Source organism: Pseudomonas sp. FSL W5-0299, from assembly GCF_005930655.1.
Lineage (GTDB): Bacteria > Pseudomonadota > Gammaproteobacteria > Pseudomonadales > Pseudomonadaceae > Aquipseudomonas > Aquipseudomonas mandelii.
This window is the reverse complement of sequence record NZ_RXHX01000022.1, coordinates 1-56682: the sequence shown is the minus strand read 5'-3', so window position 1 is coordinate 56682 and position 56682 is coordinate 1. Positions and strand designations below refer to the sequence as shown.

Annotated in this window: 53 protein-coding genes and 1 tRNA gene (1 of these 54 only partly in view); 39 read left to right on the top strand and 15 right to left on the bottom strand. The window is 59.4% G+C overall.

Annotation, left to right across the window (positions count from 1 at the left end):
* The 3 genes from FHL16_RS22790 to FHL16_RS22780 all read right to left on the bottom strand — a co-directional run.
* Window positions 1-110: the 5' portion of a DUF3916 domain-containing protein gene (locus tag FHL16_RS22790; RefSeq protein ID WP_077749346.1), read on the bottom strand. It extends 391 nt beyond the left edge of the window; 110 of the gene's 501 nt are visible here — the first part of the coding sequence; the start codon lies at window positions 108-110; its stop codon lies beyond the left edge, outside the window.
* A 133-nt stretch (window positions 111-243) separates the two neighbouring features.
* Entirely contained in the window at window positions 244-573 is a 330-nt protein-coding gene (locus tag FHL16_RS22785; protein ID WP_077749345.1) for a hypothetical protein, read from the bottom strand.
* A 149-nt stretch (window positions 574-722) separates the two neighbouring features.
* A tRNA-Leu gene (locus tag FHL16_RS22780) sits at window positions 723-807 on the bottom strand.
* A gap of 107 nt (window positions 808-914) precedes the next feature.
* Between FHL16_RS22780 and queA the strand changes: the two genes are divergently transcribed.
* From queA to FHL16_RS22750, 6 genes are all read left to right on the top strand, one after another.
* On the top strand, window positions 915-1964 hold the full coding sequence (gene queA / locus FHL16_RS22775; RefSeq protein ID WP_077749344.1) for a tRNA preQ1(34) S-adenosylmethionine ribosyltransferase-isomerase QueA: 1050 nt from the start codon (window positions 915-917) through the stop codon (window positions 1962-1964).
* 14 nt (window positions 1965-1978) lie between these two features.
* The gene (tgt, locus tag FHL16_RS22770) at window positions 1979-3094 is read left to right on the top strand and encodes a tRNA guanosine(34) transglycosylase Tgt (protein ID WP_010457900.1); all 1116 of its coding nucleotides are present in this window, start codon (window positions 1979-1981) and stop codon (window positions 3092-3094) included.
* Window positions 3095-3137: 43 nt separating this feature from the next.
* Complete coding sequence (gene yajC / locus FHL16_RS22765; RefSeq protein WP_007916913.1) at window positions 3138-3476, top strand: preprotein translocase subunit YajC; 339 nt, start codon at window positions 3138-3140, stop codon at window positions 3474-3476.
* Between the two features lie 63 nt (window positions 3477-3539).
* Window positions 3540-5408 carry a protein translocase subunit SecD gene (gene secD / locus FHL16_RS22760; RefSeq protein WP_077749343.1) on the top strand — a complete coding sequence of 623 codons (1869 nt, stop codon included), beginning with the start codon at window positions 3540-3542 and terminating at the stop codon, window positions 5406-5408.
* Between the two features lie 9 nt (window positions 5409-5417).
* Complete coding sequence (gene secF / locus FHL16_RS22755) at window positions 5418-6332, top strand: protein translocase subunit SecF (protein WP_010457895.1); 915 nt, start codon at window positions 5418-5420, stop codon at window positions 6330-6332.
* Window positions 6333-6452: 120 nt separating this feature from the next.
* Complete coding sequence (locus FHL16_RS22750) at window positions 6453-7001, top strand: glycine zipper 2TM domain-containing protein (protein WP_010457893.1); 549 nt, start codon at window positions 6453-6455, stop codon at window positions 6999-7001.
* A 251-nt stretch (window positions 7002-7252) separates the two neighbouring features.
* On the opposite strand, the gene suhB is transcribed toward FHL16_RS22750, so the two are convergent.
* On the bottom strand, window positions 7253-8071 hold the full coding sequence (gene suhB / locus FHL16_RS22745; RefSeq protein ID WP_008053258.1) for a type III secretion system regulator SuhB: 819 nt from the start codon (window positions 8069-8071) through the stop codon (window positions 7253-7255).
* A gap of 145 nt (window positions 8072-8216) precedes the next feature.
* On the opposite strand from suhB, the gene trmJ reads away from it, so the two are divergent.
* From trmJ to FHL16_RS22640, 21 genes are all read left to right on the top strand, one after another.
* The gene (gene trmJ, locus FHL16_RS22740; protein WP_010457884.1) at window positions 8217-8987 is read left to right on the top strand and encodes a tRNA (cytosine(32)/uridine(32)-2'-O)-methyltransferase TrmJ; all 771 of its coding nucleotides are present in this window, start codon (window positions 8217-8219) and stop codon (window positions 8985-8987) included.
* A 2-nt stretch (window positions 8988-8989) separates the two neighbouring features.
* Complete coding sequence (gene cysE, locus FHL16_RS22735) at window positions 8990-9766, top strand: serine O-acetyltransferase (protein ID WP_010457882.1); 777 nt, start codon at window positions 8990-8992, stop codon at window positions 9764-9766.
* A 225-nt stretch (window positions 9767-9991) separates the two neighbouring features.
* Window positions 9992-10483 (top strand): Fe-S cluster assembly transcriptional regulator IscR, encoded by a 492-nt coding sequence (gene iscR, locus FHL16_RS22730; RefSeq protein WP_007903581.1) that lies wholly within the window; start codon window positions 9992-9994, stop codon window positions 10481-10483.
* 50 nt (window positions 10484-10533) lie between these two features.
* Entirely contained in the window at window positions 10534-11748 is a 1215-nt protein-coding gene (locus FHL16_RS22725; protein WP_010457878.1) for an IscS subfamily cysteine desulfurase, read from the top strand.
* An 84-nt stretch (window positions 11749-11832) separates the two neighbouring features.
* On the top strand, window positions 11833-12219 hold the full coding sequence (gene iscU / locus FHL16_RS22720; protein ID WP_003443374.1) for a Fe-S cluster assembly scaffold IscU: 387 nt from the start codon (window positions 11833-11835) through the stop codon (window positions 12217-12219).
* Window positions 12220-12247: 28 nt separating this feature from the next.
* Window positions 12248-12571, top strand: a complete 324-nt coding sequence (gene iscA, locus FHL16_RS22715; RefSeq protein ID WP_007903589.1) for an iron-sulfur cluster assembly protein IscA — start codon at window positions 12248-12250, stop codon at window positions 12569-12571.
* Between the two features lie 8 nt (window positions 12572-12579).
* Window positions 12580-13101 carry a co-chaperone HscB gene (gene hscB, locus FHL16_RS22710; RefSeq protein ID WP_010457866.1) on the top strand — a complete coding sequence of 174 codons (522 nt, stop codon included), beginning with the start codon at window positions 12580-12582 and terminating at the stop codon, window positions 13099-13101.
* Window positions 13102-13152: 51 nt separating this feature from the next.
* Complete coding sequence (hscA, locus tag FHL16_RS22705; protein ID WP_077749342.1) at window positions 13153-15015, top strand: Fe-S protein assembly chaperone HscA; 1863 nt, start codon at window positions 13153-13155, stop codon at window positions 15013-15015.
* Between the two features lie 2 nt (window positions 15016-15017).
* Complete coding sequence (gene fdx / locus FHL16_RS22700; RefSeq protein ID WP_010457863.1) at window positions 15018-15359, top strand: ISC system 2Fe-2S type ferredoxin; 342 nt, start codon at window positions 15018-15020, stop codon at window positions 15357-15359.
* A 14-nt stretch (window positions 15360-15373) separates the two neighbouring features.
* A complete protein-coding gene (iscX, locus tag FHL16_RS22695) occupies window positions 15374-15574 on the top strand; it encodes a Fe-S cluster assembly protein IscX (RefSeq protein WP_077749341.1) in 201 nt (66 codons plus the stop codon).
* A gap of 92 nt (window positions 15575-15666) precedes the next feature.
* A complete protein-coding gene (gene ndk / locus FHL16_RS22690; protein ID WP_010457859.1) occupies window positions 15667-16092 on the top strand; it encodes a nucleoside-diphosphate kinase in 426 nt (141 codons plus the stop codon).
* Window positions 16093-16120: 28 nt separating this feature from the next.
* Window positions 16121-17263 carry a 23S rRNA (adenine(2503)-C(2))-methyltransferase RlmN gene (rlmN, locus tag FHL16_RS22685; protein ID WP_010457857.1) on the top strand — a complete coding sequence of 381 codons (1143 nt, stop codon included), beginning with the start codon at window positions 16121-16123 and terminating at the stop codon, window positions 17261-17263.
* A gap of 17 nt (window positions 17264-17280) precedes the next feature.
* Window positions 17281-18039 (top strand): type IV pilus biogenesis/stability protein PilW, encoded by a 759-nt coding sequence (gene pilW / locus FHL16_RS22680; RefSeq protein WP_077749340.1) that lies wholly within the window; start codon window positions 17281-17283, stop codon window positions 18037-18039.
* Window positions 18039-19073: a RodZ domain-containing protein gene (locus FHL16_RS22675; RefSeq protein WP_077749339.1), complete on the top strand. Its 1035-nt coding sequence runs from the start codon at window positions 18039-18041 to the stop codon at window positions 19071-19073. Before pilW ends, FHL16_RS22675 begins: the two co-directional genes overlap by 1 nt.
* Window positions 19074-19076: 3 nt before the next feature.
* Window positions 19077-20186 (top strand): flavodoxin-dependent (E)-4-hydroxy-3-methylbut-2-enyl-diphosphate synthase, encoded by a 1110-nt coding sequence (gene ispG / locus FHL16_RS22670; protein WP_010457850.1) that lies wholly within the window; start codon window positions 19077-19079, stop codon window positions 20184-20186.
* Window positions 20187-20209: 23 nt separating this feature from the next.
* Window positions 20210-21499: a histidine--tRNA ligase gene (gene hisS, locus FHL16_RS22665; protein WP_077749338.1), complete on the top strand. Its 1290-nt coding sequence runs from the start codon at window positions 20210-20212 to the stop codon at window positions 21497-21499.
* Between the two features lie 42 nt (window positions 21500-21541).
* The gene (locus FHL16_RS22660; RefSeq protein ID WP_010457845.1) at window positions 21542-22183 is read left to right on the top strand and encodes a tetratricopeptide repeat protein; all 642 of its coding nucleotides are present in this window, start codon (window positions 21542-21544) and stop codon (window positions 22181-22183) included.
* Window positions 22176-23327: an outer membrane protein assembly factor BamB gene (gene bamB, locus FHL16_RS22655; protein ID WP_042932605.1), complete on the top strand. Its 1152-nt coding sequence runs from the start codon at window positions 22176-22178 to the stop codon at window positions 23325-23327. The genes FHL16_RS22660 and bamB overlap by 8 nt, the downstream gene beginning before the upstream one ends.
* 140 nt (window positions 23328-23467) lie before the next feature.
* Entirely contained in the window at window positions 23468-24937 is a 1470-nt protein-coding gene (gene der / locus FHL16_RS22650; protein WP_010457840.1) for a ribosome biogenesis GTPase Der, read from the top strand.
* 146 nt (window positions 24938-25083) lie between these two features.
* The gene (locus tag FHL16_RS22645; protein ID WP_077749337.1) at window positions 25084-26232 is read left to right on the top strand and encodes a pyridoxal phosphate-dependent aminotransferase; all 1149 of its coding nucleotides are present in this window, start codon (window positions 25084-25086) and stop codon (window positions 26230-26232) included.
* Entirely contained in the window at window positions 26220-27011 is a 792-nt protein-coding gene (locus FHL16_RS22640; RefSeq protein ID WP_010457836.1) for an amidohydrolase, read from the top strand. The genes FHL16_RS22645 and FHL16_RS22640 overlap by 13 nt, the downstream gene beginning before the upstream one ends.
* Before the next feature lie 204 nt (window positions 27012-27215).
* Here the strand turns inward: FHL16_RS22640 and leuA are convergent, their stop codons facing one another.
* Window positions 27216-28895 carry a 2-isopropylmalate synthase gene (leuA, locus tag FHL16_RS22635; protein WP_077749336.1) on the bottom strand — a complete coding sequence of 560 codons (1680 nt, stop codon included), beginning with the start codon at window positions 28893-28895 and terminating at the stop codon, window positions 27216-27218.
* Window positions 28896-29290: 395 nt separating this feature from the next.
* On the opposite strand from leuA, the gene FHL16_RS22625 reads away from it, so the two are divergent.
* Window positions 29291-29647, top strand: a complete 357-nt coding sequence (locus tag FHL16_RS22625; RefSeq protein ID WP_077749334.1) for a hypothetical protein — start codon at window positions 29291-29293, stop codon at window positions 29645-29647.
* A 64-nt stretch (window positions 29648-29711) separates the two neighbouring features.
* Here the strand turns inward: FHL16_RS22625 and FHL16_RS22620 are convergent, their stop codons facing one another.
* On the bottom strand, window positions 29712-30533 hold the full coding sequence (locus FHL16_RS22620) for a peptidoglycan DD-metalloendopeptidase family protein (RefSeq protein WP_010457828.1): 822 nt from the start codon (window positions 30531-30533) through the stop codon (window positions 29712-29714).
* A 3-nt stretch (window positions 30534-30536) separates the two neighbouring features.
* A complete protein-coding gene (gene xseA, locus FHL16_RS22615) occupies window positions 30537-31916 on the bottom strand; it encodes an exodeoxyribonuclease VII large subunit (RefSeq protein WP_077749333.1) in 1380 nt (459 codons plus the stop codon).
* A gap of 124 nt (window positions 31917-32040) precedes the next feature.
* Between xseA and FHL16_RS22610 the strand changes: the two genes are divergently transcribed.
* The 4 genes from FHL16_RS22610 to guaA all read left to right on the top strand — a co-directional run bounded on the left by FHL16_RS22610 (window position 32041) and on the right by guaA (window position 36784).
* On the top strand, window positions 32041-32808 hold the full coding sequence (locus tag FHL16_RS22610) for a sulfite exporter TauE/SafE family protein (protein WP_077749332.1): 768 nt from the start codon (window positions 32041-32043) through the stop codon (window positions 32806-32808).
* 164 nt (window positions 32809-32972) lie between these two features.
* A complete protein-coding gene (locus FHL16_RS22605; RefSeq protein ID WP_077749331.1) occupies window positions 32973-33521 on the top strand; it encodes a sugar ABC transporter ATPase in 549 nt (182 codons plus the stop codon).
* 117 nt (window positions 33522-33638) lie between these two features.
* Window positions 33639-35108 carry an IMP dehydrogenase gene (gene guaB, locus FHL16_RS22600; protein ID WP_010457821.1) on the top strand — a complete coding sequence of 490 codons (1470 nt, stop codon included), beginning with the start codon at window positions 33639-33641 and terminating at the stop codon, window positions 35106-35108.
* A gap of 98 nt (window positions 35109-35206) precedes the next feature.
* Window positions 35207-36784, top strand: a complete 1578-nt coding sequence (gene guaA, locus FHL16_RS22595; protein ID WP_010457818.1) for a glutamine-hydrolyzing GMP synthase — start codon at window positions 35207-35209, stop codon at window positions 36782-36784.
* Between the two features lie 71 nt (window positions 36785-36855).
* On the opposite strand, the gene FHL16_RS22590 is transcribed toward guaA, so the two are convergent.
* Both FHL16_RS22590 and treR read right to left on the bottom strand, forming a co-directional pair.
* Window positions 36856-39915 carry a membrane-targeted effector domain-containing toxin gene (locus FHL16_RS22590; RefSeq protein WP_077749330.1) on the bottom strand — a complete coding sequence of 1020 codons (3060 nt, stop codon included), beginning with the start codon at window positions 39913-39915 and terminating at the stop codon, window positions 36856-36858.
* 99 nt (window positions 39916-40014) lie between these two features.
* Window positions 40015-40719, bottom strand: a complete 705-nt coding sequence (gene treR / locus FHL16_RS22585; protein ID WP_010457814.1) for a trehalose operon repressor — start codon at window positions 40717-40719, stop codon at window positions 40015-40017.
* Between the two features lie 236 nt (window positions 40720-40955).
* On the opposite strand from treR, the gene treP reads away from it, so the two are divergent.
* The 7 genes from treP to tadA all read left to right on the top strand — a co-directional run bounded on the left by treP (window position 40956) and on the right by tadA (window position 50313).
* A complete protein-coding gene (gene treP / locus FHL16_RS22580) occupies window positions 40956-42398 on the top strand; it encodes a PTS system trehalose-specific EIIBC component (protein WP_010457812.1) in 1443 nt (480 codons plus the stop codon).
* A 52-nt stretch (window positions 42399-42450) separates the two neighbouring features.
* The gene (gene treC / locus FHL16_RS22575; protein WP_077749329.1) at window positions 42451-44097 is read left to right on the top strand and encodes an alpha,alpha-phosphotrehalase; all 1647 of its coding nucleotides are present in this window, start codon (window positions 42451-42453) and stop codon (window positions 44095-44097) included.
* 93 nt (window positions 44098-44190) lie between these two features.
* Entirely contained in the window at window positions 44191-45426 is a 1236-nt protein-coding gene (locus FHL16_RS22570; RefSeq protein WP_371917159.1) for a maltoporin, read from the top strand.
* Between the two features lie 62 nt (window positions 45427-45488).
* A complete protein-coding gene (ptsP, locus tag FHL16_RS22565) occupies window positions 45489-48023 on the top strand; it encodes a phosphoenolpyruvate--protein phosphotransferase (RefSeq protein ID WP_077749328.1) in 2535 nt (844 codons plus the stop codon).
* A 2-nt stretch (window positions 48024-48025) separates the two neighbouring features.
* On the top strand, window positions 48026-48316 hold the full coding sequence (locus FHL16_RS22560) for a PTS transporter subunit EIIB (protein ID WP_010457805.1): 291 nt from the start codon (window positions 48026-48028) through the stop codon (window positions 48314-48316).
* A gap of 123 nt (window positions 48317-48439) precedes the next feature.
* Window positions 48440-49816, top strand: a complete 1377-nt coding sequence (locus FHL16_RS22555; protein ID WP_077749327.1) for a multicopper oxidase family protein — start codon at window positions 48440-48442, stop codon at window positions 49814-49816.
* Complete coding sequence (gene tadA / locus FHL16_RS22550) at window positions 49816-50313, top strand: tRNA adenosine(34) deaminase TadA (protein ID WP_077749326.1); 498 nt, start codon at window positions 49816-49818, stop codon at window positions 50311-50313. Before FHL16_RS22555 ends, tadA begins: the two co-directional genes overlap by 1 nt.
* Before the next feature lie 133 nt (window positions 50314-50446).
* Here the strand turns inward: tadA and cmoB are convergent, their stop codons facing one another.
* The 6 genes from cmoB to lon form a co-directional block, all read right to left on the bottom strand.
* A complete protein-coding gene (gene cmoB, locus FHL16_RS22545) occupies window positions 50447-51403 on the bottom strand; it encodes a tRNA 5-methoxyuridine(34)/uridine 5-oxyacetic acid(34) synthase CmoB (protein WP_010457799.1) in 957 nt (318 codons plus the stop codon).
* Window positions 51400-52179 (bottom strand): carboxy-S-adenosyl-L-methionine synthase CmoA, encoded by a 780-nt coding sequence (gene cmoA / locus FHL16_RS22540; RefSeq protein ID WP_154501569.1) that lies wholly within the window; start codon window positions 52177-52179, stop codon window positions 51400-51402. Before cmoA ends, cmoB begins: the two co-directional genes overlap by 4 nt.
* A 43-nt stretch (window positions 52180-52222) precedes the next feature.
* Entirely contained in the window at window positions 52223-52858 is a 636-nt protein-coding gene (locus FHL16_RS22535; RefSeq protein WP_042933023.1) for a lysoplasmalogenase, read from the bottom strand.
* Window positions 52859-52860: 2 nt separating this feature from the next.
* Complete coding sequence (locus FHL16_RS22530; protein ID WP_077749325.1) at window positions 52861-53253, bottom strand: protease inhibitor I42 family protein; 393 nt, start codon at window positions 53251-53253, stop codon at window positions 52861-52863.
* 127 nt (window positions 53254-53380) lie between these two features.
* On the bottom strand, window positions 53381-53854 hold the full coding sequence (locus FHL16_RS22525; protein ID WP_077749324.1) for a hypothetical protein: 474 nt from the start codon (window positions 53852-53854) through the stop codon (window positions 53381-53383).
* A gap of 158 nt (window positions 53855-54012) precedes the next feature.
* Window positions 54013-56430: an endopeptidase La gene (gene lon / locus FHL16_RS22520; RefSeq protein WP_010457788.1), complete on the bottom strand. Its 2418-nt coding sequence runs from the start codon at window positions 56428-56430 to the stop codon at window positions 54013-54015.
* Window positions 56431-56682: the final 252 nt, after the last annotated feature.

Below are 56682 nucleotides of genomic sequence, written 5' to 3'. Positions count from 1 at the left end.
GCGGATCGCGGGTAAAACTCATCGCGAAAGCTGGAGGCCCAGCGCTCCAGAGCGCGAAGGCGGCGGGGAATGCCTCTGAGTGGTTTGTTGCTGAGGGCGATTTGCCGCATTGATACGTCCTTGTGGTGCCGAAAAAATCTTTCGTTGTTGTCAGTTGGGGCAATGGATAAGTGGCAGGTCCATTCTCACTTCAACCATACCCCTGCCAGTATCAGTAGGTGTGAAGGGGCTCCAACCCAATCATTACTGAATGTCTTTAAGATAATCCTTAAGCGCGAAGAGCGGCTCTTCAAGCTGATCCATCGACTGCGCAGTGCTGAAATCAGCTGACAACCTGTGCAGCTCCCGTCCCAGTGGCGTATGAATTCCGCCTAAAGCGTCCATCGCCAAACTAACGCAGCGCGCCACCCGAAACTGAATCCCCTTAATATCTCCCCGGCGCACCAACAACCCAAAAACCTCGCGCTCATAATCACTCATGATTGGATCATCCCGCAGAATCGGGCTTTCACCCTCTCGCTCATAAGCAAGCTTGAGGCAGAACAGGGCGACGGTTTCCAGCAGCAGTTCCATGGGGTGAATCCTTGAGAGGGGGCGTACCGGCCAAGAATACGAAGATCAAAAGCTCGCAGCCTTCGGCAGCTACTACACGACAGCGGTAAGCAAGCTCACTTTTCTGTAGGCGAAAAAAAAGGCCTTGCTAAGCAAGACCTTTCTTAATTTGGTGCCCCGAGGGAGACTCGAACTCCCACTCCTTTCGAAAACGGATTTTGAATCCGCCGCGTCTACCAATTCCGCCATCAGGGCTCAATGGCGGCGAAGTATAGAGATGAGATTACCGTCGGTCAATCAGGTACATAGAGAATTTTCACTATTTCGGCTAGACTTCCGGCCCCTGCTAGACGAACCCCATCATGCGCGTTGCTGACTTTACTTTCGAACTCCCTGATTCGCTGATTGCTCGCCACCCTTTGGCCGAGCGTCGCAACAGTCGCCTGTTGACCCTTGATGGGGTCAGCGGCGTCCTGGCACACCGTCAATTCACCGATTTGCTCGAGCATTTGCGCCCGGGCGATTTGATGGTGTTCAACAATACCCGGGTGATTCCGGCGCGGCTGTTTGGCCAGAAGGCTTCCGGCGGCAAGCTGGAAATCCTGGTGGAGCGCGTGCTCGACAGTCATCGCGTGCTGGCGCATGTGCGGTCCAGCAAGTCGCCGAAGCCGGGTTCGAAGATCCTGATCGATGGCGGTGGCGAGGCCGAGATGCTGGCGCGGCACGATGCGTTGTTCGAGCTGGGGTTTGCCGAAGAGGTGTTGCCGCTGCTCGACCGCGTCGGGCACATGCCGCTGCCTCCTTATATAGACCGCCCGGATGAAGGCTCGGACCGCGAGCGTTATCAGACGGTGTACGCCGAGCGCCTGGGCGCGGTGGCGGCGCCGACGGCGGGGCTGCATTTCGATCAGCCGCTGATGGAGGCGATTGCCGCCAAGGGCGTCGAGACGGCGTTCGTGACCTTGCACGTCGGCGCTGGCACGTTCCAGCCGGTGCGCGTCGAGAAGATCGAAGATCACCACATGCACAGCGAATGGCTGGAAGTCGGCCAGGACGTGGTCGATGCCGTCGCTGCATGCCGCGCTCGTGGTGGTCGTGTGGTGGCGGTGGGGACCACCAGCGTGCGTTCCCTGGAAAGCGCCGCGCGCGATGGTGTGCTCAAGCCGTTCAGTGGCGACACCGATATCTTTATCTACCCGGGCCGGCCGTTTCATGTGGTCGATGCCCTGGTCACCAACTTTCATTTGCCCGAATCCACGCTGTTGATGCTGGTTTCGGCGTTCGCCGGTTATCCCGAAGCGATGGCCGCTTATAAAGCGGCTGTCGAGCATGAATACCGCTTTTTCAGCTACGGTGATGCGATGTTTATCACCCGTAACCCCGCACCACGTGGCCCTGAGGACAAAGAATGAGTCGCCAAAGTCGTATGTCGTTTGAGTTGCTTGCTACCGACGGCAAGGCTCGTCGCGGTCGTTTGACCTTCCCGCGCGGTACCGTCGAGACCCCGGCGTTCATGCCGGTGGGCACGTATGGCACCGTCAAGGGCATGCTGCCGCGGGATATCGTCGCGACCGGCGCGGAGATCATTCTGGGCAACACCTTCCACTTGTGGCTGCGTCCTGGCACTGAAGTGATCAAGAAGCACGGCGACCTGCACGATTTCATGCAGTGGAAAGGCCCGATTCTGACCGACTCCGGTGGTTTCCAGGTGTTCAGCCTGGGCGCGATGCGCAAGATCAAGGAGGAGGGCGTGACCTTCGCTTCTCCGGTCGACGGCGCCAAAGTGTTCATGGGCCCGGAAGAGTCGATGCAGGTTCAGCGTGACCTGGGCTCGGACATCGTGATGATTTTCGACGAATGCACCCCGTACCCGGCCGACGAAGACGTCGCACGGATTTCCATGGAGCTGTCGTTGCGTTGGGCCAAGCGTTCGAAAGAAGCCCATGGCGACAACACGGCGGCGCTGTTCGGCATCGTTCAGGGCGGCATGCACCAGGATCTGCGCATGCGCTCCCTGGAAGGCCTCGACAAGATCGGCTTCGATGGCCTGGCCATCGGCGGTCTGTCGGTGGGCGAGCCCAAGCACGAGATGATCAAGGTGCTGGATTACCTGCCGGGGCAAATGCCGGCTGACAAACCTCGTTACCTTATGGGCGTTGGCAAACCGGAAGATCTGGTTGAGGGTGTGCGCCGCGGTGTGGACATGTTCGATTGCGTGATGCCAACCCGTAATGCCCGCAATGGGCATCTGTTCATTGATACAGGCGTGCTGAAGATCCGAAACGCGTTCCATCGCCATGATGATTCGCCGCTCGATCCGACCTGCGATTGCTATACCTGCCAGAACTTCTCCCGCGCTTATCTGCATCACCTGGACAAGTGCGGCGAAATGCTGGGGAGCATGCTCAATACCATCCATAACTTGCGTCATTATCAAGTGCTTATGGCTGGTTTGCGCGAGGCTATTCAACAGGGTACATTGGCCGCCTTTGTCGATGCCTTCTACGCCAAACGCGGGTTACCTGTTCCGCCTTTGGACTGAGTTTTCTGACCCCAAGATTCAACATTTGCAACTGGAGTGCTAAATGAGCTTTTTTATCTCTAATGCCATGGCTGACGCTGCTGCACCGGCAGCTGCCGGCCCAATGGGTGGCGGTTTCGAGTGGATTTTCCTGGTCGGTTTCCTGGTCATCTTCTACCTGATGATCTGGCGTCCACAGGCCAAGCGCGCCAAAGAGCAGAAGAACCTGCTGAGCAGCCTGCAGAAAGGCGACGAAGTTGTGACCACCGGCGGCATCGCCGGCAAGATCACTAAAGTGGCTGATGATTTCGTGGTTCTGGAAGTTTCCGACACCGTCGAAATGAAGTTCCAGAAAGGCGCCATTGCCGCCACGCTGCCAAAAGGCACGCTAAAAGCGATCTAAGTTTCAACTTCTACTCAATCGACGGGGCGCGCAAGGCGCCCCGCGTCATAAGCGGGCGGCGTGATGCTGAACAAATACCCTCTGTGGAAATACATTCTGATCCTGGCGGTGCTGGCGGTCGGTCTGATTTATTCCGCTCCCAATTTATATCCTGATGACCCGGCCATTCAGGTCAGCGGCGCAAGCACTGCGCTGCAAGTCACTCAGGCTGATCTGGATCGTGTGAGCGCTGCGCTCAAGGAATCCGGGATCAACGTCAAGGCAGCCACGCTGGCGGCCAATGGCAAGGGCGGTCTGATTCGTCTGACCAAGGCTGAAGATCAGCTGCCGGCCAAAGACGTCGTGCGCAAGGCACTGGGTGATGACTACGTCGTCGCGCTGAACCTGGCACAAACCACCCCGCAATGGCTGCGCAGCCTGGGCGCGCACCCGATGAAGCTGGGTCTGGACTTGTCCGGTGGTGTGCACTTCCTGCTGGAAGTGGACATGGACAAAGCCCTCGACGCACGCTTGAAAGTGTACGAAGGCGATGTAAAGAGTCTGTTGCGTAAAGAGAAACTGCGCTATCGCAGCCTGCCGCAACTCAACGGTGCCATTCAGCTGGGCTTCGCTGATGAAGCTTCCCGCGAACAGGCCCGCGCACTGATCCGCAAGAACTTCAACGATTTCGACATTGTTCCGGCCGACCTCAATGGTCAGGCGGTGCTGCGTCTGGCGATGACCCCGGCCAAGCTGGCGGAAATCCGTGAATACTCCATCAAGCAGAACTTGACCACGGTACGTAACCGCGTCAACGAGCTGGGTGTTGCCGAACCGATCGTTCAGCGTCAGGGCGCCAACCGCATCGTGGTTGAGCTGCCGGGCGTGCAGGACACCGCAGAAGCCAAGCGTATCCTCGGCAAGACGGCCAACCTTGAGTTCCGTCTGGCCGCTGAGCCGGGCGCTTCGAAAGCCACTTCCGAAAGCTTCGAGTTCCGTGAAGGCAATCGTCCACCGGCACAGATCGAGCGTGGCCTGATCATCACCGGTGACCAGGTGACTGACGCCAAGGCCGGCTTCGGCGAGCACGGCACGCCAGAAGTGAACATCCGTCTGGATGGTCACGGTGGCGAGCTGATGAGTCGTGCGACTCGCAGCAACGTCGGTCGCAGCATGGCGGTGATCTTCATCGAGCAGCGCCCGGTCACCACGTACACCAAGCAAATGGTCAACGGCGTCGAGAAAGACGTTGCGGTCCAGACGTTTAAAGAAGAGAAGAAGATCATCAGCCTGGCGACCATCCAGTCGCCGCTGGGTGCTCAATTCCGTATCACTGGCCTGAACGGTCAGGGCGAGTCGTCCGAACTGGCGCTGCTGTTGCGTGCCGGTGGTCTGGCTGCACCGATGTACTTCGCTGAAGAGCGCACCATTGGCCCGAGCCTGGGTGCCGACAACATCACCAAAGGTATCGATGCATCGCTGTGGGGCATGCTGTTTGTCTCGCTGTTCATCATCGCCATCTACCGCTTCTTCGGCATCATCGCCACCGTCGCACTGTCGGTGAACATGGTGCTGCTGCTGGCCTTGATGTCGCTGCTGGGTGCAACGCTGACCCTGCCGGGTATCGCCGGTATCGTATTGACCATGGGTATGGCGGTCGACGCCAACGTTCTGATCTTCTCGCGGATTCGTGAAGAGATCGCGGCGGGCATGACCGTGCAACGGGCAATCAACGAAGGCTTCGGCCGGGCATTTACTGCGATTCTCGACGCCAACCTGACAACGTTGCTGGTCGGCGGGATTCTCTTTGCGATGGGCACAGGTCCAGTCAAAGGCTTCGCAGTGACCATGTCCCTCGGGATCTTTACCTCGATGTTCACGGCCATCATGGTGACCCGCGCGATGGTCAACCTGATCTTCGGCGGTCGTGACTTCAAGAAGTTGTGGATTTAAGGGGCTGCCATGTTACGTACAATCAACTTCATGGGCGTTCGCAACGTTGCGTTCGGCGTCACATTGTTCCTTACCGTGCTGGCTTTGTTCAGCGTCGCCACCAAGGGCATGAACTGGGGCCTGGACTTCACCGGCGGTACGCTCATCGAGCTGACCTACGAGCGTCCGGCCGATGTCACCAAGGTGCGTGAGCAGCTGGTCACTTCGGGTTATCACGAGGCAATCGTGCAGAGCTTCGGTGCGACTACCGATTTGCTCGTGCGTATGCCGGGTGAAGACCCGCAGCTGGGCCATCAAGTGGCAGAAGCGCTGCTGAAAGTCGGCGGCGACAACCCGGCGACGGTCAAGCGCGTCGAGTTCGTCGGCCCGCAGGTGGGTGAAGAACTGCGCGACCAGGGCGGCCTCGGCATGCTGATGGCGCTGGGCGGTATCCTGATCTACCTGGCTTTCCGCTTTCAGTGGAAGTTCGCGGTCGGTGCCATCGTTTCGCTGATCCACGACGTGATCGTGACCATCGGTATCCTGTCGTTCTTCCAGATCACCTTCGACCTGACGGTGCTGGCGGCGGTACTGGCGATCATTGGTTACTCGCTCAACGACACCATCGTGGTATTCGACCGGGTTCGTGAGAACTTCCGTGTACTGCGCAAGGCCAGCCTGATCGAGAACATCAACATCTCGACCACGCAAACCCTGCTGCGCACCATGGCGACGTCGATCTCCACCTTGCTGGCGATCGCGGCCCTGCTGTTCTTCGGTGGCGACAACCTGTTCGGCTTCTCCATTGCCCTGTTTATCGGTGTTCTGGCGGGTACTTACTCGTCGATCTACATCGCGAACGTGGTGCTGATCTGGCTGAACCTGAGCAGCGAGGACTTGATTCCTCCTGCGGCCACTGACAAGGAAGTCGACGACCGTCCATAACGGCCATCGCTCCTCCAGCTGTCAGCCCAAAAAGTCGCGAGTTGAACTCGCGCCTTTTTTTATGCTCCAAGGCTGGGAGAAGCGCGGGCTTTGCCCGCATGTGATGGTCAGGAGGTTCATGTGAACAAGTCGTTGCTGGTTGGTGCGGTATTGGGTGCTGTCGGTGTAACAGCCGGGGGTGCTGTTGCCACCTACAGCCTGGTTAAAAGCGGCCCTGAGTATGCGCAAGTGCTAGCCGTTGAACCGGTCAAGACACAAATCAAGACGCCACGTGAAGTGTGCAAGGATGTAGCAGTAACCCGGCAAGCGCCGGTGAAAGATCAACACCAGATCGCCGGTACGGTGGTCGGTGCATTAGCCGGTGGTTTGCTGGGTAACCAGATCGGCGGCGGCACCGGCAAGAAGATTGCCACGGTCGCAGGCGCTGTCGGTGGTGGTTATGCGGGCAACAAGGTTCAGGAAGGCATGCAAGAGCGTGACACCTACACCACGACTCAGACTCGCTGTAACACGGTGAATGACATCAGCGACAAGGTTGTAGGCTACGACGTTCGTTATTCGCTGGATGGCAAGGAAGGCAAGGTGCGGATGGATCGTGATCCGGGTAACCAGATTCCGGTCGACAAGGAAGGCAAGCTGGTCCTGTCGCAGAACGAACAGGCTCACTAAAAAACTGCAATTCAGATTCAAAAAGAAGCACCCGGATGGGTGCTTTTTTTGTGCCCACGATTTGTGCCTCACCACCGTCCCTTGTGGGAGCGAGCCTGCTCGCGAAAGCGGTGTATCAGCCACCTCCATTGCTGGATGTGAGGACGCCTTCGCGAGCAGGCTCGCTCCCACAGGGAATGGGGGGTGTGCTTGAGAGCGAATTCCAGGCATAAAAAAAGCACCCCGAAGGGTGCTTTTTTGTGGGCGTTCGCTTAGCGTTTCAGCGAGGCCGGCAGGTGCGGCTGGATCGCCGTCAATACTGCCTTGAAGCACTTGGTGTTGCCTGCAACGACATGGCCTTTCTCAAGGAAGTCGTGGCCACCGGTGAAGTCGCTCACCAAGCCGCCGGCTTCCTGGATCAGCAGGGCGCCTGCCGCCATGTCCCACTCGGACAGGCCCGACTCCCAGAAGGCGTCAAAACGACCGGCGGCCACGTAGGCCAGGTCCAGGCTCGCCGAACCTGCGCGGCGGATGCCGGCGGTCTGGCCTACCAGGGCGCGGAACATGCCCAGGTAGTTGTCGAGGTTGTCCATCTGGTCGTCACGGAACGGGAAGCCGGTACCCAGCAGGGCGCCGTCCAGGCTGGTGCGGCCGCTGACGCGCAGGCGACGACCGTTCAGTTGAGCGCCGCGACCACGGCTGGCGGTGAATTCTTCCTGGCGAACCGGGTCCAGAACAACAGCGTGCTCCAGGCGACCGCGGTATTTGCAGGCGATGCTGACAGCGAAGTGAGGAATGCCGCGCAGGAAGTTGGTGGTGCCGTCCAGCGGATCGATGATCCACAGGTATTCTTCGCCTTCGATCCCGGTGCCGGCGTGCATGCCGGTTTCTTCACCCAGGATCGAGTGATTCGGGTAGGCCTTGCGCAGCGCGTCGATGATTTTCTGTTCGGCGGCGCGATCCACCTCGGATACATAATCCTTGGCGTCTTTTTCGTCGACCTTGATGGTATCCAGGCGCTCGATGGAGCGGAAGATCAATTCACTGGCGCTGCGGGCGGCGCGCAGCGCGATATTCAGCATGGGCTGCATGGATGTGTCACCTAAGGTTGTTAAAGAAAGCCGGGCATTCTATCAGAACTTTTCTACAGGTGAAGGTTGGTGTTCGCTTTCATAGCTTAACGGTAGGATCAACTGTAAGATTCTGCTCCCAAATTTGTGTTCGAGAACGCCTCCCGTGCTGCATAACATTCGTGTCGTCCTGGTCAATACCAGCCACCCCGGCAACATCGGCGGGGCTGCGCGTGCCATGAAGAACATGGGCCTGTCGCGGCTGGTGCTGGTCGAACCGCGGTTGTTCCCGCACCACGAGGCCGATGCTCGTGCTTCCGGCGCCGGGGACATCCTTGAAAACGCACAAGTCGTCGCCACCTTGGAAGATGCCTTGGTCGGCTGCAATCTGGTGCTTGGCACCAGCGCCCGTGACCGTCGCATCCCCTGGCCGTTGCTCGATCCCCGCGAATGCGGTGTGAAGGTGGTCGAGGAAGCGGCATCGGGTGCCGAGATTGCCTTGGTCTTTGGTCGTGAAGATTCCGGCCTGACCAATGAAGAGCTGCAGCGATGTCATTATCACGTGCACATTCCATCAGACCCTGAGTTCAGTTCGCTGAACCTTGGGGCAGCGGTGCAGGTGTTGAGTTATGAAGTGCGCATGTCCTGGCTCGCGGCCCAAGGCCAGCCGAGCAAGGTCGAGAAGGATGAGGTGGCGTCCACCAAAAGTGGTGAGCTGGCGACCATGGATGAGCTGGAGCGATTCTATGAGCACCTGGAGCAAACCCTGGTGGCCATCGAATTCCTCGATCCGGAAAAACCACGGCACTTGATGGCGCGCCTGCGCCGGTTGTACGGTCGCAGCTCGGTCAGCCGGGCGGAAATGAATATATTGCGTGGCATCCTCACGGAAACCCAGAAAGCGGCCCGTGGCGAGCTTCTAAAGCGGAAGGATTAAAAATGTTCGAGCGTTTGCGTGAAGATATCCAGAGTGTTTTCCATCGTGACCCGGCAGCGCGCAACGCCTTTGAAGTCCTGACCTGCTACCCCGGCATGCACGCCATCTGGATCCATCGCCTGTCATCGGCCCTGTGGGGTATGGGCTGGAAGTGGCTGGCGCGGGTTGTCTCTAACTTCGGTCGCTGGCTGACCGGGATCGAGATTCATCCCGGCGCCAAGGTCGGTCGTCGCTTCTTTATTGACCATGGCATGGGCATCGTCATTGGCGAGACCGCCGAGATCGGCAACGATGTCACCCTTTATCAGGGCGTGACGTTGGGTGGCACCAGCTGGAACAAGGGCAAGCGTCACCCGACGCTGGAAGATGGCGTGGTGGTCGGGGCGGGCGCCAAGGTGCTCGGTCCGTTCACGGTGGGCGCGGGTGCCAAGGTCGGTTCCAACGCCGTCGTGACCAAGGCGGTTCCGGCCGGGGCCACGGTGGTCGGGATTCCGGGGCGGATCATCGTCAAGTCTGATGAAGAGCAGGACGCCAAGCGCAAGGCCATGGCCGAGAAGATCGGTTTCGATGCCTACGGTGTTGGCGAAGACATGCCTGACCCGGTGGCGCGGGCTATCAACCAATTGCTCGATCACCTGCAGGCAGTCGATGGCCGTCTGGAGGGGATGTGCGGAGCGTTGAAGGACCTGGGCAGTAATTACTGTGCGAAAGATCTGCCTGAGTTGCGCGAAGAAGACTTTGCCTGTGTGAAGGACAAGGATCAGAGTCAGGCCAGCTAAACCGCGCCGACCCCTTCGCGGGCAAGCCTCGGCGCGACCCCTGTAGGAGCGAGACTTGCCCGCGAAGAACGATAACGCGGTACTGCTGGCTGTACGCGGCCAGCCTTTGCTATGATGCGCGCGCTCTTTTGCGGGTAATCCTGACTAAAGTACTAGGTCTTATAGTTGACTTAAATACTCGGGAATTGCATACTCGCCCCATTCCGAACTCCGTGGTAATTGTCCATGCGACTGACTACAAAAGGCCGATACGCCGTAACCGCCATGCTCGACCTGGCGTTGCACGCGCAGCACGGGCCGGTGTCCCTGGCCGATATCTCCGAGCGCCAAGGCATCTCCCTGTCCTACCTCGAACAGCTTTTCGCCAAATTGCGCCGCAGCAATCTGGTCTCCAGCGTTCGTGGCCCGGGCGGTGGCTACCAACTGTCCCGCGACATGCAGGGCATCCAGGTCGCCCAGGTGATCGATGCGGTGAACGAATCGGTCGATGCAACCAAATGCCAAGGCCAAGGTGATTGCCATCAAGGCGACACCTGCCTGACCCACCACTTGTGGTGCGATCTGAGCCTGCAGATTCACGAATTTCTGAGCGGTATCAGCTTGGCTGACCTTGTAACTCGCCGTGAGGTGCAAGAAGTAGCCCAGCGTCAGGACCAGCGCCGTTGCAACAGCAAGGCGCCACGCCTGGACAAGATTGAAGCGTCCGCCGTCGAATGACAGCCAGAGAGCAAAGCGGTACGCCAGCCAGCCTGATTAGGAGATAGTCCATGAAATTGCCGATTTACCTTGATTACTCTGCGACCACCCCGGTTGATCCGCGTGTTGCGCAAAAGATGAGTGAATGCCTGCTGGTCGACGGAAACTTCGGTAACCCGGCGTCCCGTTCCCACGTGTTCGGCTGGAAAGCTGAAGAGTCCGTCGAAAACGCTCGTCGTCAGGTCGCTGACCTGGTTAACGCCGACCCGCGTGAAATCGTCTGGACCTCCGGTGCCACCGAGTCCGACAACCTGGCAATCAAGGGTGCGGCGCATTTCTATGCGACCAAAGGCAAACACCTGATCACCACCAAGATTGAGCACAAGGCTGTCCTCGACACCATGCGCCAACTGGAGCGTGAAGGTTTCGAAGTGACCTACCTCGAGCCTCAGACTGACGGCCTGGTTACGCCAGCGATGATCGAAGCCGCACTGCGCGACGACACCATCCTGGTCTCGGTCATGCACGTGAACAACGAAATCGGCACCATCAACGACATCGCAGCCATCGGCGAACTGACCCGCTCCAAGGGTATTCTGTTCCACGTCGACGCCGCTCAGTCCACTGGCAAGGTCGAGATTGACTTGCAGAAGCTGAAAGTCGACCTGATGTCGTTCTCTGCCCACAAAACCTACGGCCCTAAAGGCATCGGCGCGCTGTACGTCAGCCGCAAGCCGCGTGTTCGCATCGAAGCGACCATGCACGGCGGCGGTCACGAGCGTGGCATGCGTTCCGGCACCCTGGCGACCCACCAGATCGTCGGCATGGGTGAAGCGTTCCGCGTAGCCAAAGAAGACATGGCGGCCGAGAACATCCGTATCAAAGCCCTGAGCGACCGTTTCTTCAAGCAGGTCGAAGGCCTGGAAGAGCTGTACATCAACGGCAGCATGACCGCCCGCGTACCGCACAACCTGAACCTGAGCTTCAACTACGTTGAAGGCGAGTCGCTGATCATGGCGCTCAAGGATCTGGCGGTTTCGTCCGGTTCGGCCTGCACCTCGGCATCGCTTGAGCCTTCGTATGTACTGCGCGCCCTGGGCCGCAACGACGAACTGGCCCATAGCTCGATCCGTTTCACCTTCGGCCGTTTCACCACCGAAGAAGAAATCGACTACGCCGCGCAGAAAGTCTGCGAGGCCGTTACCAAGCTGCGCACCCTGTCGCCGCTGTGGGACATGTACAAAGACGGTGTCGACATTTCGAAAATCGAGTGGGCGGCACACTGATTTCAAGTCGCCGCAAACCGGCCCTGCAAAACCAAGGTTTTCAGGGCTCAAGAGCGACTCTCTGATGAGTGAGGATTAAGAATCATGGCTTACAGCGAAAAGGTCATCGACCACTACGAAAACCCGCGCAACGTCGGCAAGATGGACGCGGAAGACCCTGATGTCGGCACCGGCATGGTCGGCGCTCCGGCGTGCGGCGATGTAATGCGCCTGCAGATCAAGGTCAACGAGCAAGGCATCATCGAAGACGCCAAGTTCAAGACCTATGGTTGCGGTTCGGCGATCGCCTCCAGCTCCCTGGCGACCGAGTGGATGAAAGGCAAGACTCTGGATGAAGCAGAGACCATCAAGAACACTCAGCTGGCCGAAGAACTGGCACTGCCGCCGGTAAAAATTCACTGCTCCGTACTCGCTGAAGACGCTATCAAAGCGGCCGTTCGCGACTACAAGCAGAAGAAAGGCTTGATCTAAGCATTAAGCGACGAGTAAGGAGTCAACGATGGCTATCAGCATGACAGAAGCGGCTGCTCAACACGTGCGACGCTCCCTTAACGGGCGCGGCAAAGGTGAGGGGATTCGCCTGGGTGTTCGCACCACAGGTTGTTCCGGCCTTGCCTACGTGCTGGAGTTTGTCGACGAGGTGGTTGCAGAGGATCAGGTGTTCGAAAGTCACGGCGAGAAAGTGATCATCGACCCGAAAAGCCTTGCCTACCTGGACGGCACCGAACTCGATTTCGTCAAGGAAGGGTTGAACGAAGGCTTCAAGTTCAACAACCCCAACGTGCGCGGTGAATGTGGCTGCGGCGAAAGCTTCAACATCTGAGGCTGCTCGTGGGTACTCCTTGTCATTTCGCTTTATTTGAACTGCAGCCGAGCTTCCGTCTGGATCTCGATCAGTTGGCCACGCGCTATCGTGAGTTGGCGCGCGGTGTTCATCCGGACCGCTTTGCAGACGCTTCCGAGCGCGAGCAGCGGCTGGCGCTGGAGCAATCCGCGAGCCTCAACGAGGCCTATCAGACGCTCAAAAGTCCCCCAAAGCGCGCGCGATACCTGCTCGCTTTGAATGGAGGCGAGCTGCCGCTGGAGGTCACGGTGCATGATCCGGAATTCCTTCTGCAGCAGATGGAATTGCGTGAAGAGCTCGAAGACCTGCAAGACAGCGCCGACCTGGCGGGTGTTGCAGTGTTCAAGCGTCGCCTGAAGACGGCTCAGGATGAACTGAACGAAAGCTTCGCAGCCTGTTGGGATGATGCAGCGCAACGTGAACAGGCCGAACGCCTGATGCGGCGCATGCAGTTCCTCGACAAGCTCACCTACGAAGTGCGCCAGTTAGAAGAGCGCCTCGACGATTAACCCAGTGCCGCTCCGGTCGCACGCCTGATATACAGATAAGTCCTGATAACGATGGCCCTACTGCAGATCGCCGAACCCGGCCAAAGTCCTCAACCGCACCAGCGTCGTCTGGCTGTGGGGATCGACTTGGGCACTACCAATTCGCTGGTCGCTGCGTTGCGCAGTGGTCTTTCCGAGCCTCTGGCCGACGCCGAAGGGCAGGTCATCCTGCCGTCCGCCGTGCGCTACCACGCCGATCGCGTCGAAGTCGGCGAGTCCGCCAAGCTGGCGGCCGCTACCGATCCTTTGAACACCGTGCTGTCGGTCAAGCGCTTGATGGGTCGTGGTCTGTCCGACGTCAAGCAATTGGGCGACCAACTGCCGTACCGCTTTGTCGGTGGCGAGTCGCACATGCCGTTCATCGACACGATTCAGGGGCCGAAAAGCCCGGTCGAAGTCTCCGCCGATATCCTCAAGGTGCTGCGTCAGCGTGCTGAAGCGGCATTGGGCGGCGAGTTGGTGGGCGCGGTGATCACCGTTCCGGCCTATTTCGATGATGCTCAGCGTCAAGCGACCAAGGATGCGGCCAATCTGGCCGGTCTGAACGTGCTGCGTTTGCTCAATGAACCGACCGCAGCCGCAGTGGCTTACGGTCTGGATCAGCATGCCGAAGGCCTGGTCGCGATTTACGACCTGGGTGGCGGTACGTTTGATATTTCGATCCTGCGCCTGACGGGCGGTGTATTCGAAGTCCTCGCTACCGGTGGCGATAGCGCCTTGGGTGGCGATGACTTTGACCACGCCATCGCTGGCTGGATCATCGAGAGCGCCGGCTTGTCCGCCGACCTCGACCCGGGTGCTCAGCGCCATCTGCTGCAAACCGCTTGTGCGGCCAAAGAAGCCCTGACCAATGCCTCGACGGTTGAAGTCGCTTACGGCGACTGGAAAGCGCAACTGACCCGCGAAGCCTTCGATGCGCTGATCGAGCCAATGGTCGCGCGCAGCCTGAAAGCCTGCCGCCGCGCGGTGCGTGATTCCGGCATCGAGCTGGACGAAGTGCACGCTGTGGTCATGGTCGGCGGCTCGACGCGCGTGCCTCGCGTTCGTGAAGCCGTCGCTGAAGCCTTTGGTCGCCAGCCGCTGACTGAAATCGATCCGGATCAAGTGGTGGCCATTGGGGCTGCGATCCAGGCCGATACGTTGGCTGGCAACAAGCGCGATGGCGGCGAATTGCTCTTGCTCGACGTCATTCCGTTGTCCCTGGGGCTGGAAACCATGGGCGGCCTGATGGAGAAGGTGATCCCACGCAACACCACCATCCCCGTTGCCCGCGCCCAGGACTTCACGACTTACAAAGACGGCCAGTCGGCCATGGCGATTCACGTGCTGCAGGGCGAGCGTGAGCTGATCAGCGACTGCCGTTCCCTGGCGCGCTTCGAATTGCGCGGCATTCCGGCCATGGTCGCCGGTGCTGCGAAAATCCGCGTGACGTTCCAGGTCGATGCCGACGGTCTGCTCAGTGTCTCCGCTCGCGAGTTGGGTTCAGGCGTCGAGGCCAGCATTCAGGTCAAGCCGTCCTACGGTCTGACCGACGGCGAAATCGCCAAAATGCTCAAGGAATCGTTCCAGCACGCCAACGACGACAAGGTCGCCCGTGTGTTGCGTGAGCAGCAGGTCGACGCCCAGCGCCTGATCGAAGCGGTGCAGGCTGCCCTTGATGTCGACGGTGAGCGCTTGCTCGACGCCGAAGAGCGCATGGTCATCGAGTTGCAGATGCAGGAACTGACCGAACTGATGAAAGGTACCGATGGTTTCGCCATCGAGCAGCAGACCAAGCGTCTGTCGCAAGTGACCGACGCTTTTGCTGCCCGCCGCCTGGACTCAACGGTGAAAGCCGCGCTGGCGGGGCGCAACTTGAATGAGATTGAGGAATAACGATGCCGCAGGTCATTTTTCTGCCACACGAGAAGTTTTGCCCGGACGGCATGGTTGTGGAGGCTGAACCCGGCATCTCCATCCTCGAACTGGCTCACGAACACCATATCGAGATGGAAAGCGCTTGCGGCGGCGTCTGCGCCTGCACCACCTGCCATTGCCTGATTCGCGAGGGCTTTGACTCGCTGGAAGAGGCCGATGAGCTGGAAGAAGACTATCTTGATAAGGCTTGGGGGCTGGAGCCCCACTCACGCTTGGCCTGTCAGGCAAAAGTCGGGACTGAAGACCTGACCGTCGAAATTCCGAAGTACTCGCTCAACCATGCGGCCGAAGCGCCGCACTGATTCAAGGAAATGTCATGAGTCTGAAATGGGTTGATGTGCAGGAAATCGCGATCCAGCTGGCTGAATCCCGGCCGGAAGTGGATCCGCGTTATGTGAACTTCGTCGATCTGCACAAATGGGTGCTGGCATTGCCGGAGTTCAGTGATGATCCGACCCGCGGTGGCGAGAAGGTACTTGAAGCCATTCAGGCCGCCTGGATCGAAGAAGCAGACTGAGTCTGCGCCGTATGCAGTTAGGCAATACCAAAGAACCCGCGTATAATTCGCGGGTTTAATTTTTCGCAAATTACCGTTTCTGGAGTTACACCATGGCTGTTCAACGTACTTTCTCCATCATCAAGCCTGACGCTGTTGCAAAAAACGTCATCGGCGAGATCACCACTCGTTTCGAAAAAGCCGGCCTGAAGGTTGTAGCTTCGAAAATGAAGCAACTGTCCAAAGCCGAAGCTGAAGGCTTCTACGCTGAGCACAGCGCTCGTGGTTTCTTCGGCGACCTGGTTGCTTTCATGATCTCCGGTCCAGTTGTCGTTCAGGTTCTGGAAGGCGAAAACGCTATCGCTCTGAACCGTGAGCTGATGGGCGCTACCAACCCTAAAGAAGCTGCTGCCGGCACCATCCGTGCTGACTTCGCTGACTCCATCGATGCCAACGCTGTACACGGTTCGGACTCCGAAGCCGCTGCTGCTCGCGAAATCTCGTACTTCTTCGCAGCTACTGAAGTAACCACTCGCTAAGCATTGGCTTATGAGTGAAGGTGAATCCATGACTACATCGACTGTAAAAACCAACCTGCTGGGTCTGACTCAGCTGGAAATGGAAAAATTCTTCGACTCAATCGGGGAGAAGCGTTTCCGTGCCGGTCAGGTAATGAAATGGATTCACCACCTTGGCGTCGATGATTTCGACGCCATGACGAACGTCAGCAAGGCCTTGCGCGACAAGCTCAAGGCTATTGCCGAAGTTCGCGGTCCTGAAGTCGTCAGTGAGGACATCTCCACCGACGGTACCCGTAAATGGGTAGTGCGCGTGGCGTCCGGCAGCTGCGTCGAGACCGTTTACATTCCCCAGGGCAAGCGCGGCACTTTGTGCGTTTCGTCCCAGGCAGGCTGTGCCCTGGATTGCAGTTTCTGCTCCACCGGCAAGCAAGGTTTCAACAGCAACCTCACCGCCGCTGAAGTCATCGGCCAGGTGTGGATTGCCAATAAATCGTTCGGCAGCATCCCGGCGACCGCCGACCGTGCCATCACCAACGTGGTGATGATGGGCATGGGTGAGCCGCTGCTGAACTTCGACAACGTCGTGGCCGCCATGCATCTGATGATGGATGACCTGGGCTACGGGATCTCCAAGCGCCGCGTGACCCTGTCCACTTCGGGCGTGGTGCCGATGATCGATGAGCTGTCCAAGCACATTGACGTCTCCCTGGCGTTGTCGCTGCACGCACCAAACGACGCATTGCGTAACCAATTGGTGCCGATCAACAAGAAATATCCGCTTAAGATGCTGCTCGAGTCGTGCCAGCGCTACATGTCGTCCCTGGGCGAAAAGCGCGTGCTGACCATCGAGTACACTTTGCTCAAGGACATCAACGACAAGGTTGAACATGCCGTTGAGATGATCGAGTTGCTCAAGAACATCCCGTGCAAGATCAACCTGATTCCGTTTAACCCGTTCCCGCATTCCGGTTACGAGCGCCCGAGCAACAACGCGATTCGCCGTTTCCAGGATCAGCTTCACCATGCCGGCTTCAATGTCACCGTGCGCACCACCCGCGGTGAAGACATCGATGCCGCGTGTGGCCAATTGGTAGGGCAGGTGCTGGATCGCACCCGTCGCAGCGAACGTTATATCGCCGTGCGTGAGTTGAACGCCGAGAACGATATGGCTCAAAACGCTGCGGAATAAATCAAGAGAGGATCTCTATGTCCCTGCGCTTTGCGCTGCTTTTGCTGTTGGCCAGCCTGTGTGCTGGTTGCGTCCTGTCGGGCGATTTCAACCCGATGAAAACCAGCAAAGGTCGCGATGAAGCGCGTGCTGCCTATGTGCAACTGGGCTTGGGGTACTTGCAGCAAGGCATGACCGAACGGGCGAAAGTGCCGTTGAAGAAAGCCTTGGCTCTGGATGACTCGGACCCGGATGCCAATGCGGCGCTTGGGTTGGTGTTTCAGGCTGAAATGGAACCTGAACTGGCAGACCAGCACTTTCGCAAGGCGCTGTCTTCCCGCCCCGACGATGCTCGAATCCTGAACAACTACGGCAGCTTTCTTTTCGAAGAAAAACGTTACAAAGAGGCTTACGAGCGCTTTGAACAGGCCGCCGCCGATACCCTGTATCCTGAGCGTTCGCGGGTGTTCGAGAACCTGGGCATGACCGCTTCGAAGCTGGGTCAGCGTGATCTGGCCCAGCAGCAACTGGAAAAAGCCCTGCGTTTGAACCGCCAACAACCGCGTGCATTGCTGGAAATGGCTGAGTTGTCCTTCGAAGACAGGCATTATGTGCCCGCGCGTGACTATTACGATCGTTTTAGCCTGCTCACCGAGCAAAATGCACGTAGTCTATTGCTCGGCGTTCGGCTGGCAAAAGTGTTTGAAGATCGCGACAAGGCCGCCAGTTTTGGCCTGCAACTAAAACGACTCTATCCCGGTACGCCGGAATATCAGCAATACCTGTCGGAGCAATGATGAAAGCGGCGCATCCCGAAGTTGTAGCAGCGAATCGCGTTAACCCCGGTGAGACTTTGCGCCAGGCCCGCGAAAGCAATGGCTGGTCGCTGGCTGAAGTGGCCCTCAAGCTCAACCTCACCGTTAATTCCTTGAGTAATCTGGAAGCCGGCGCTTTCGACAAGCTGCCGGGGCATACCTTTGCTCGCGGTTATATTCGCGCGTATGCCAAATTGTTGGGCATGGACCAGACCGTTCTGGTCCAGCAGTTCGACCAATCCACCGGCACCGACTCCCAGGGCAGTAACGTCCACAGCCTGGGGCGAATCGAAGAACCGGTTCGGGTTTCCCACACTATTTTGCGCATTGTCAGCCTGCTGTTGCTGATCGCAGTGATTGGCGGTGGTTTTGTCTGGTGGCAGGATCAAACCTCCCAGCGCACCAAGGACCTGATCACCCCGAGCCCGGAACACGTCGAAGTCGAAGGTGCTGATGGCACCACCCAGATCCATCCGCTGGACGAGCCGGAAGACCAGGCCGTCGCGGAAAGTCAGGTTGACGGGGCAACCGCGCTGGCGTTGCCGCAAGCCGAAAACGCCACTGAAGCACCGGCCGGGACTGAAGCCACTGCGCCTGCCGCCGCGCCGACTGCGCCCGTTGTCCCAGCGCCTGCTGCACCGGCGCACAGCAGCGCTCCGGTTGTCGCGACTCCCGTAGCGCCGGCTCCGACGGCTCCTGTTGTATCAACTCCGCCTGCAAGCGCTTCGGTGACGCCGACCATCCCCGCTCCAGCACCGGCAGCTCCGGTTGCCGGCCAAGGTCAGGTTCAACTGCAGTTCACCGCCGATTGCTGGACGCAAGTGACCGATGGCACCGGCAAAGTGCTGTTGAGCGGTCTGAAGCGTAAAGGCGAAAGTGTTTCCGTCAGCGGCAAGCCGCCGTTTGCCGTGCGTCTGGGCTTCGCCCGTGGCGCGCAGGTCAGCTACAACGGGCAGGCGGTTGATGTCGCTCCGTTCACCAGTGGCGAGACTGCTCGCCTGAAGTTGGGTCAATAAGTCATGCACGGCGAATCTCCAATCAAACGTCGCGAATCCCGCAAGATCTGGGTCGGTAACGTGCCCGTCGGCGGCGATGCGCCCATCGCTGTTCAGAGCATGACGAACAGCGACACCAATGACGTGGCCGCCACCGTGGCCCAGATCAATCGTCTGGAAGCCGCTGGCGTCGATATCGTGCGGATTTCCGTGCCGGACATGGACGCCGCCGAAGCCTTCGGCAAGATCAAGCAATTGGTCAAGGTGCCGTTGGTTGCCGACATCCACTTCGACTACAAGATTGCGCTGCGCGTCGCCGAACTGGGCGTTGATTGCCTGCGGATCAACCCGGGCAACATCGGTCGTGAAGACCGCGTGCGCGCGGTGGTCGATGCCGCCCGTGATCGCGGGATCCCGATCCGCATCGGCGTCAACGCCGGTTCCCTGGAAAAAGACCTGCAAAAGAAATACGGCGAGCCGACCCCGGCGGCGCTGGTCGAGTCTGCCCTGCGTCACGTCGAGCACCTTGAACGCCTGAATTTCCAGGACTTCAAGGTCAGCGTGAAGGCCTCCGACGTGTTCATGGCCGTCGCCGCCTACCGCCTGCTGGCCAAGGAAATCGTCCAGCCGCTGCACCTGGGCATCACCGAAGCCGGTGGTTTGCGCTCAGGCACGGTGAAATCCGCCGTGGGCCTCGGTATGCTGCTCGCCGAAGGGATTGGCGATACTATTCGCATCTCGTTGGCGGCCGACCCGGTCGAGGAAGTGAAAGTCGGCTACGACATTCTCAAATCCCTGCACCTGCGTTCCCGTGGCATCAACTTCATCGCCTGCCCGAGCTGCTCGCGGCAGAATTTCGATGTGGTCAAAACCATGAACGAGCTGGAAGGGCGCCTCGAAGATCTGCTGGTGCCGCTGGATGTCGCGGTCATCGGTTGCGTGGTCAACGGGCCGGGTGAAGCCAAGGAAGCCCATATCGGCTTGACCGGCGGCACGCCAAACCTGATTTACATCGACGGCAAGCCGTCGCAGAAACTGACGAATGACAATCTGGTGGATGAGCTTGAACGCTTGATCCGCCAGAAAGCGGCCGAAAAGGTCGAAGCCGACGCGGCAGTCATCGCCCGCGGCTGATCGAACGAATTTAAGGATTTATAGTGAGCAAGTCTCTGCAAGCCATACGTGGCATGAACGACATCCTGCCCGAACAGACCCCGCTGTGGCGTCATTTCGAGGGCACCGTCTCGCGTCTGCTGGATAACTACGGTTACAAGCAGATCCGCATGCCGATCGTCGAGTTCACCGAGCTGTTCAAGCGCTCCATTGGTGAAGTGACCGACATCGTCGAAAAAGAGATGTACACCTTCGACGACCGCAACGGCGATTCCCTGACCCTGCGCCCTGAAGGCACGGCGGCCTGCGTGCGTGCTGTGCTCGAGCACGGCATCACCGGCGGTGGTCAGGCGCAGAAACTCTGGTACATCGGCCCGATGTTCCGTCACGAACGTCCGCAAAAAGGCCGTTATCGCCAGTTCCATCAGATCGGTTGCGAGGTCTTCAACCTCGACGGTCCGGACATCGACGCCGAGCTGATCGTGCTGACCTGGCGCCTGTGGGGCGAGCTGGGCATCCGTGACGCGGTCAAGCTTGAGCTCAACAGCCTGGGCACCGCCGAGTCCCGTGCTCGTTATCGCGAAGCGCTGGTCGAGTTCCTCTCGTCCCGCCTGGACAAGCTGGACGAAGACAGCCAGCGCCGTCTGAAAACCAACCCTTTGCGGGTGCTCGATACCAAGAACGCCGACACGCAAGCCGTGCTGGTCGATGCGCCGAAAATGGCCGACTACCTGGACGAAGAATCCCGTGTGCACTTCGAGGGCCTGAAGGCTCGCCTGGACACCGCCGGCATTCCTTACGTGATCAACCCGAAGCTGGTTCGCGGGCTGGATTACTACAGCAAGACCGTTTTCGAATGGGTCACCGACAAGTTGGGCGCCCAGGGCACCGTGTGTGCCGGTGGTCGTTACGACGGTCTGGTGGAGCAGATGGGTGGCAAGCCAACCCCGGGCGTCGGTTTCGCCATGGGTATCGAGCGCCTGGTGCTGTTGCTTGAAACCCTGGAGCAGATTCCGGAAGAAATCTCCCGTCAGGTCGACGTTTACCTCTGCGCCTTCGGAGAAGCTGCCGAGCTGGCCGGTCTGGCCCTGAGTGAACGTGTACGTGATCAATTGCCCAACCTGCGCCTGCAAGTCAATGCCGGCGCGGGCAGCTTCAAAAGCCAGTTCAAGAAGGCCGACAAGAGCGGCGCGCTGTATGCGCTGATCCTCGGTGACGACGAAATGGCCCAGCAAGTGGTAGGTTTCAAACCCCTGCGTGGCCAGGGCGAACAACAAAGCATTGCCTGGGATGCGCTTGCTGCACACCTGGCCACCTGCGTCGTGCAGGGTTGAAGCTGTCATAAACAGCCGATTTAGCGATTAAGGAGTATTGGGGTGTCGAGTACCGAAGACGAAAACCTGGCAGATTTGAAGGACTGGTGGACACGCAACGGCAAGCCCCTGGTCACTGGCGGCCTGTTGGCGCTGGTCATCGTGTTCGGCTGGCAGGCCTTTCAGAAGTATCAGAGCAATCAGTCGCAAGGCGCCTCGATTCTCTATCAGCAATTGCTCGAAACCACGCTGACGCCTGACGGCAAGCCTGATGCCGCCCGTGTTTCGGACCTGGCCGGCAAGCTCAACAGCGAGTTCGGCGGTAGCGCCTATGCACAGTACGGCAGCTTGTTCGTGGCGAAAGTTGCGGTCGACAGCGGCAAGCTGGACGACGCGGCCACCGAGCTGAAAGCGATCGTGGCAAAACCGGCCAACCCGGCGCTGGGCGAAATCGCCCGTCAGCGTCTGGCGCAGGTACTGGCGGCGCAGAACAAGGTCGATGAGGCCCTGAAGCTGCTCGAAGGCGATGCTGACAAGGCATTCCTGGCCACGCGCGAAGAACTCAAAGGCGACCTGCTGGTGCAGTTGGGTCGTACCGACGAAGCAAACACGGCGTATCAAAAAGCCAAGGCGGCACTGTCGGATGAAGCGGCGGTCGGTGGCCTACAAATCAAGCTGGACGACCTGGCCAAAGGGGATGCGTGACGTGATCCGTTGGAAACATGCAGCATTGCTGGCTCTGGCCATTTTGGCCGCGGGTTGCAGCAGCAACAGCAAAAAAGAATTGCCACCGGCCGAGTTGACCGACTTCAAAGAAGAAGTGGTTCTGCAGAAGCAGTGGAGTCGTTCGATCGGTGACGGTCAGGGCGAAACCTACAACATGCTGGTTCCGGCGATCGAAGGCGATACCATCTATGCTGCCGACGTCACCGGTGTGGTGATGGCGCTGGATCGCAGCAACGGCGACGTCAAATGGAAGAAGGACCTTGAACTGCCTGTTTCCGGCGCCGTTGGCGTGGGTTACGGTCTGGTCATGTTCGGCACCATCAAGGGCGAAATCGTTGCTCTGGATGCGATCAATGGTGAAGAGAAATGGCGCGCTCGCGTGTCCAGCGAAGTACTCGCACCGCCGGCCAACAACGGTGATGTGGTTGTGGTTCAGACTCAGGACGACCGTCTGATTGGTCTGGATGCCGCCACCGGCACCCAGCGCTGGTTGTATGACAGCACGCCTGCGGTCCTGACCTTGCGCGGCACCAGCGCACCGATCGTCACCAACCGCCTCGCGGTGGCTGGCCTGTCGACCGGTAAAGTGGTCGCTCTCGATATTTCCAACGGCGTGCCGGTGTGGGAACAACGGGTCGCGATTCCACAAGGTCGTTCGGAACTGGAGCGTGTGGTCGATATCGACGGTGGCCTGCTGCTGTCCGGCGAAACGCTGTACGTCGCCAGCTACCAGGGTCGCGTTGCGGCACTGGACCTGCAAAGCGGTCGTCAGCTCTGGCAGCGTGATGCTTCCAGCTATGCCGGCGTCGCGCAGGGTTTTGGCAGCGTTTACGTGAGCCTGTCTTCGGGCACCGTTGAAGGCGTCGACGAACGTTCCACCACAGCCTTGTGGAGCAACGATTCGCTGGCTCGTCGTCAACTGTCGGCTCCGGAAGTGTTCTCCAGCTACGTTGCAGTCGGCGATATGGAAGGCTACCTGCACCTGCTGAGCCAGGTCGACGGTCGTTTCGTCGGCCGCGAGCGCATCGACAGCGACGGCCTGCGTGCCCGTCCGCTGGTGGTGGGTGACACGATTTATGTGTATGGCAACAGTGGCAAACTGGAAGCCCTGACCATTAAGTAAAGGTTTGACTATGCTTGGGGTTAAACCCCAGGCAGCCCCGTAACCACGGGGTTCGCAGCGCCCTCAAGCGCTGCCCCGAGCACCAGCCGCTGCCTCGCAGCGGCTTTTGTATTTTCTGAAATAACGAAGTGGAGAGCCGCATGGTTCCCGTAATCGCCCTGGTGGGCCGACCGAACGTCGGCAAGTCCACCTTGTTCAACCGCCTGACCAGGACTCGCGACGCCATCGTCGGCGACTTGTCCGGTCTGACCCGTGATCGCCAATACGGTGAGGCCAAGTGGCAAGGGCGTTCCTACATTCTGGTCGACACCGGCGGTATCTCCGGTGACGAGCACGGTATGGACGAAAAAATGGCCGAGCAGTCGTTGCTGGCCATTGAAGAAGCGGATGTCGTTCTGTTCCTGGTAGATGCCAAGGCCGGTTTTACCGCCGCCGACCAGATGATCGCCGAGCATTTGCGCAAACGTAACAAGCGTTCCTACGTGGTTGCCAACAAGGTCGACAACATCGACCCTGAAATGGCCCGCGCCGAGTTCGCCCCGTTGGGCATGGGCCACGCGATTCCGATCGCTGGCGCCCACGGTCGTGGCATCACCCAGATGCTGGAAATCGCCCTGAGCGACTTCCCGAAAGACGATGACGAACAGGAAGAAGGCGAGGAAGAGATCGTTGCCGAAGGCGAGGAAGCCAAGCGCATTCCTGGCCCTAGCGAAAAAGACGGGATCAAGATCGCCATCATCGGCCGCCCGAACGTCGGCAAGTCGACCCTGGTCAATCGCATGCTCGGTGAAGACCGGGTTATCGTCTATGACGAGCCTGGTACCACTCGCGACAGCATCTACATCCCGTTCGAGCGTAACGACGAGAAGTACACGCTGATCGACACCGCCGGTGTGCGCAAGCGCGGCAAGATCCACGAAGAAGTCGAAAAGTTCTCCGTGGTCAAAACCCTGCAAGCGATCAAAGACGCCAACGTGGTGATCTTTGTGATGGACGCCCGCGAGGGCGTGGTCGATCACGATCTCAACCTGCTGGGCTTCGCCATTGAGTCGGGTCGTGCGCTGGTGATCGCGATCAACAAGTGGGACGGCATGACGCCGAGCGAGCGTGACTTCGTGAAGGTCGAGCTGCAACGTCGACTGTTCTTCGTCGACTACGCCGACATCCACTTCATCTCGGCCCTGCACGGTACGGGCGTGGGCAACCTCTACGCCTCCGTACAGAACTCGTTCAAGTCCGCGGTTACCCGCTGGCCAACCAACCGCCTGACCACGATCCTGGAAGATGCGGTCAGCGAGCACGCGCCGCCGATGGTCAACAACCGCCGGATCAAGCTGCGTTATGCCCACTTGGGTGGTGCGAACCCGCCGATCATCGTGATCCACGGTAACCAGATCGAGAAGGTGCCGAAGTCTTACGTCCGTTATCTGGAAAACACTTACCGTCGTGTCTTGAAGCTGGTCGGTACGCCGATCCGTATCGAGTTCAAGGGCGGCGAGAACCCGTTCGAAGGCAAAAAGACCACGCTGACCGACCGTCAGGTCAACAAGAAGCGTCGCATGATGTCGCACCACAAAAAGGCCGACAAAAAGCGCCGCGATAAGAAATAGAAGCAGCTTTAAGTATCAAGCTGCACGCTTCAAGTCACTGCAGAAAAGGGCTCAAGTCAGAGCCCTTTTTTGTGTCTGATGGTTTGTTGCTTGACCACTTGCAGCTTGCAGCTTGAAACTTGCAGCTCACCTGCAAGGGGCTACCGATGATCACCAGTAAGCTGCCGAATGTCGGCATCACTATCTTCACTCAGATGTCTCAGCTCGCGGCGCAAACCGGGGCGATCAACCTGTCCCAGGGGTTTCCTGATTTCGATGCACCGCAAGCCCTGTGCGATGCGGTCGGTCGGCACATTGCCAATGGCCACAACCAATATTCACCGATGACCGGCCTGCCGGCGCTGCGTCAGCAGATTTCGGCGAAGATCGCCCGCACCTACGGCGTCAGCGTGGATGCCGACCATGAAGTGACGGTCACTCCCGGTGCCACCCAAGCGATCTTCTGTGCGATTCAAGCGGTTATTCACAGCGGCGATGAAGTGATCGTGTTCGATCCGTGCTACGACAGCTACGAGCCGTCGGTGGAGCTGGCCGGTGGGCGATGCGTGCATGTGCAACTGGGTCTGAATGATTTTTCCATCGACTTCGAGAAACTCGCCGAAGCGATTACGCCGCGCACGCGGATGATCGTGCTGAACGCTCCGCATAACCCGAGTGGCGCGCTGATCAGCCGTGCCGAGCTGGACCAGTTGGCAGCGTTGATTCGGGATCGCGACATCTACATCGTCAGTGACGAAGTCTACGAACACCTGGTCTTCGACGGCGTGCCTCACGTCAGCGTGCTGAATCACGAAGAGCTGTATCAGCGCGCCTTCGTGGTCAGTTCTTTCGGCAAGACCTATCACGTCACCGGGTGGAAAACCGGCTACGTGGTCGCACCGCCGGCGCTCACCGCCGAGCTGCGCAAGGTTCACCAGTACGTCAGTTTCTGCGGCGTGACCCCGCTGCAATACGCCTTGGCCGACTTCATGGCCGAACATCCTGAACACGTCGAAGAACTGCCGGGTTTCTACCAGGCCAAGCGCGATCTGTTCTGCGATCTGCTGGCGTCGTCGCGTTTCAGCTTCAAGCGCGTGACCGGCACGTATTTTCAGTTGGTCGATTATTCGCAGATCCGCCCGGACCTCAATGACGTCGAAATGGCGCTGTGGATGACCCGTGAACATGGCGTGGCGAGCATCCCGATCTCGGTTTTTTACCAGACACCACCTGAAGGCCAGCGCCTGGTGCGCTTGTGCTTCGCCAAACGCGAGGAGACGTTGCGTGAAGCAGCGGCAAAACTATGCGTGATCTGAGTGCACTGCCCAATCTGAACGTCGCGCTGATCCAGACCACCCTGGCCTGGCACGACCGTCAGGCCAACCTGGAGCATTTCGAGCCATTGCTTGAGCAGGCTCGCGGGGCGGATCTGATCATTCTGCCGGAGATGTTCACCACCGGTTTTTCCATGGAATCGCAGACCCTCGCCGAAGCGGAAAACGGTCCGACCAGCAAATGGCTACGTGTCCAGGCGGCGAAACTTGATGCGGTGATCACCGGCAGCGTCATCGTCCAGGCCGCTGATGGCAGCCACCGCAATCGATTGTTGTGGGCGCGGCCGGACGGGGAAGTCTGGCACTACGACAAGCGTCACCTGTTCCGCATGGCCGGTGAGCACAACCACTACACACCGGGCGAGCGCCAGGTGCAGTTCGAGCTCAAGGGCTGGCGTGTGCGGCCGCTGATTTGCTACGACTTGCGATTCCCGGTCTGGAGTCGCGATGCACAAGACACTGACTTGCTGCTCTACACCGCCAACTGGCCCGGCGCGCGTCGTCAGCATTGGAACCGTTTGCTGCCAGCGCGGGCGATTGAAAACCTGTGCTACGTGGCGGCGGTCAATCGCATCGGTACCGACGGCAAAGGCTTTGCTTACACCGGTGATAGCCAGGTGCTGGATTTCCAGGGTGAGACATTGCTCAGTGCCGGCGAAGCCGATGGTGTGTTTCAGGTAGTACTGAATGCGGCGGATCTGCAAGCCTATCGCACACGGTTTCCGGCGAATCTCGATGCAGATACGTTCGAGTTCACCTGATATCTCGGCAGCCTGAGCCGGCCTTATCGCGAGCAGGCTCACTCCCACAGTGGATCGCGTGAATAGAGATTTTGTGTGCACCCGAAGCCTCCTGTGGGAGTGAGCCTGCTCGCGAAGAGGCCATGACAGGCACCCTAAAAATGCCAGGCAAACAAAAAGGCCCCGAGGTTTTCACCTCGGGGCCTTTTGCATTGCCGCGAACGCTTACGCCGCTTTCGCTTCCGGCTGGCTCAGGGAGCGGTTCAGCGCGCTGAACAGGGCCTTGAAGCTCGCGGTGGTGATGTTTTCATCGATACCGACGCCATGCACCGCACGTTCACCGTTCACACGCAGTTCGATGTAAGCCGCTGCCTTGGCATTGGTGCCCGCGCCGATTGCGTGTTCGTTGTAGTCCATGATTTCCACCGGGATCGGCAGGCCGGCCACCAAGGCTTCCAGCGCGCCGTTGCCCTTGCCGCGCCAGTGCAGGTTGGTTTCGCCCTGGCCTTTGCCCGAGACTTCCACTTCCACGGCACTGTGACCGTTTTCTTCCTGCAGGCGATGGCTGACCAGCGCATACGGGGTGTTGGCCTGCAAATACTCGCTGTGCAGCAACGCGTGGATCTGTTGGGCGGTCATCTCCAGGCCGAGGCGATCGGTTTCACGCTGTACCACCTGGCTGAACTCGATCTGCATGCGACGCGGCAAGCTGATGCCGTATTCCTGTTCCAGCAAGTAGGCGATACCGCCCTTGCCCGACTGGCTGTTGACGCGGATCACCGCCTCGTAGCTGCGGCCGATGTCGGCCGGGTCGATCGGCAAGTACGGCACTTCCCACAAGGCGTCCGGTTTCTGCTGGGCAAAGCCCTTGCGGATCGCATCCTGGTGGGAGCCGGAGAACGCGGTGTGAACCAGGTCGCCGACGTAGGGGTGGCGTGGGTGCACCTGGATCTGGTTGCATTCTTCAACGACTTTGCGCACGCCGTCGATGTCGGAGAAGTCCAGCTCAGGGTGAATGCCCTGGGTGTAGAGGTTCAGTGCCACGGTCACGAGATCAACGTTACCGGTACGCTCGCCGTTACCGAACAGGCAGCCTTCGACACGGTCAGCACCGGCCATAAGGCCCAGTTCGGTGGCCGCCACGCCCGTACCACGGTCGTTGTGGGTGTGCAGGCTGATGATCACGCTGTCACGACGGTTGATGTGACGGCCGAACCATTCGATCTGGTCGGCATAGATGTTCGGGGTCGCGCATTCGACGGTGGCCGGCAGGTTGAGGATCACCTTGTGCTCAGGCGTCGGGTTCCAGACTTCGATGACCGCGTCACAGACTTCCTTGGCGAACTCCAATTCGGTCGCGCTGAAGGTTTCCGGCGAGTATTCGAAGGTCCACTGGGTGTCCGGTTGCTGGGCGGCATATTTGACGAACAGCTTGGCGGCGTTCACGGCGATGGCCTTGACACCTTCCTTGTCCTGGTTGAAGACAATGCGGCGGAAGGATGGGGAGGTCGCGTTGTACAAGTGAACGATGGCTTTCTTCGCCCCGCGCAGGGATTCGAAAGTGCGCTCGATCAGGTCTTCACGGCCCTGGGTCAACACCTGGATGGTGGTGTCGTCCGGGATGTGGTTGCCTTCGATCAGGGTACGCACGAAGTCGAAGTCGGTTTGCGAAGCGGCCGGGAACGACGCTTCGATCTCTTTCACACCGACTTGCACCAACGTCTTCCAGAAACGCAGCTTCTTGACCGCGTCCATTGGCTCGATCAGCGACTGGTTGCCGTCACGAAGGTCGGAACTGCACCAGATCGGCGCTGCGGTGATGGTCTTCGATGGCCAGGTACGGTCCGGGATGTCGATGGTCGGGAACGCGCGGTATTTCGAAGACGGGTCTTTGAGCATGCTCATCGGGAAATCCTTATTGTGTGGGCCGAAAAAAGGCGGCCTGCCGGTGGATCAATGTTCTTGGGGAAAAGCGTGGGGCGAGGCACCGCGATTCAGCCTGGCAGTCGTGCACTGACGAGGCACAGGCTGCGGTGCTGACGAAGCTGAATGAGGGTGTGAGAGGTTTTCATGCCTTCAACCCTAACCGCCGTGATTGAGGATGGCAAGCAGTCGAAAAAAATTGAGAGGAATACTCGAATAGTCGGGATTATCGCGATTTTATTGCGGTCGGGCCGGGTGATTGTGTTGATGTTTGCGCGAGGTTTGAAGGGTGCGCAATTGAAAGTTGGCAGCCTTGTCTTGGCGACGGCAGCTATTCTTAAAACCTCAACCAGACGACTGGAATGCAGGAGTCAGCGATGAACGAGTCGGATTGGAAGCTTTACAGTGCGTTGCGCCCGTTGGCCCATGAGCGGATGTGTAACCGGATCATGGACGAAGTCGAGCGCACGGTGCTGGATAGAAGCCAAGCGCCTTATGATCGAATTGAAGCGAGCGAAGAGCTGCTCAAAGCCGGACAAAAGGAGCTGTATTGGGCATTTGGCGCTTTCAGGTTCTCACGCAATGACGCCAGTTCTCACTTGCTGGCGTTGTGTACCCGCGAGTTGATCACGGCTGAAGAATTGGCTGGCTTCTCGCAAGACACTCAAACATGGATCAGCAATTGTCTGGCGAACCGGGAGGTCCATGGTATTGAGGATCTGGACGCTGAATAAGCGGCGGCAGTGATGGCCCTAGCGCGAGCCTGATTGCGAATGGGCCAGTCGCCTCAAAGAAGATTCAGGGCTGGAAAGCACCAATAAAAATCGCCGGATCCACCCGCGCATCATTCAGGCTGACATTCCAGTGCATGTGCGGCCCGGTCGCCCGCCCGGTGGCGCCGACTTTCCCGACTACACCGCCGCGCGCCAGTTGCTGCCCCACCTTCACGTCAATCTTCGACATATGGCAGAACATGCTGATAAAGCCCTGCCCATGGTCGACGAACACCGTATTGCCATTAAAGAAGTAGTTGCCGATCAGGATCACCTTGCCCGCCGCCGGGGTCTTGATCGGTGTGCCTGCGCCCACGGCGAAATCCAGGCCCGAGTGGGGATTGCGCTCTTCGCCATTAAAGAACCGGCGCACACCGAACTTGCTCGACAGCGGCCCGTTGACCGGTTTGTCCAGTAGCAGGTTGCTCGGGGTGTTCGGACTGAACGTGCGGTAGGCGGCGATTTGCTCGGCCAGTTCACCTTCGATGCGCTTAAGGTTCTCCGGGTTCGGATTGACCTGCTGCGTGTTCTTCAGGGTGATGTGCTGTTCCGGGTACTTCTTGCTGCCGACCGTGAAACTCAGCGTGCGACCGCCGCTGCTGACCTGCTGCGTGCCCGGTTTAACCGTCAATGGCACGCCGACAATCGCCAGCCAATTGTTCTGTTCCTTGACCACCAGCACCGACTTGCCTTGGTAGCTGGCTTTTGGCGCCTGTGCAGAAGCACCCAGGTCCACCACGGCCACGCCCCCCGGCACCGGTTTATTCAACAGGCGGGTGATGTAGCTGTCGGCGTGGGCATTGAAGGTCAGGCATAGCAACAGCAGCGGAGCTAAAAAACGCGGCATGGATCAATCCAGTAAAGAAAGGGTGACAGGCGTCAGGTGATTGTCTTCGACCCGGACGTGCAGCTCGCCTTCGCCCAGTTTGGCTTTCAGGCGCTGACCGGTATGGGTTTGCTCGGCGCTGCGAATCGCGTTGCCGCGTTCATCCAGCAGAATGCTGTAGCCACGGGCCAGGGTCGCCAGCGGGCTGACCACTTGCAGCGTCTGCACCTGACTTTGCAGTTGCAGGCGACGGGACTTGAGCCCTTCGCGCATGGCTCGCGGCAGGCGCTCGGCGAAGCTGTCGAGGCGCTGACGAAGCATTGCCAATTGCCGTCCCGGGTGTTGCCCGGCGAGGCGGGTTTCCAGACGGATCAAGCGTTCGCGACGGGTATTGAGGCTGCGTTCGAACGCGCGGCGCATGCGCATGTCCAGATCGTCCAGGCGCTGCGCTTGCTGGCGCAGACGTTCGCCGGGATGGCGCAAGCGGCGAGACATGCCTTCCAGGCGCAGACGGTCACGCATCAAGCGGTCGCGGATGCGCATCACCAGGCGCCGGTGCAGGCTTTCGACCCGGCGCACCAGGTCGCTGGAATCCGGCGCGAGCAATTCGGCGGCGGCGGAGGGCGTCGGGGCGCGGACGTCGGCGACGAAGTCACTGATCGAGACATCGGTTTCGTGGCCGACGGCGCTGACAATCGGCGTCACGCACGCATCCACGGCGCGGGCCACGGCTTCTTCGTTGAAACACCAGAGGTCTTCCAGCGAACCGCCGCCACGGGCGAGGATCAGCGCATCAAAACCGCGAGCGTCCGCCAGTTTCAGCGCGCGGACGATTTGCGCAGTCGCTTCGCGGCCCTGTACGGCGGTCGGGATCAGAGTCAGTTGAACCTGCGGTGCGCGGCGGCGAAAGACGCTGATGATGTCGCGAATCACCGCGCCAGTCGGCGAACTGATAATGCCGATGCGCTGCGGATGCGCCGGCAACGGCACTTTGCACTCGGCGCTGAACAGGCCTTCGGCGCTGAGTTTTTCCTTCAGTGCATCGAACGCCAGACGCAGCGCACCGTCACCGGCCGGCTCCACGGTGTCGAGGATCAGCTGATAGTCGCCACGCCCCTCGAACAGCGAAACCTTGCCACGCACCTTGACCGCCAGGCCGTCCTTCAGCGCCTGGCGAACCCGCGCCGCGTTCTGCCGAAACAGCGCGCAACGAACCTGGGCACCGCTGTCCTTTAGGGTGAAATACACGTGACCGGACGCCGGGCGGGCGAGGTTGGAGATTTCGCCTTCGACCCAGATGTTGCTGAACACGTCTTCGAGCAACACCCGCGCGCGGCCGTTGAGCTGGCTGACAGTCAGGACTTCACGGTCCAGGCCGAGTCTTGCAAAGGGATCTTTAATCATGGGGCGCATGATAAAGGCATTCGTCGAACAATCTCCATGAGTGCGCACAAATCCCTTGTGAGAGCGGGCCTGCGCGCTCCCATAAGGAGTAAAGTCAGCCCCGGGATTCAGGGAAGACGAGGGAATGAGTGTGCTTGAGTTGTTGAACCCATGGCCATTCGGCGCCACGGATTGGCTGGTGATCGGGCTGGGCATTGCCCTGGCCTATATCGTGTTTGGTATCGCCGGATTTGGCACTGCGCTGGTGGCGGGGCCGATTCTTATTCTGTTCATGCCGCTGTCGAAGATCGTGCCGTTGCTGGTGCTGCTGGATTTTGTCGCAGCGTTTGGCAATCTGCTGCCTTCGCGGCGGGATGTGGCAAAGCCCGAGTTGCTGCGGCTGCTGCCCTGCATGGCGGTGGGCTGCACGTTGGGGGTGATCTTTCTGCTGAACCTCAAATCCGATGTGTTATTGCTGTTGATGGGGCTGTTCATCAGCGCTTATGCGATTTACAGCCTGTGGGTCAAAACCCGTCCGACACAATTGTCCGCCGCCTGGGCGGTGCCGATGGGCACGGTGGGCGGGATGTTCGGGGCATTGTTTGGCAGTGGCGGCTTCTTATATGCGATCTATTTGAACAGCCGGTTGCCCAAAGAGGCGGCCCGGGCGACCCAGAGTGCGCTGATCAGTTGCAGCACCGTGGTGCGCTTGAGCCTGTTTGCCGTCGCAGGTGTCTATGCCGAGCTACCCTTATTGATATTGGCTGTGTGTTTGTTGCCGGCCATGGCATTGGGGCTGTGGGTCGGGCGGCGATTGACCCTGAGATTGTCCCGCGAGGCGTTCGTGCGGCTGGTGACCTGGTTGGTGTTGGCGAGCGGGATTGCCTTGATCGGGCGTTATTTGAGTACTTGACCGGATTTCGTCAGGGATTAAGCTGCCGGCCGTTCCGACGCCTTCGCGGGCAAGCCTCGCTCCTACAGTCGTTCGCAAACTTTTCCGGTAGGAGCGAGGCTTGCCCGCGAAGGCGTCAGTAAGAACACCGCAGAAACATCCAATTGACGCAGTAGGCTTGCACCATGAATTCGCAAAGCATCATCGTCCCGAAAATCTCCACACTGCCGGTACACGAACCCCGGGCCCGGGCGGTCGTGCGCTGGCTGGTGCGCAAGAACATCATCAAGGAAGAGCTGACCACGTGTGGCCGTACCGGTAACCGCATGGGCCACGCCATCGCCGACGGTGCCCGCGCCGTGGTGTTGCACCCACAAGCGCTGCCGTTCGGCGAGCCGATCAATGGCCTGGAGATCATCACCAAGCGCTGCATCTATACGCCGGCCAAGGGGTTCCTGGAAGAGGCGGGTTGCGCCGAGTGCCGCAAGGAAGTCGGCGAAGCGCTGTTCGAAAGCCTGGAAGACTGGATGCCGGGGCGCACCGATAACTTCACCTGCCCGGAATGCGGGCATGAAGACGACATCAACGGCTTTCTTTTCCTGCAGGAATGCGGCTTTTCCAACCTGGGGTTCATCTTTAACAACTGGGCCGAGGCCGGGTTCAAGCAGAGCTTTATCGATGAGTTTGCCGATTGGCTGGATCAGCCCGTCAGTTGGGTGAAAGTCGAGTTGTAGGAAGCGACAATCCCCGTATATCAGTAATGCTAATAATAGAAAGAGTTTTACATTGAACACGAGGGGGTGTCTGACTATAATGGCGCGCTTCCATTTTCCCGCTCGGGAGCCCCCGCGATGCTGCGTATCAGCCAAGAAGCTCTGACATTCGACGACATTCTCCTAGTGCCCGGTTATTCCGAGGTGCTTCCTAACGAAGTCAGTCTCAAGACCCGCCTTACCCGTGGCATCGAGCTGAATATTCCTCTGGTTTCTGCCGCCATGGACACCGTCACTGAAGCCCGTCTGGCAATCGCCATGGCTCAGGAAGGTGGCATCGGTATCATCCACAAGAACATGACCATCGAGCAGCAAGCTGCCGAAGTGCGCAAGGTCAAGCGTTACGAGGCCGGCGTGGTCAAGGACCCGATCACCATCGAGGCTGAAGCCACGGTGCGTGAACTGTTCGAACTGACCCGTCTGCACAACATCTCCGGCGTTCCGGTTTTGCACAATGGCGACCTGGTCGGCATCGTCACTTCCCGTGACGTGCGTTTCGAAAATCGTCTGGAAGCCACGGTCCGCGAAGTGATGACGCCCAAAGAGCGTCTGGTCACGGTCAAGGAAGGCGCCGACAAGAACGACGTTCGCGAGCTGTTGCACAAACACCGCATCGAACGCGTGCTGATCGTCGACGACAAATTTGCCCTCAAAGGCATGATGACCGTCAACGACATCGAAAAAGCCAAGGCGTACCCGCTGGCCAGCAAGGACGATCAAGGTCGTCTGCGTGTTGGCGCAGCAGTCGGTACCGGTAAAGACACCGGTGACCGCGTCGCTGCCCTGGTCAATGCCGGCGTTGACGTGGTGGTGGTCGACACCGCACACGGTCACTCCAAAGGCGTGATCGACCGCGTTCGCTGGGTCAAACAGAATTTCCCTGAAGTGCAGGTCATCGGCGGCAACATCGCCACCGGCGCTGCTGCCAAGGCCCTGGCCGAAGCCGGCGCTGATGCGGTCAAGGTCGGTATCGGCCCTGGCTCGATCTGCACCACCCGTATCGTCGCCGGTGTCGGCGTCCCGCAAATCAGTGCCATCGCCAACGTCGCCGCTGCCCTTGAAGGCACTGGCGTTCCGTTGATCGCCGACGGCGGCATCCGCTTCTCCGGTGACCTGTCCAAGGCCATCGTGGCCGGTGCTTCCTGCGTGATGATGGGCTCGATGTTCGCCGGTACTGAAGAAGCCCCGGGCGAGATCGAACTGTTCCAGGGTCGTTCGTACAAGGCATACCGCGGCATGGGTTCGCTGGGCGCCATGTCCCAGGCCCAGGGTTCCTCCGACCGTTACTTCCAGGACTCCTCCGCGGGTGCCGAGAAACTGGTTCCGGAAGGCATCGAAGGGCGTGTTCCTTACAAGGGCAGCCTGAGCGCCATCATCCATCAACTGATGGGCGGCCTGCGTTCCTCGATGGGTTACACCGGCAGTGCCGACATCGAAGAAATGCGCACCAAGCCTGAGTTCGTGCGGATCACCGGCGCTGGCATGGCCGAGTCCCACGTCCACGACGTACAGATCACCAAAGAAGCGCCAAACTACCGCGTAGGTTGAGGCTTCAAGCAAAACGTTAAGTAACCGGGGCTGTTTTATTCAGCCCCGAGTTGTTTCTGAATCACGACTGTTTCTGAATTACTAGACGAGACTGAATCATGGCCCTCGACATTCACGCTCACCGCATCCTGATCCTCGATTTCGGTTCCCAGTACACCCAGCTGATTGCCCGCCGCGTGCGCGAAATCGGCGTGTACTGCGAACTGCATCCGTTCGATATGGATGAAGACGCGATTCGCGAATTCGCTCCAAAAGGCGTCATTCTCGCCGGCGGCCCCGAGTCCGTGCACGAAGCCGACAGCCCTCGCTGCCCGCAGGCGGTGTTCGACCTGGGCGTTCCGGTCTTCGGTATCTGCTACGGCATGCAGACCATGGCCGAACAGCTGGGTGGCAAGGTTGAAGGTTCCGAACTGCGTGAGTTCGGTTATGCCCGTGTCGACGTGGTCGGCAAGAGCCGCCTGCTCGACGGCATCGAAGACCACATCGACGCTGACGGCCTGTTCGGTCTCGACGTGTGGATGAGCCATGGTGACAAGGTCACCAAGATGCCGCAGGAATTCCACATCCTGGCCAGCACCCCGAGCTGCCCGATTGCCGGCATGTTCGACGATGCTCGTGGCTACTACGGCGTGCAGTTCCACCCGGAAGTGACCCACACCAAGCAGGGCGGTCGCATCCTGTCGCGCTTCATCCTCGACATCTGCGGCTGTGAAGCCCTGTGGACGCCGTCGAAGATTGCGGAAGACGCCATCGCCAATATCCGCGCCCAGGTTGGCACTGACAACGTGCTGCTCGGCCTGTCCGGCGGCGTTGACTCCTCGGTGGTTGCCGCGCTGCTGCACAAAGCCATCGGCGACCAGCTGACCTGCGTCTTCGTCGACAACGGCCTGCTGCGTCTGCACGAAGGTGAGCAAGTGATGGCCATGTTCGCCGAAAACATGGGCGTCAAGGTGATCCGCGCCAACGCTGAAGACCAGTTCCTGAACAACCTGGCCGGCGAGTCCGACCCGGAGAAGAAGCGCAAGATCATCGGCCGTACCTTCATCGACGTCTTCGATGCCCAGTCCAACAAACTGGACAACATCAAGTACCTCGCACAAGGCACCATCTACCCGGACGTGATCGAGTCGGCTGGCGCCAAAAGCGGCAAGGCCCACGTGATCAAGTCGCACCACAACGTGGGTGGCTTGCCGGAAGAAATGAACCTCAAGCTGGTTGAACCCCTGCGCGAGCTGTTCAAGGACGAAGTCCGTCGTCTGGGCCTGGAACTCGGCCTGCCGTACGACATGGTCTACCGTCACCCGTTCCCGGGCCCGGGCCTGGGCGTGCGCATCCTCGGTGAAGTGAAGAAGGAATACGCCGACCTGTTGCGTCGCGCCGACCACATCTTCATCGAAGAACTGCGCAAAGCCGACTGGTACCACAAAGTCAGCCAGGCCTTCGTGGTGTTCCAGCCGGTGAAATCGGTTGGCGTGGTTGGTGATGGCCGTCGTTACGCCTGGGTCGTGGCCCTGCGTGCAGTGGAAACCATCGACTTCATGACCGCGCGTTGGGCACACCTGCCTTACGAACTGCTGGAAACCGTCAGCGGCCGGATCATCAACGAAATCGAAGGCATCTCCCGCGTGACTTACGACGTGTCGAGCAAGCCGCCAGCGACGATCGAGTGGGAATGATCCCGGTCTGACTGATCGCCCGTAACACCTGAAAGGCCCCGTGAGCATGAGTTCACGGGGCCTTTTTGCGATCAGGCCGCTACAGTGGGCAGGCGCCCTTCAAGCATCAGGCCCATGCGATTGAGCGCGTGGACAAGGCTGATCAGATTCGCGTAAGTGACCTGATGCACGGCGGCCCAGGCAGGGCGGTTGATCAGAAAGCCCCCATTCGCCGTTCGCTCAATCATCGTTCGCACAATCTGATTCGACCGGCTGCGATGGATCAGCGTCAACGCGTCGTCCGACCTTTCAATGGTGAACATGCCCTGGCGGAACAGCAGCTGATTGATTTGCTCAGACGATCGTTGAATGACCGGAGTCGGCATCTGCAAGCTGATGTCGGCATACAGGGTGTCGAAATCACCGCGCATTTGAGCGCCGGCCTCCGAAACATCACGGCCGACTTCGATGCCATGGTCGATGCCCAGGTGCATAGGCTGGTCTGGGCCCACTTCTTCGATGCGTAGTCCGATACCTCCCTCCGTTTCGCTGATGCCGGCCATCCCCCTGAATGTGTTTGTACTCTCCTGGTCGGTGAGCGCCAGCCATTTTCCGCCGCCATTGCGGGCTTGAGTGGCCTGCATGATGGTATGGGTGAGGTAGGTCTTGACGGATTGTCGTGAGATGGCACGGAAGTTTGAATCTGTGTAGCGATAACTCGCCAGGCAATCGGTGGCCTGGATTCGAATGCCGTTCTGCTGGGCCGCTTTGACGACTTCAAGGGGGGTGTACTGTCCGGCAGGATCACCTGGCAGTTTCTGCAGGTATTTCTCCAGCATCCCATGCATGTCCCCGGTTTCGGCGAACTCGTTCAGGTCGACCTGATTGAAGTCGTTGAGCAGGCGATGCATGTAGATCGTCTTGACGCCTTGTTTCGCCAGAGTCTGCATGTTCTCGATCAGGAACCGCATGCTGGCAATGCGATCCTGACTTTCACCGACGACAAGGCCGGGCGCAGTGTTGAAAATGTTCTCGATGAGTTCCGTCACGGTGGTGGAGGGTGTGATCACGGGCTGCACCGGCCGGGCGGGCAACGAGGCAAAAAAGTCCTCCGGGGTCTGGAATACGATTGCATCCCTGATCAGCACCGCTCGACGGCCAGCGACATACTCTTCGTAGGGGGAGACTCCTCTGATGAACCCGTTAGGCATGGCCACGACTTTTATATGGGTTTCCGGCTTTCCCAGGGCCAGGAAGTTCAGCGAACGTCCATTCGGTGCATCGTATCGCGTCAAATGACTGGAAAAATCAGACCTTGGCCGGGCGTGAGTCGTCGGCCTGGAAGGACCGGGTACGGGCGCAGGCTTGCTGAGGCCTTTGCCGCCGCCTTTCAATCCGGCTGTGGGTGCCAGCTCCCATTCGCCCTCGTCATTCAGGCGTACGGGAATCGATCCCGTGGACGCCTGCGGATGACTGGGGTCGATGATCGCCCACGTACCGCCACCGTTGATGTCGGCTTCGTAGCGCACGTAATAAGCCTGATCGTTCATCATGATGGCGGTGGAAGGGTTTGAGTCCAGCGTATAGATACCCTGGAATTTTCCGCTCGTGGCCATCGGGTAGTTTTCGAGGATTTCATTGCTTTGGTAGTGCTCCGGCACTTCAAAAGCTACGGCGGTTTCCTCGGGCAGGGTCGGCAACACACCCGGTTGCAGAGGCCCTTCCTCTGACTCTCCGGGCGCCAGAGGGTCTTGCGTGACGACGCTTTCTTCCGGATTGAGGGTCTTGTTCAAATCCGCCATCTCGGTCGCTTCAGCCGCCTCGGCCGCAGCCCCGACGTCTTCCAATACGTTGACTTCCTTGAGCAGCGGAATGTTGAACAGCGCATTGATGCCATCGAGCACCGCGCCAATGACGCCGGCCTTGCGCTGCGCCGCCGTTTTGCCATTCACCGCCTTGTCGATGTTCAAGCCCATCGCGGCGAGGCTGGCACCGATCACCGGCAGCGCGATTGGCCAGCCCATCACCGCCAAGGGCCCGAAAACATGCAGACCGGCACTCAGGTAACCCAGCCAGAGCTGTTTGCGCATTTGTCCGTGGGTCACCAGCGTCAGGTCCGCCTCTTCCAGCATCGTGCTCTGGACTGCCCGGCTCTGCCAGGTGAAGGCATCGCCACTGATGGTGATGTTTTTCTGATTGATCAAGTGATGGTCGTATTTTCCCCAGGTACCGACCAGCTGGTTCATCAGCGGAGTGATGTTGTCATGGACTGCTTTGCGAACCGACAGCGGGAAATGGGTCATGAACTCGGTGCGCGGCTGCGCCTCATTCATTTGCAGCAACATCCACCAGTGCATGTCCGTTTGTGTGGGATGCACGTGGAAGGCCTGTGCGGCGCCGGGAACATAAGTGATCTGTCGGCCGTTGCGGTCAACGATGCGCAGAATATCGGTGGCGACGTGCCCTGCGACATCCAGGGCGCAGACACGAAGATCCGCAGGCGCCGTGGTTTGGGATTGCAGCGTCGCCAGGGTAATCGGCCAGGCTGCGTCAGCGACAACGGCCCTTACGACGGTCTGGAAATCGTCCTCTTCCAGCTGACCGTTTTGCCGCGCCTCGACCGCTTTGCTGAGGTAGCTGGATTTGGCCAGGCTCCGGAAGTCATCGAAATGCGTGGTCCAGAAAGCGTTCAGCTTATTGAGGTAGCGTTCACTGAGGTTCATCTCCCACAGGTCTGTGAGGACCTTGCTGGGGTACATCCGCACCTCGTTGGTTTCATTGAAAATGCTGGCGTTTGCGTCTTCAGTGTAAAACCCGCCGTTACTGTTCAGTTCGAGGGCGTCGTCTTGATCGGTCACGCGATATCCCTGGATCACCAGTTGCGTCAGGGTCAGTGATTCACAGGGTTTGGGGGCGTGTTCCCAACTCAGAAAGGCCTTGGTGCTGCTGGCCGAGACGTTATCGAACCGATGCCACCAGACCTGGTCAGGGTCCTTGTCGGTGATGCCGTGTTTTTTCAGGATTTCACTGGCGACCGCGTGGGCTTCTTCCTTCAACCCCGGACAGGCTGTGACAACGACGGGGGCAATCGTTTTCAGCTGCTCCCTGTCGGCAGCATTGGGTAACGCTTCAGTACTTTGATCGGCAGGCATGATCTCGCTCCTTGAGAAATGGGCCGTGAGGATGACCCGTTTGCTCAAGGCAAGTGCACTACATAGTTATGCCCACATGCCTTTCGTGACCGTGTAGGGTCAGCGCCGTGCCACATCCGAAAAGTAGAACTTGTCGAGGGTATGCCGTGATTCGGTGTATTCGAATTGGCGACCGTCCTGCAGGAACGTCTGGTTGCTGACCACGATCACATGACTCTGGCCGTCGAGGTCCAGGTGGTGTTGGTCGTCCTTGCTTCGAGGGACCGCTTCGATGGTGCGCTGGGCGTAGGCGATTTGCAGCTGCAGGGTCTGTTCGATGAAGGCGTAGATCGACTGCTCGGCGATGTCGCGGTTCAGGCCGGGAATCACGTCGCTGACGAAATGGTTGATGTCGAGGATCACGCGTTTGCCGTCAATCCGCCGCACGCGCTTGATCCGCGTGATCAGGCTGCCTTCTTCAGCTTTGATGTGGTCGAGCAGCGGGCCTTCGAGGGGGATTTGGGTGAATTCGACCACCTCGGTGCTGACGTCATTGCCCAGTCGCGGATAGGTCTCCTGGAAGCTGACGATGCCGCCCAACTGGAATTCGATCGGGTTGGTCGACAACACGAAAGTGCCTTTACCGTGGACTTTCTGGGCGAAACCGCGCTCCTGCAATTGCTCGATGGCCTTGCGCACGGTGCCGCGGCTGGCCTGATAGGTGTCCATCAATTCGGTTTCGGAAGGCAACCGGGCGCCGCGTTCCAGACGTTCGGTCGTGATGCTGGCAAGCAGATCGCTGTAGATCTGGTTGTATTTACTCATGGGGATGGCTCTGTGCCGCGATGTACTCAAGGTTTCGAACCTTAAGGGCAGGGTAGGGGTTTGTCCATGCGGCTTTGGGTTTCATCGTTTCGGGAGGTAGGAAAAGTCGCCGATTGACGGGGTCGTAGTAAACAAAATCAAACTCGTCTGTACGAGTTGTTGCTTTAACTCGTACAGACGAGTACTTTTCGCTTCGGCGTGCTGCCAAAAACAAAAAACTACAGCGGAAGAAAAGCATGAGCCACGACTATCCGAACATCGCCAGCGAGCTGCTGCAAAGCCTCGGTGGGAGCGACAACCTCGAGCAGGCCGCGCACTGCGTCACACGTCTGCGCCTGGCCCTCAAGGACCCGAGCCTGGTCGACAGCGCCACGCTGAATCAGATTGACCTGGTGAAAGGCTCATTCTTCACCGGTGGTCTGTTCCAGGTGGTCATCGGCCCCGGCGAGGTTGAAAAGGTGTACGCCGAACTGCGCCGTCAAACCGGTCTCGCCGCCTCAACCATCGCCGACGTTAAACAAAAAAGCGCCGACAAGATAAACGCGATGCAGCGTCTTGTGCGGGTGTTTTCCGACGTGTTCATGCCGATCCTGCCGGCGTTGATCATTGCGGGGCTGTTGATGGGCATCAACAACCTGATCGGCGCCAAGGGGATGTTCCTCGAAGGCCAGACCCTGCTGGATGCCTACCCGAAACTCGACGGGCTCTGGAGCCTGATCAACCTGATGGCCAACACCTCGTTTGTGTTCTTGCCGGCACTGGTGGGCTGGTCGGCGGCCAAGCGGTTTGGTGGCAGCGAAATTCTCGGCATCGTGCTCGGCCTGATGCTGGTTCACCCGGACCTGCTCAACGCCTGGAACTACGGCAAAGCGGTGGCCGGGCTGGACGGGCAAAGCCTGCCGTACTTCGACATCCTCGGGCTGTTCCAGATCGAGAAGGTCGGTTACCAGGGCCAAATCCTGCCGATCCTGCTGGCGGCCTATGTCATGAGCGTCATCGAAAAATGGCTGCGGGCGCGGGTGCCGAACGCCGTGCAATTGCTGGTGGTGCCGATTACCACCATCGTGGTCACCGGTGTATTGGCACTGGCCGTGATCGGCCCGGTGACCCGGCATCTTGGGATTCTCATCACCGAAGGCGTGGTCATGCTGTTTGACCTCGCGCCGATGGTCGGCGGGGCGATTTTCGGGCTGCTCTACGCGCCGCTGGTGATCACCGGCATGCACCACATGTTCCTCGCGGTCGACTTGCAACTGATCTCCACCCAGGGCGGCACGTTCATCTGGCCGATGATCGTCATGTCCAACCTCGCCCAGGGCAGCGCGGCACTGGCGGTGTTCTACATGACCCGCAGTGTCCGCGACAAAAGCATGGCCTCGACCTCGGCGATTTCCGCCTATTTCGGCATCACCGAACCGGCCATGTTCGGGGTCAACCTGCGCTACAAGTTTCCGTTCTATGCGGCCCTTTGCGGCTCGGCCCTGGGTTGCATCTTCCTGTCGCTGAACAAGGTCCAGGCCTCGGCCATCGGTGTGGGTGGCTTGCCCGGTTTCATCTCGATCATTCCGCAGTTCATTCCGATGTTTGTGATTGGAATGGTGATTGCGATGGTCGTGCCGTTTGTTCTGACCTGTGGGTTGAGCATGAAGATTATCCGGCCAGGGTATCGGGTTGCCTGACAGACCGGATTCCCGAGCAAGGCCTGGACAAAATTATTGAAGGAATAGCGCCATGCAAGACTGGCAACGTTCGGTGATCTATCAGATCTACCCGAAGAGTTTTCACAGCCACGCCGGCAACCCCACGGGGGATTTGCTCGGCGTCGTGGCCAAGCTCGATTACCTGCACTGGCTGGGTGTCGACTGCCTGTGGATCACGCCGTTCCTGCGTTCGCCCCAGCGCGACAACGGTTACGACATCAGCGATTACTACGCCATCGACCCGAGCTACGGGACCATGGCCGATTGTGAGTTGCTGATTGCCGAGGCGGGCAAGCGCGGGATCAAGCTGATGCTCGATATCGTGGTCAACCACACCTCGATCGAACACGCCTGGTTCCAGCAGGCCCGTAGCAGCCTCGACAACCCGTACCGCGACTTTTACATCTGGCGCGATCAGCCGAACAACTGGGAATCCAAGTTCGGTGGTTCGGCCTGGGAATACGAAGCGCAGACCGGTCAGTACTTCCTGCACCTGTTCGATCACACCCAGGCCGACCTGAATTGGGACAACCCGAAGGTGCGCGCCGAAGTCTTCAAGATGATGCGTTTCTGGCGCGATAAAGGCGTGGGCGGTTTCCGTCTGGATGTGATCAACCTGATCTCCAAACCTTCGGACTTTCCAGAAGACAACACCGACGGCCGACGCTTCTACACCGACGGCCCGAACGTGCATGAATACTTGCAGCAAATGCACCGCGAAGTCTTCGAAGGTCACGACCTGATCAACGTCGGCGAGATGTCGTCCACCAGCCTGGAACACTGCATTCGCTACTCGAAGCCAGAGTCGAAAGAACTGTCGATGACGTTCAACTTTCATCACCTGAAGGTCGATTACCCGAACCTGCAGAAGTGGATTCGCGCCGACTTCGACTTCCTCGAACTCAAGCGCATTCTCTCGGACTGGCAGACCGGCATGCAGGCCGGCGGTGGCTGGAACGCGTTGTTCTGGTGTAACCACGACCAGCCACGGGTGGTGTCGCGTTTCGGCAACGACGGCGAGTTTCGGGTGATCTCGGCGAAGATGCTCGGCACCGCGCTGCACTTCCTTCAGGGCACACCATTTGTGTATCAGGGCGAAGAACTGGGCATGACCAATCCGGGGTTTGATCACATCGATCAGTACCGCGATGTCGAGACGCTCAACATCTTTCGCTTCAAGCGGGAGGCTGGTGCAAGTGATGCCGACAACATGGCGGCGATCATGCAGAAATCCCGGGACAACGGCCGTACGCCGATGCACTGGAACACCGAGCCGAACGCAGGATTCAGCGCCGCAGAACCCTGGATTGGCGTGCCGGCCAACGCGACGCAGATCAACGTCGCCACCCAGCTCGAAGACCCGGACTCCGTGCTGCATCACTACCGTCAGTTGATTGCCCTGCGCCGTAGCGAAGCGCTGATTTCCGATGGCGTCTATCGGCAATTGTTGCCGGAGCACCCGCAAATCTGGGCGTATGTGCGTGAAGGTCAAGGCGAGCGTTTGCTGGTACTGAACAACTTCTATGGCACGCCGTGCGACGTCGAGCTGCCCGATGACGTGATCAGCGAAGCCATGACTCAACGCCTGGTCATCAGCAATTACCCGAACTGTCCGCCGCGAAACCGGCAGATTTCTTTAAGGCCCTATGAGTCGTTCGTTTTGCACCTGACCGACTGATCGACCACTAAAAACACCGACTTTAAAAAACACGCAGAGCGCTGCGCGGGGGAGTTTTGCGCGCCGAATTTGCGGAACAACACAATAAAAATAATGGGGTGGTTCTTGAAAAAAACACTAAATTGCAGCCTTGCTGCCGCGAGCTTATGCCTGGCGTTGCCGTTATCAGCGCAGGCCCTGGAGTTCGGCGGCTACGTGCGCAGCGGCGTCGGGACATCGGTCAACAGTGGAAAACAACAGTGTTTCCAACTGCCCGGCGCGCAGACCAAATACCGCTTGGGCAACGAGTGTGAGCAATACGGTGAGCTTGAGCTTCGCCAGGACCTGTACACCCTGGACGATGGTTCGGTGCTGAGCGTCGACGGCATGGCTTCTCTGTATAACCAGTACGACAAGGACCTGACGTTCAATGGCGACAATGGCTCGGTGCGCATGCCGCAGTTGTACGCGCAGTGGTCGAACATGCCGAGCCTCAACGGCGGTTCGCTTTGGGCCGGTCGGCGTTACTACAAGCGAAACGACATCCACATCTCCGACTTCTACTACTGGAACCAGAGCGCCACGGGCGGTGGTATCGAGGATGTGCTGATCGGCGATCTGAAATACAGCTATGCCTTCTCGCGCAAGGACAACCTGTATCAGAAGGACTACATCAACCGTCACGATTTCAACGTCGCCGGTTTCCACACCAACCCCGGCGGTGAACTGGAACTCGGACTGAGCTACATAGACAAACCCGACAGCCGCGACGCACACCGCGGCTGGGCAATCACCGCACAGCATGTGCAAAAAGGTTTTCTGGGCGGCAAGAACAAACTGGCCTTCCAGTACGGCGAAGGCCCCGGCACCGGGCTGGGCTATACCGGCAACGTAAAGCTGGACGACAGCAACAAAAGCTACCGGGTGGTGGAGTTCTTCGACTGGCAAGTGACGCCACGGTTTGGCGGACAAGTCGAGGCGGTTTACCAGAAGGATATTCGCCCGGACGGGGCCGATCAGAACTGGATTTCCCTGGGAATTCGTCCGGCGTACGCGATCACCGAGCAGTTCAAACTGGTGACCGAACTGGGCCACGATCAGGTCGAAGCTGCGGGCGGCACGCGCAAGCTGAGCAAGTTCACCTTCGCCCCGACATGGTCGCCCAAAGGTCCGGAATTCTGGGCGCGGCCCGAAGTGCGTCTGTATTACACCTATGCCAGCTGGAACGAGGCGGCCAAACGGGCAGCCAATGAACTGGCGGCGGGCTCGGCATTGTCCGATACCGGCGCCTTCGGCACGGCGCGGCACGGTGCGAATGTCGGATTGCAGGTCGAGTATTGGTGGAAATAAGCGATGCTGTCGGAGCCTCGCGCTCCATCGGCACTTCAAAGAACAAAACAGCAGGTGACGTCATGGCCACACCCCAACAATTGCAACTGCACGCCCCCCTGTCAGGCGTATTGGTGCCGCTGGACCTCGTGCCCGACCCGGTGTTTTCCAGCCGGGTCATCGGCGACGGGCTGTGCATCGACCCGACTTCAACGACCTTGTGCGCGCCGCTGGCCGGGGTTGTCAGCAATGTGCAGGCCAGTGGGCATGCCGTCAGCATCACTGACGAAAAGGGTGTGCAGGTGTTGATGCACATCGGCCTCGACACGGTGAACCTGGCCGGAAACGGGTTTACGCGGCTGGTGGAGGAAGGCCAGCAGGTTGACGTTGGGCAGGCGCTGATCGAGTTCGATGCCGATTTTGTTGCATTGAATGCCCGCAGCCTGCTGACGTTGATGCTGGTGGTCAGTGGAGAACCGTTCACCTGGCTGGCGCCGGAAACGGGTCTGGTAGACAGTGGCCATCCGCTGCTGAGCCTGAACCTTGTCGAGCAGACAAGCGATACGCCGCTAACCGAAGCGGAAGAAGCGCTGTTTTCAAAACCGGTGACGCTGGCCAACCTCAACGGCTTGCACGCCCGTCCAGCCGCGGTATTCGCCCAGGCGGCAAAAGCTTTTTCGGCGAGCATCTACCTGCATAAAAAGCAGGAGACTGCGAACGCGAAATCCCTGGTGGCGATCATGGCGTTGCAGACGGCGCACGGTGATGTCATGCAAGTCAGCGCGGCCGGTCCGGATGCGGAAGCGGCGATCAAGACGCTGGCCGAACTGCTGCTGACTGGATGCGGTGAAGCGGTCGCGGGTCCGATGCAGGTTGAGGTGAGTGCGGTCGAGGCTTCATCGCTGACGGTGCTGCGCGGGGTTTGTGCATCACCCGGGTCGGCGTTTGGCCAAGTGGTACAGATCGCCGAACAAAACCTGGAAGTGAATGAACTCGGCTCAACACCGCAGGTGGAACGCGATCATCTGTCCCGTGCCCTGGCCGAAGCACTGGTGGCCCTGCAACAGCTGCGTGACAACGCCAAGAGCGACGCGCAGGCCGACATTTTCAAGGCGCATCAGGAGCTGCTCGAAGACCCTGGTTTGCTGGAAGTGGCTCACGTACTGATCGATGAAGGCAAAAGCGCCGGGTTTGCTTGGCGCTCGGCCACCGAGTCAGCAGCCACCTTGTTCAAGAGCCTGGGTAACGCCCTGCTCGCGGAGCGGGCGGCGGACCTCGCCGATGTGAGCCAGCGGGTGCTCAAGCAGATCCTCGGCGTACGGGATCAGGTGATGGAGCTGCCTGAAGGCGCGATCCTGATCGCCGAACAACTGACGCCGTCGCAGACCGCCGGGCTCGATACCCGCAAGGTACTGGGTTTCGCCACGGTGGGTGGCGGTGCCACCAGCCACGTCGCGATCCTCGCCCGGGCGTTCGGTTTGCCGGCGATCTGCGGACTGTCGGTACAAGTGCTGGCGCTGGTCAATGGAACCCAGGTGTTGCTCGATGCCGACAAGGGCGAATTGCAGCTGGATCCGGATCTGCAGGCCATCGAACAGCTGCAAGCCAAGCGCCAGCTTCAACAGCAACGCCGGCAGCATGAGTTGGCGCACGCAACACTGGCCGCCTGCACCCGCGACGGTCACCATTTTGAAGTGACGGCCAACATCGCTTCGCTGGCCGAAGCCGAGCAGGCCGTTGCACTGGGAGGCGAGGGCGTCGGTTTGCTCCGTTCGGAGTTTCTCTATCTGGATCGCAACCATGCGCCGAGCCATGACGAGCAGGCGTCTACTTACAACGCCATCGCCAAAGTACTCGGGCCGACGCGCAATCTGGTGGTGCGCACCCTGGACGTCGGCGGTGACAAACCGCTGGCCTACGTGCCGATGGACAGCGAAACCAACCCCTTCCTCGGCATGCGCGGGATTCGTTTGTGCCTGGAGCGCCCGCAGCTGTTGCGCGATCAGTTCAAGGCCATCCTTGGCAGTGTCGGGCTCGCTCGCCTGCACATCATGCTGCCGATGGTTACGCAGCTGTCGGAGTTGCGCCTGGCTCGGCAACTGCTCGAAGAAGAGGCACTGGTTTTGGGCCTCACGGAACTGCCCAAGCTGGGCATCATGATCGAAGTGCCGGCGGCGGCACTGATGGCGGACCTGTTTGCACCCGAGGTGGATTTCTTTTCCATTGGCACCAACGACCTCACGCAATACACCCTGGCCATGGACCGCGATCACCCGCGGCTGGCCAGTCAGGCCGACAGCTTTCATCCGGCGGTGCTGCGCTTGATTGCCAGCACCGTAAAGGCTGCGCACGCCCACGGCAAATGGGTCGGTGTGTGTGGCGCGATGGCCTCCGAGACGCTGGCCGTTCCGCTGTTGCTGGGGCTCGGGGTGGATGAACTGTCGGTGAGTGTGCCGTTGATTCCGTCGATCAAGGCAGCGGTTCGTGAGCTGGACCTGATGGACTGTCAGGCCATCGCCCAGCAAGTGCTGGGCCTGGAAAGTGCCGGACAGGTACGCGAGGCATTGCGCCTGTATCACGAGGCGACGGTCGATACTTCACTGGTTCTGGAGAACTGAACATGTTCGAGAAAATGCAGCGGGCGTTCTGGAAAGCGTTGACGCCGGATCTGGTGGCGGAGGAGCCGAAGGCAGTTGTTCAGCCGGTGTCCGGGTTGCCAGCGAATGTCGTGGACGCACTGGGTGGCGTGGATAACCTCAAGTCTCAGCAGCCTGTAGCGTTGACCCGGGTCCGGGTGGCGTTGCGGGATGTGGCGCGGATGGATCGGCAGGCATTGAGTGTGGCAGGTGTGCCGGGCGTCATGATGCTGGACGACGGGGTGGTGCATCTGATTACCGGCCTGCAGCCATAACCGATTCCCTTCAGGGGGATGTGCGGCCCTCGGTCGCCCTTACTGTTTCTCATCCGCAGGTGTATCGTATTCGCCTTTTACAGGCCCTCGGGCCTGTCGCTGATACGTGAGGTAGTTGAGTTCATGTCCTTTACCCGTCGCCAAATCCTCGGTGGCCTGGCCGGTCTTGTTGTCGTTGGTGTCGGAGCGGGGGGCGCGTCGCGGTACTGGCTGGGCAAGATGGCTGATGCTGACGCCGGTCATGACTATGAGCTGATCGCCGCACCGCTGGACGTCGAACTGGTCGCCGGGCACAAGACCGAAGCCTGGGCGTTCGGCCCTTCGGCACCGGGCACCGAGTTGCGGGTTCGTCAGGGTGAATGGTTGCGGGTGCGTTTCATCAACCATCTGCCGGTGGCGACCACCATTCACTGGCACGGCATCCGCCTGCCGCTGGAAATGGACGGTGTCCCGTACGTTTCGCAATTGCCGGTGCTGCCTGGGGAGTACTTCGACTACAAGTTCCGTGTGCCAGACGCGGGCAGTTACTGGTATCACCCGCACGTGAACAGCAGCGAAGAGCTCGGCCGCGGCCTCGTCGGCCCGCTGATCGTCGAAGAGCGTCAGCCCACCGGTTTCAAATACGAAAAAACCCTGAGCCTCAAGAGCTGGCACGTCGATGAAGAGGGGGCTTTCGTGGCCTTCAGCATTCCTCGCGAAGCCGCCCGGGGTGGCACGGCGGGACGGCTGTCGACCATCAACGGTGTCTCGCAAGCGGTGATCGACTTGCCCGCCGGGCAAATCACCCGCGTGCGCCTGCTCAACCTCGATAACACCCTGACCTATCGCCTCAATATTCCTGGCGTCGAAGCGCAGATCTACGCGCTGGATGGCAATCCGGTGGAGCCGCGCCCGCTGGGCAAGGAATACTGGCTCGGCCCGGGCATGCGTATCTGCCTGGCGATCAAGGCGCCGCCCGCCGGTGAAGAACTGTCCCTGCGCAACGGCCCGGTTCGCCTGGGCACGTTGCGCTCGGTGGCCAACACCGATGCACCCACCGAATGGCCCGCTGCCCTGCCGGCCAACCCGGTGGCCGAGCCCGACCTGGCCAATGCCGAGAAACTCAACTTCAATTTCGAATGGGTGGGCTCGGTGTCGGTCAACGTCGACAACGGCAAGCCGCCGAGCCTGTGGCAGATTAACGGCAAGGCCTGGGACATCACGGACAAGACCTGCGCCGACCGCCCGATTGCCAAGCTCGAAAAGGGCAAGAGCTACATTTTCGAATTGAAGAACATGACTCAGTATCAGCACCCGATTCACCTGCACGGCATGAGCTTCAAGGTCATCGCCTCGAACCGGCACAAGGTGATCCCGTACTTCACCGACACCTACCTGTTGGGCAAGAACGAGCGCGCACGAGTGGCGCTGGTGGCGGATAACCCCGGCGTGTGGATGTTCCATTGCCATGTGATCGATCACATGGAAACCGGCCTGATGGCCGCTATCGAGGTGGCTTGATGCGTCAGATACGTCCCGCCGCGATCATCGACCGCAGCCGTGACCGCGACTTCATGCGCGAAGCCCTGGCCTTGGCCGCACAAGGCGCGGCGCTGGGTGAGGTGCCCGTGGGCGCGGTGTTGGTGCAGAACGGCGAAATCATCGGTCGCGGCTTCAATTGCCCGATCAGCGGCAACGACCCGAGTGCCCACGCCGAAATGGTCGCAATCCGCGCCGCAGCCTTGGCCGCCAGCAACTATCGTCTGCCAGGCAGCACGCTGTACGTAACCCTTGAACCGTGCAGCATGTGCGCAGGGCTGATCGTGCATTCACGGATTGCGCGGGTGGTGTATGGCGCGCTGGAGCCCAAGGCCGGGATTGTGCAGAGTCAGGGGCAGTTTTTTACCCAGGGCTTCTTGAACCACCGGGTGTTGTTTGAAGGCGGGGTGTTGGCGGAGGAATGCGGGGCGGTACTCAGCGAGTTTTTCAAGGCTAGACGCGCAAAGCCCACGGAATAAACACCGGTCCTTGTGGGAGCGAGCCTGCTCGCGAAAGCGGTATGTCAGTCACATCAATGCTGGATGTGCCGCCGTCTTCGCGAGCAGGCTCGCTCCCACAGTTGATCTCCATTGGTGGTGAGATCGCGGGGGGTTACTTACGGGCCACGATGACGGCACGCATCGGCGCCGGCAGTCCTTCAATCGTTTTGCTGTGATCGTCCGGATCCAGGAAGTCACTCAGCGACTGATACTTCATCCACTCCGTCCCGCGCTGTTCCTCGACCGTGGTCACGCTCACGTCGACACAGCGAACGTCCGTAAACCCGGCACGTCGCAACCACAACTCCAGCGCCGGCACCGACGGCAGGAACCACACGTTGCGCATCTGCGCATAACGGTCTTCCGGCACCAGCACCTGCTGTTGATCGCCTTCGATCACCAACGTCTCCAGCACCAACTCGCCGCCCTTGACCAGGCAATCCTTCAGCGCCAGCAAATGCTCGATCGGCGAACGACGGTGGTAGAACACGCCCATGGAAAATACCGTGTCGAAGCCTTCCATGTTCGGTGGCAGGTCTTCGAAAGGGAACGGCAGGTGCCAGGCATTGGGTTCTGACAAGTAACGCTGCACCGCCTGGAACTGGCAGAAGAACAGCCAGTTCGGGTCGACACCGATCACACTGTCGGCGCCAGCACCGAGCATGCGCCACATGTAGTAACCATTGCCGCAACCCACATCGAGGATGCGTTTGCCCTTGAGGTCCAGGTGCGGCGCGACCCGCGACCATTTCCAGTCCGAACGCCATTCCGTGTCGACGTGCACACCAAACAGATCAAACGGTCCTTTGCGCCATGGCGACAACCCCATCAACGCGGTGCGCATTTGCGCGCGGGTCTCAGGGTCGCAATCGGTGTCCAGTGTCAGACCGTTCAACAAGTCGACTTCACTCGGCTGAATCTTCGGCAACGCATCCAGCGCACTTTGCCAGCGCTCCAGGTCGCCGTGGCCCTTTTCCATTTTCTTGTCGAGTTGCGCTTGCAGGGTGTTGGCCCATTCGGCCAGCGGCGTGCCGGCCAGACGGCGGGCGAGGGGGGACAGATCAATCATGGCAAGGCAATCAACGAAGCAAAGTTAAGACACTGGAACCACGGCACGACTTTCGAGAACCCGGCCGCCAACAGGCGCTCGCGGTGTTCTTCGAGGCTGTCGGGCTTCATGACGTTTTCGATGGCGCTGCGCTTCTGGGCGATTTCCAGTTCGCTGTAGCCGTTGGCGCGTTTGAACGCGACGTGCAAATCAGTGAGCAACGCATGTTCTTCGAGGTCGTTGAAGCGCAGCTTCTCCGACAGGATCAACGCACCGCCAGGCAGCAGCGATTGGCGGATGCGCGAAAGCAACGCGGTGCGCTGGTCCGGGGCGATGAATTGCAGGGTGAAGTTCAGTGCCACCACCGAGGCGGGCTGGAATTCGAGGGCGAGGATGTCACCTTCGATCACTTCCACGGGCAGCAACTCCTGGAACATCGAGTCTTGACCGTTGAGGTATTCACGGCAGCGCTCGACCATCGCGGCGGAGTTATCCACAGCGATCACGCGGCAACCGTCGGTGCGCACGTGGCGGCGCAATGCTTGAGTCACGGCGCCCAGGGACGAGCCGAGGTCGTAGAGCACGCTATTGGGCTGGGCGAATTGCGCGGCGAGCACGCCGAGGTTCTCGACGATGGTCGGATAACCCGGCACCGAGCGCTTGATCATGTCCGGGAACACCCGCACCACGTCCTCGTTAAAGGCGAAGTCGGGCACCTGGGCCAAAGGCTGGGCGAAAAGGCGATCGGGTTCTTTGCTCACGGCGGTTCCAGCGGCGTAGGTGGAAAAGGCCGGCATTTTAGCCAAATTGACGGGGGGATGCGCGGGTTGTCTGACGAATTCAACGCGGTTTCGGTCCAAACGCAGACGCCGCAATCCCCCATTGCCCCAGCCAGTAACTGAGAATGATCACGTAGGGCGCCGCATTGAATGGCACAGCAAAGCGACTGATGCCAATCACGCTATCGGAAAACACAAACGCCACCGCGCCACCCGCCGCCAGCAGCGCCGAGCGTTTTGGCACGTCGGTCCCGAGCCGGGCCAGCGCCCGCCAGAGCATCGCACTGATGGCCAAACCGTAGACGATCACCGGAATCAACAGTGGGCCCAGCCCGTGGGAAATCAAAATCCCCAGCAGCACCGCGCCAACCCCCAAGGCAATCACCAATGGCAACAACGCCAACCGCCGGCAATCGCTCAAGTAAGCTTTCAGATACGCCAGGTGGGCGACCAGAAATGCCCCAAGGCCAAACACAAACAAATCCCCCGGCCACGCCAGCAACACATCGCCGAGCAGGGAGAAAATCAATCCAAGGCTGATCCAGCGCCGATACTCAGTGGGCGGTGCGTCGTGCAGCCAACCGAGCAGCGCCAAGACCGGCAACGGTTTGACCAGCAGGCACAGCAGCGCAGCGTGCACGCTCAAGCCATACAGAAAGGTCACTGCGCCCATCAGCGCCAGAATCAGCCAGCCCACGATCAGTTGACCGCAATCGCGCAATCGAAGGTTTTCACGGCCGGCACTTCCGGGGCCCATGGCTGTGAATAGGTCAGGCGCAAGCGGCCTGTACCGGTGGCAAATGCCTGGAAGCGCCAGGTCGAAATCCCGGCGCTGCCGACGATCCCGGCGTCTTCAGGGTTGCTGTACACCTCGGGGCTGAGCGCATGCAGCACGCCACCAGCCGAATCCTGGATCGACCAGCGATAACCCGTGGTCGGGTTGCTTGGCAGGGTCAGGATGAGGTTTTGTCCATTGCGCATTTGCACCGGGCATTCGCCTTGTTTTTCCACGGTCACGTTCTGTTTCGGTTGCGTGGCGCAAGCGGCCAGCAAGGTGAGGGCGAGAGGGACAAACAGGCGAGTGGGGGACATAAGTTCAGTGGCTCCGGCATTCACGACGAACGGCGAGCATAACTGAAGATGAGACAAATTGTGACGGAAGGGACTACGGGCGCGATCTTCTGGTACCTGTTCAGCGCCCGTAGAGGTGCAGTCAGGCCTATTTCGCCGTGGTGTAAGTCATGTGGCTTTGAAATTCTCCGGAAAGATCAATGCTTTTACCGGTAGTCGACGATTCCAGAGTTAGATTGAAACCAGTGACAATATGACTGGTTTGATCAGGCGAGCTGTCCAAAAGAACCAGGTTTACCGTGCCTTTGGTTGCTTTGTAATGCTCGGGGGATTGCATGCCCAGTTGATTGTTAAGCACTTCATGGAAATTCGCCGCGAGGAAGGGGCCCGCTTGCGCAAGTTCGTGAGTGCCACTTTTAATGTCTTTGCTGAAAGTAAACGACAGGTGCTTTTCGGCAGGACGGTTCCGGTTCTGATAAAAACCAATCGTCGTTTCGTTCAGGATTAAAAGTCGAATCTCCAGATCATTCGATCTGAACTCAAGCCGACCGGGCCCCATGAACCTCATGTTGCCATCCAAGGCGAACAGTTCTTCGGTAGAGGGGCTGATTTTATCTGTCATGTGCTAATTCCTTTTGATGATGAGCCATTCTCGAGTGGGAAGTTTGGCGAGCAATTCAATAGGAGGTAACTGTCATGTCTGACAGTTACTTAGCTTTATTAGGAATAAGAGTGGTTCGCCAGCACACCTGCAGTGCAGGCATGATGGCGAACACTCATTCAGAACAAAATCTTCGCCACATCCGCAAAGCGCTTGGCAAAGTGCACGGTAATCCCTTCCTTCAGATAGTCCGGCAGTTCGTCAAAGCTGCCACGGTTCGGCTCCGGCAGGATCAATTCGAAGATTTTCTGGCGCCGCGCCGCAATCACCTTCTCACGCACCCCGCCAATCGGTAGTACATGCCCGGTCAGCGTGAGTTCGCCGGTCATGGCGATGCCTTTTTTCGGCGCCTGGTTTCGGGCGAGCGAGAGCAGGGCGCTGGCCATGGTCACGCCGGCGCTCGGGCCGTCTTTCGGGGTGGCGCCTTCCGGGACGTGCAGGTGGACGAAGGCTTCGTCGAAGAATTTCGGATCACCGCCAAACGACTTCAGATTCGAGCTGACATAGCTGTAGGCGATTTCCGCCGACTCTTTCATCACGTCGCCCAGTTGCCCGGTGAGTTTGAAGCCACGGTTGAGCGTGTGGATGCGCGTGGCTTCGATCGGCAATGTTGCGCCGCCCATGCTGGTCCAGGCCAGCCCGGTGATCACGCCGGTGCCGGACAGCACTTGCTCGTTGCGGAACACCGGATGGCCGAGCGAGGCTTCCAGGTCTTTCGGCCCGATTTTGATCACCGCTTTCGGCTCGTCGATCAACTTCACCACGGCTTTGCGCACCAGTTTGCCCAGCTGTTTTTCCAAGTGGCGCACCCCGGCTTCACGGGCATAACCGTCGATCAGGGCTTTGAGCGCGCTGTCGCTGATGCTCAAGCTGCCTTTGGACACGCCGGCCTTTTCCAGCTGCTTGGGCCACAGGTGACGCTTGGCGATGGCGATTTTTTCTTCGGTGATGTAACCCGACAGGCGAATCACTTCCATCCGGTCCAGCAATGGGCCGGGAATCGAATCCAGGGTGTTGGCGGTGCAGATGAACAGCACTTTCGACAGGTCCATCCGCAGGTCGAGATAGTGGTCGAGAAATTCGACGTTCTGTTCCGGGTCCAGCGTTTCCAGCAGCGCCGAGGCCGGGTCGCCCTGGTAGCTTTGGCCCATCTTGTCGATTTCGTCGAGCATGATCACCGGGTTCATCACTTCGACGTCTTTCAACGCTTGCACGAGTTTGCCCGGTTGTGCGCCGATGTAGGTGCGTCGGTGGCCCTTGATCTCGGCTTCGTCGCGCATGCCGCCGAGGCTGAAGCGGTAGAACGGCCGGCCGAGGGATTCGGCGATGGATTTGCCGACACTGGTTTTACCCACGCCCGGCGGGCCGACCAGCAAGACGATGGAACCGCTGATCTCGCCTTTATAAGCACCGACCGCAAGGAATTCGAGGATGCGGTCCTTGATGTCGTCGAGGCCGGCGTGGTGTTTGTCCAGCACCTTGCGCGCGTGCTTGAGGTCGAGTTTGTCCTCGCCGTACACGCCCCACGGCACCGAAGTCGCCCAGTCGAGGTAGTTGCGGGTGACGGCGTATTCCGGCGAACCGGTCTCGAGGATCGACAGCTTGTTCATTTCCTCTTCGATGCGTTTCTGCGCTTGGCTCGACAGCACCTTGCCTTCCAGACGCTGCTCGAACTGTTCGATGTCGGCGCTGCGGTCGTCCTTGGTCAGCCCCAGCTCTTGCTGGATGACCTTGAGTTGTTCCTTGAGGAAGAACTCGCGCTGATGCTCGCCGATCTTGCGGTTAACTTCGGCGGAAATCTCTTTCTGCAGCCGCGCAACTTCGACTTCCTTGCGCAGCATCGGCAGGACTTTTTCCATGCGCTTGAGCATAGGCACGCAGTCGAGCACTTCTTGCAGCTCGCTGCCGGTGGCCGAGGTCAGGGCGGCGGCGAAGTCGGTCAGCGGCGACGGATCGTTGGGGCTGAAGCGGTTGAGGTAGTTTTTCAGCTCTTCGCTGTACAGCGGGTTGAGTGGCAGCAGTTCCTTGATCGCATTGATCAGCGCCATGCCGTAGGCCTTGACCTCGTCGGTCGGCTCGGTGGGCTGGTGCGGGTATTCGACTTCCACCAGATACGGCGGGCGATGGTGCTTGAGCCAGGTGCGGATGCGCACGCGGGTCAGGCCTTGGGCGACGAATTGCAGTTTGCCGTTTTCGCGACTGGCGTGGTGCACCTTGACCAGAGTGCCGTACAGCGGCAGGGCCGAGGTGTCGAAATGGCGCGGATCTTCCTGGGGCGTGTCCATGTAGAACAGGGCCAGGGAGTGGTGATCGGATTTACTCACAAGATCCAGCGTTTCAGCCCACGGTTCTTCATTGACGATGACCGGCAGCACTTGGGCCGGGAAGAACGGGCGGTTGTGGATCGGGATGATGTAGACCTTGTCCGGCAGGTTCTGGCCGGGCAGGGCGAGGCCTTTGCCGGTGGAATGGTGTTCGGCGTTCTCTGGGTCGGCGTATTCGCTCGGGTCTTCAGGGAATTCTTGCTGGTCGCTCATGGGGCACCTGCGCAATGGGGTATGGGTCTTAGATGGGGCAGGTGGGGGGTGGTTTCAATGGGGCAGGATATTTCTGGGTGTATGTTCAGGTTTTGGACAGGTGCTTTTGACTTGGCGGCCTTTGGGCCGACCATGTTCTTGGGGGTTGGGTACATATCCGTTTCTGCGGCAACGGCCACTTATGGTTTCGCCCTTACGGCGAGTCCCTTTTGTCAAACGCCACAAAAGGAACCAAAAAGTCTCGCCCCAAGC

What these genes read in the sequence shown, in the direction of transcription:
- FHL16_RS22785 (WP_077749345.1), bottom strand. Translation starts at nt 573, where the DNA reads ATGGAACTGCTGCTGGAAACCGTCGCCCTGTTCTGCCTCAAGCTTGCT.
- queA (WP_077749344.1), top strand. Translation starts at nt 915, where the DNA reads ATGCGCGTTGCTGACTTTACTTTCGAACTCCCTGATTCGCTGATTGCT.
- tgt (WP_010457900.1), top strand. Translation starts at nt 1,979, where the DNA reads ATGTCGTTTGAGTTGCTTGCTACCGACGGCAAGGCTCGTCGCGGTCGT.
- yajC (WP_007916913.1), top strand. Translation starts at nt 3,138, where the DNA reads ATGAGCTTTTTTATCTCTAATGCCATGGCTGACGCTGCTGCACCGGCA.
- secD (WP_077749343.1), top strand. Translation starts at nt 3,540, where the DNA reads ATGCTGAACAAATACCCTCTGTGGAAATACATTCTGATCCTGGCGGTG.
- secF (WP_010457895.1), top strand. Translation starts at nt 5,418, where the DNA reads ATGTTACGTACAATCAACTTCATGGGCGTTCGCAACGTTGCGTTCGGC.
- suhB (WP_008053258.1), bottom strand. Translation starts at nt 8,071, where the DNA reads ATGCAGCCCATGCTGAATATCGCGCTGCGCGCCGCCCGCAGCGCCAGT.
- cysE (WP_010457882.1), top strand. Translation starts at nt 8,990, where the DNA reads ATGTTCGAGCGTTTGCGTGAAGATATCCAGAGTGTTTTCCATCGTGAC.
- iscR (WP_007903581.1), top strand. Translation starts at nt 9,992, where the DNA reads ATGCGACTGACTACAAAAGGCCGATACGCCGTAACCGCCATGCTCGAC.
- FHL16_RS22725 (WP_010457878.1), top strand. Translation starts at nt 10,534, where the DNA reads ATGAAATTGCCGATTTACCTTGATTACTCTGCGACCACCCCGGTTGAT.
- iscU (WP_003443374.1), top strand. Translation starts at nt 11,833, where the DNA reads ATGGCTTACAGCGAAAAGGTCATCGACCACTACGAAAACCCGCGCAAC.
- iscA (WP_007903589.1), top strand. Translation starts at nt 12,248, where the DNA reads ATGGCTATCAGCATGACAGAAGCGGCTGCTCAACACGTGCGACGCTCC.
- hscA (WP_077749342.1), top strand. Translation starts at nt 13,153, where the DNA reads ATGGCCCTACTGCAGATCGCCGAACCCGGCCAAAGTCCTCAACCGCAC.
- fdx (WP_010457863.1), top strand. Translation starts at nt 15,018, where the DNA reads ATGCCGCAGGTCATTTTTCTGCCACACGAGAAGTTTTGCCCGGACGGC.
- iscX (WP_077749341.1), top strand. Translation starts at nt 15,374, where the DNA reads ATGAGTCTGAAATGGGTTGATGTGCAGGAAATCGCGATCCAGCTGGCT.
- ndk (WP_010457859.1), top strand. Translation starts at nt 15,667, where the DNA reads ATGGCTGTTCAACGTACTTTCTCCATCATCAAGCCTGACGCTGTTGCA.
- rlmN (WP_010457857.1), top strand. Translation starts at nt 16,121, where the DNA reads ATGACTACATCGACTGTAAAAACCAACCTGCTGGGTCTGACTCAGCTG.
- pilW (WP_077749340.1), top strand. Translation starts at nt 17,281, where the DNA reads ATGTCCCTGCGCTTTGCGCTGCTTTTGCTGTTGGCCAGCCTGTGTGCT.
- FHL16_RS22675 (WP_077749339.1), top strand. Translation starts at nt 18,039, where the DNA reads ATGAAAGCGGCGCATCCCGAAGTTGTAGCAGCGAATCGCGTTAACCCC.
- ispG (WP_010457850.1), top strand. Translation starts at nt 19,077, where the DNA reads ATGCACGGCGAATCTCCAATCAAACGTCGCGAATCCCGCAAGATCTGG.
- bamB (WP_042932605.1), top strand. Translation starts at nt 22,176, where the DNA reads ATGCGTGACGTGATCCGTTGGAAACATGCAGCATTGCTGGCTCTGGCC.
- der (WP_010457840.1), top strand. Translation starts at nt 23,468, where the DNA reads ATGGTTCCCGTAATCGCCCTGGTGGGCCGACCGAACGTCGGCAAGTCC.
- FHL16_RS22645 (WP_077749337.1), top strand. Translation starts at nt 25,084, where the DNA reads ATGATCACCAGTAAGCTGCCGAATGTCGGCATCACTATCTTCACTCAG.
- FHL16_RS22640 (WP_010457836.1), top strand. Translation starts at nt 26,220, where the DNA reads ATGCGTGATCTGAGTGCACTGCCCAATCTGAACGTCGCGCTGATCCAG.
- leuA (WP_077749336.1), bottom strand. Translation starts at nt 28,895, where the DNA reads ATGAGCATGCTCAAAGACCCGTCTTCGAAATACCGCGCGTTCCCGACC.
- FHL16_RS22625 (WP_077749334.1), top strand. Translation starts at nt 29,291, where the DNA reads ATGAACGAGTCGGATTGGAAGCTTTACAGTGCGTTGCGCCCGTTGGCC.
- FHL16_RS22620 (WP_010457828.1), bottom strand. Translation starts at nt 30,533, where the DNA reads ATGCCGCGTTTTTTAGCTCCGCTGCTGTTGCTATGCCTGACCTTCAAT.
- xseA (WP_077749333.1), bottom strand. Translation starts at nt 31,916, where the DNA reads ATGATTAAAGATCCCTTTGCAAGACTCGGCCTGGACCGTGAAGTCCTG.
- FHL16_RS22610 (WP_077749332.1), top strand. Translation starts at nt 32,041, where the DNA reads ATGAGTGTGCTTGAGTTGTTGAACCCATGGCCATTCGGCGCCACGGAT.
- FHL16_RS22605 (WP_077749331.1), top strand. Translation starts at nt 32,973, where the DNA reads ATGAATTCGCAAAGCATCATCGTCCCGAAAATCTCCACACTGCCGGTA.
- guaB (WP_010457821.1), top strand. Translation starts at nt 33,639, where the DNA reads ATGCTGCGTATCAGCCAAGAAGCTCTGACATTCGACGACATTCTCCTA.
- guaA (WP_010457818.1), top strand. Translation starts at nt 35,207, where the DNA reads ATGGCCCTCGACATTCACGCTCACCGCATCCTGATCCTCGATTTCGGT.
- FHL16_RS22590 (WP_077749330.1), bottom strand. Translation starts at nt 39,915, where the DNA reads ATGCCTGCCGATCAAAGTACTGAAGCGTTACCCAATGCTGCCGACAGG.
- treR (WP_010457814.1), bottom strand. Translation starts at nt 40,719, where the DNA reads ATGAGTAAATACAACCAGATCTACAGCGATCTGCTTGCCAGCATCACG.
- treP (WP_010457812.1), top strand. Translation starts at nt 40,956, where the DNA reads ATGAGCCACGACTATCCGAACATCGCCAGCGAGCTGCTGCAAAGCCTC.
- treC (WP_077749329.1), top strand. Translation starts at nt 42,451, where the DNA reads ATGCAAGACTGGCAACGTTCGGTGATCTATCAGATCTACCCGAAGAGT.
- FHL16_RS22570 (WP_371917159.1), top strand. Translation starts at nt 44,191, where the DNA reads ATGGGGTGGTTCTTGAAAAAAACACTAAATTGCAGCCTTGCTGCCGCG.
- ptsP (WP_077749328.1), top strand. Translation starts at nt 45,489, where the DNA reads ATGGCCACACCCCAACAATTGCAACTGCACGCCCCCCTGTCAGGCGTA.
- FHL16_RS22560 (WP_010457805.1), top strand. Translation starts at nt 48,026, where the DNA reads ATGTTCGAGAAAATGCAGCGGGCGTTCTGGAAAGCGTTGACGCCGGAT.
- FHL16_RS22555 (WP_077749327.1), top strand. Translation starts at nt 48,440, where the DNA reads ATGTCCTTTACCCGTCGCCAAATCCTCGGTGGCCTGGCCGGTCTTGTT.
- tadA (WP_077749326.1), top strand. Translation starts at nt 49,816, where the DNA reads ATGCGTCAGATACGTCCCGCCGCGATCATCGACCGCAGCCGTGACCGC.
- cmoB (WP_010457799.1), bottom strand. Translation starts at nt 51,403, where the DNA reads ATGATTGATCTGTCCCCCCTCGCCCGCCGTCTGGCCGGCACGCCGCTG.
- cmoA (WP_154501569.1), bottom strand. Translation starts at nt 52,179, where the DNA reads ATGCCGGCCTTTTCCACCTACGCCGCTGGAACCGCCGTGAGCAAAGAA.
- FHL16_RS22530 (WP_077749325.1), bottom strand. Translation starts at nt 53,253, where the DNA reads ATGTCCCCCACTCGCCTGTTTGTCCCTCTCGCCCTCACCTTGCTGGCC.
- FHL16_RS22525 (WP_077749324.1), bottom strand. Translation starts at nt 53,854, where the DNA reads ATGACAGATAAAATCAGCCCCTCTACCGAAGAACTGTTCGCCTTGGAT.
- lon (WP_010457788.1), bottom strand. Translation starts at nt 56,430, where the DNA reads ATGAGCGACCAGCAAGAATTCCCTGAAGACCCGAGCGAATACGCCGAC.